At 70.3% G+C, this 56,320-nt stretch carries 53 protein-coding genes and 3 tRNA genes (2 of these 56 only partly in view); 13 read left to right on the plus strand and 43 right to left on the minus strand.

The features are described 5' to 3' along the window. The 5 genes in view from rodA to C9J87_RS05805 are tightly spaced (each overlapping or abutting the next) and all read right to left on the minus strand, a layout consistent with a single transcriptional unit that may run on beyond the window. A protein-coding gene (gene rodA, locus C9J87_RS05785) for a rod shape-determining protein RodA (RefSeq protein WP_010832096.1) crosses the window boundary here: on the minus strand, positions 1 to 584 show its beginning. Its footprint begins 604 nt before the window's first position; only the first 584 of its 1,188 coding nucleotides appear in the window; it begins with the start codon at positions 582 to 584; its stop codon lies off the left edge, out of view. Continuing rightward, complete coding sequence (gene mrdA, locus C9J87_RS05790) at positions 581 to 2,701, minus strand: penicillin-binding protein 2 (RefSeq protein ID WP_010832095.1); 2,121 nt, start codon at positions 2,699 to 2,701, stop codon at positions 581 to 583. The genes rodA and mrdA overlap by 4 nt, the downstream gene beginning before the upstream one ends. Further along, positions 2,701 to 3,207, minus strand: coding sequence for a rod shape-determining protein MreD (gene mreD / locus C9J87_RS05795; RefSeq protein WP_010832094.1), 507 nt, complete (start codon positions 3,205 to 3,207; stop codon positions 2,701 to 2,703). Before mreD ends, mrdA begins: the two co-directional genes overlap by 1 nt. Further along, entirely contained in the window at positions 3,204 to 4,148 is a 945-nt protein-coding gene (gene mreC, locus C9J87_RS05800; protein WP_010832093.1) for a rod shape-determining protein MreC, read from the minus strand. The genes mreD and mreC overlap by 4 nt, the downstream gene beginning before the upstream one ends. Further along, complete coding sequence (locus C9J87_RS05805; protein WP_036490292.1) at positions 4,148 to 5,176, minus strand: rod shape-determining protein; 1,029 nt, start codon at positions 5,174 to 5,176, stop codon at positions 4,148 to 4,150. The genes mreC and C9J87_RS05805 overlap by 1 nt, the downstream gene beginning before the upstream one ends. Before the next feature lie 143 nt (positions 5,177 to 5,319). Between C9J87_RS05805 and C9J87_RS05810 the strand changes: the two genes are divergently transcribed. Continuing rightward, positions 5,320 to 5,886 (plus strand): DUF937 domain-containing protein, encoded by a 567-nt coding sequence (locus C9J87_RS05810; protein ID WP_010832091.1) that lies wholly within the window; start codon positions 5,320 to 5,322, stop codon positions 5,884 to 5,886. A gap of 131 nt (positions 5,887 to 6,017) precedes the next feature. On the opposite strand, the gene ndk is transcribed toward C9J87_RS05810, so the two are convergent. Together ndk and C9J87_RS05820 are read right to left on the minus strand one after the other, a co-directional pair. Further along, positions 6,018 to 6,443, minus strand: coding sequence for a nucleoside-diphosphate kinase (gene ndk / locus C9J87_RS05815; protein ID WP_010832090.1), 426 nt, complete (start codon positions 6,441 to 6,443; stop codon positions 6,018 to 6,020). 9 nt (positions 6,444 to 6,452) lie between these two features. After that, positions 6,453 to 7,136 (minus strand): pyridoxamine 5'-phosphate oxidase family protein, encoded by a 684-nt coding sequence (locus C9J87_RS05820; RefSeq protein WP_107704944.1) that lies wholly within the window; start codon positions 7,134 to 7,136, stop codon positions 6,453 to 6,455. A gap of 71 nt (positions 7,137 to 7,207) precedes the next feature. On the opposite strand from C9J87_RS05820, the gene C9J87_RS05825 reads away from it, so the two are divergent. After that, on the plus strand, positions 7,208 to 8,539 hold the full coding sequence (locus C9J87_RS05825; RefSeq protein WP_107704945.1) for an aminotransferase-like domain-containing protein: 1,332 nt from the start codon (positions 7,208 to 7,210) through the stop codon (positions 8,537 to 8,539). On the opposite strand, the gene C9J87_RS05830 is transcribed toward C9J87_RS05825, so the two are convergent. From C9J87_RS05830 to C9J87_RS05845, 4 genes are all read right to left on the minus strand, one after another. After that, entirely contained in the window at positions 8,536 to 8,961 is a 426-nt protein-coding gene (locus C9J87_RS05830; protein WP_198652282.1) for a GNAT family N-acetyltransferase, read from the minus strand. The two genes, C9J87_RS05825 and C9J87_RS05830, sit on opposite strands and share 4 nt — an antisense overlap. Beyond that, a complete protein-coding gene (locus C9J87_RS05835; RefSeq protein WP_010832087.1) occupies positions 8,958 to 9,347 on the minus strand; it encodes a DUF4233 domain-containing protein in 390 nt (129 codons plus the stop codon). Before C9J87_RS05835 ends, C9J87_RS05830 begins: the two co-directional genes overlap by 4 nt. Beyond that, a complete protein-coding gene (locus tag C9J87_RS05840) occupies positions 9,344 to 10,711 on the minus strand; it encodes a bifunctional folylpolyglutamate synthase/dihydrofolate synthase (protein WP_010832086.1) in 1,368 nt (455 codons plus the stop codon). The genes C9J87_RS05835 and C9J87_RS05840 overlap by 4 nt, the downstream gene beginning before the upstream one ends. Before the next feature lie 85 nt (positions 10,712 to 10,796). Further along, entirely contained in the window at positions 10,797 to 11,699 is a 903-nt protein-coding gene (locus C9J87_RS05845) for a GNAT family N-acetyltransferase (protein ID WP_107704946.1), read from the minus strand. Between the two features lie 77 nt (positions 11,700 to 11,776). Here C9J87_RS05845 and valS point away from each other — a divergent pair, with 77 nt between their 5' ends. Continuing rightward, entirely contained in the window at positions 11,777 to 14,401 is a 2,625-nt protein-coding gene (gene valS, locus C9J87_RS05850; RefSeq protein WP_107704947.1) for a valine--tRNA ligase, read from the plus strand. A gap of 150 nt (positions 14,402 to 14,551) precedes the next feature. Here valS and C9J87_RS05855 read toward each other — a convergent pair whose 3' ends face one another. The 16 genes from C9J87_RS05855 to C9J87_RS05930 form a co-directional block, all read right to left on the minus strand. Next, positions 14,552 to 15,379 carry a hypothetical protein gene (locus C9J87_RS05855; protein WP_107704948.1) on the minus strand — a complete coding sequence of 276 codons (828 nt, stop codon included), beginning with the start codon at positions 15,377 to 15,379 and terminating at the stop codon, positions 14,552 to 14,554. Between the two features lie 146 nt (positions 15,380 to 15,525). Further along, entirely contained in the window at positions 15,526 to 16,806 is a 1,281-nt protein-coding gene (gene clpX, locus C9J87_RS05860) for an ATP-dependent Clp protease ATP-binding subunit ClpX (RefSeq protein ID WP_107704949.1), read from the minus strand. A 129-nt stretch (positions 16,807 to 16,935) separates the two neighbouring features. Beyond that, positions 16,936 to 17,544: an ATP-dependent Clp protease proteolytic subunit gene (locus C9J87_RS05865; RefSeq protein WP_010832081.1), complete on the minus strand. Its 609-nt coding sequence runs from the start codon at positions 17,542 to 17,544 to the stop codon at positions 16,936 to 16,938. 5 nt (positions 17,545 to 17,549) lie between these two features. Continuing rightward, entirely contained in the window at positions 17,550 to 18,167 is a 618-nt protein-coding gene (locus C9J87_RS05870; RefSeq protein ID WP_036492258.1) for an ATP-dependent Clp protease proteolytic subunit, read from the minus strand. Positions 18,168 to 18,294: 127 nt separating this feature from the next. Continuing rightward, positions 18,295 to 19,455: a PGAP1-like alpha/beta domain-containing protein gene (locus C9J87_RS05875; protein WP_107704950.1), complete on the minus strand. Its 1,161-nt coding sequence runs from the start codon at positions 19,453 to 19,455 to the stop codon at positions 18,295 to 18,297. A gap of 128 nt (positions 19,456 to 19,583) precedes the next feature. Beyond that, positions 19,584 to 20,969, minus strand: coding sequence for a trigger factor (tig, locus tag C9J87_RS05880; RefSeq protein ID WP_107704951.1), 1,386 nt, complete (start codon positions 20,967 to 20,969; stop codon positions 19,584 to 19,586). 91 nt (positions 20,970 to 21,060) lie between these two features. After that, positions 21,061 to 21,133 (minus strand) — tRNA-Pro (locus C9J87_RS05885). A gap of 45 nt (positions 21,134 to 21,178) precedes the next feature. Next, positions 21,179 to 21,252 (minus strand) — tRNA-Gly (locus C9J87_RS05890). A 131-nt stretch (positions 21,253 to 21,383) separates the two neighbouring features. Then, positions 21,384 to 22,478, minus strand: a complete 1,095-nt coding sequence (locus C9J87_RS05895) for a PP2C family protein-serine/threonine phosphatase (protein ID WP_107704952.1) — start codon at positions 22,476 to 22,478, stop codon at positions 21,384 to 21,386. Further along, entirely contained in the window at positions 22,475 to 23,350 is an 876-nt protein-coding gene (locus C9J87_RS05900) for an Fpg/Nei family DNA glycosylase (protein WP_107704953.1), read from the minus strand. The genes C9J87_RS05895 and C9J87_RS05900 overlap by 4 nt, the downstream gene beginning before the upstream one ends. Continuing rightward, the gene (locus tag C9J87_RS05905) at positions 23,343 to 23,852 is read right to left on the minus strand and encodes a ribose-5-phosphate isomerase (RefSeq protein ID WP_107704954.1); all 510 of its coding nucleotides are present in this window, start codon (positions 23,850 to 23,852) and stop codon (positions 23,343 to 23,345) included. The genes C9J87_RS05900 and C9J87_RS05905 overlap by 8 nt, the downstream gene beginning before the upstream one ends. 30 nt (positions 23,853 to 23,882) lie before the next feature. Continuing rightward, positions 23,883 to 24,746 carry an alpha/beta hydrolase gene (locus C9J87_RS05910; RefSeq protein WP_010832075.1) on the minus strand — a complete coding sequence of 288 codons (864 nt, stop codon included), beginning with the start codon at positions 24,744 to 24,746 and terminating at the stop codon, positions 23,883 to 23,885. A gap of 88 nt (positions 24,747 to 24,834) precedes the next feature. Beyond that, positions 24,835 to 25,416 carry an LURP-one-related/scramblase family protein gene (locus C9J87_RS05915; RefSeq protein WP_232819839.1) on the minus strand — a complete coding sequence of 194 codons (582 nt, stop codon included), beginning with the start codon at positions 25,414 to 25,416 and terminating at the stop codon, positions 24,835 to 24,837. Positions 25,417 to 25,464: 48 nt separating this feature from the next. After that, a complete protein-coding gene (locus C9J87_RS05920) occupies positions 25,465 to 25,932 on the minus strand; it encodes a GNAT family N-acetyltransferase (RefSeq protein ID WP_107704955.1) in 468 nt (155 codons plus the stop codon). Further along, the gene (gene metG / locus C9J87_RS05925) at positions 25,925 to 27,724 is read right to left on the minus strand and encodes a methionine--tRNA ligase (protein ID WP_107704956.1); all 1,800 of its coding nucleotides are present in this window, start codon (positions 27,722 to 27,724) and stop codon (positions 25,925 to 25,927) included. The genes C9J87_RS05920 and metG overlap by 8 nt, the downstream gene beginning before the upstream one ends. Positions 27,725 to 27,770: 46 nt before the next feature. Next, positions 27,771 to 28,370: a mycothiol-dependent nitroreductase Rv2466c family protein gene (locus C9J87_RS05930; protein ID WP_107704957.1), complete on the minus strand. Its 600-nt coding sequence runs from the start codon at positions 28,368 to 28,370 to the stop codon at positions 27,771 to 27,773. 61 nt (positions 28,371 to 28,431) lie between these two features. Between C9J87_RS05930 and pepN the strand changes: the two genes are divergently transcribed. Next, positions 28,432 to 30,972, plus strand: coding sequence for an aminopeptidase N (pepN, locus tag C9J87_RS05935; protein ID WP_107704958.1), 2,541 nt, complete (start codon positions 28,432 to 28,434; stop codon positions 30,970 to 30,972). A gap of 86 nt (positions 30,973 to 31,058) precedes the next feature. Here the strand turns inward: pepN and C9J87_RS05940 are convergent, their stop codons facing one another. Together C9J87_RS05940 and C9J87_RS19610 are read right to left on the minus strand one after the other, a co-directional pair. After that, positions 31,059 to 31,451 (minus strand): DUF5130 family protein, encoded by a 393-nt coding sequence (locus C9J87_RS05940; protein WP_010832070.1) that lies wholly within the window; start codon positions 31,449 to 31,451, stop codon positions 31,059 to 31,061. After that, positions 31,429 to 31,791, minus strand: a complete 363-nt coding sequence (locus C9J87_RS19610; RefSeq protein WP_010832069.1) for a hypothetical protein — start codon at positions 31,789 to 31,791, stop codon at positions 31,429 to 31,431. Before C9J87_RS19610 ends, C9J87_RS05940 begins: the two co-directional genes overlap by 23 nt. Positions 31,792 to 31,916: 125 nt before the next feature. Here C9J87_RS19610 and C9J87_RS05945 point away from each other — a divergent pair, with 125 nt between their 5' ends. Next, the gene (locus C9J87_RS05945; RefSeq protein WP_010832068.1) at positions 31,917 to 32,936 is read left to right on the plus strand and encodes a mechanosensitive ion channel family protein; all 1,020 of its coding nucleotides are present in this window, start codon (positions 31,917 to 31,919) and stop codon (positions 32,934 to 32,936) included. A 38-nt stretch (positions 32,937 to 32,974) separates the two neighbouring features. Here the strand turns inward: C9J87_RS05945 and C9J87_RS05950 are convergent, their stop codons facing one another. Next, positions 32,975 to 33,397: an OsmC family protein gene (locus C9J87_RS05950; RefSeq protein WP_010832067.1), complete on the minus strand. Its 423-nt coding sequence runs from the start codon at positions 33,395 to 33,397 to the stop codon at positions 32,975 to 32,977. Positions 33,398 to 33,488: 91 nt separating this feature from the next. Here C9J87_RS05950 and C9J87_RS05955 point away from each other — a divergent pair, with 91 nt between their 5' ends. Further along, a complete protein-coding gene (locus tag C9J87_RS05955; RefSeq protein WP_010832066.1) occupies positions 33,489 to 33,863 on the plus strand; it encodes a globin in 375 nt (124 codons plus the stop codon). Between the two features lie 3 nt (positions 33,864 to 33,866). Here the strand turns inward: C9J87_RS05955 and C9J87_RS05960 are convergent, their stop codons facing one another. Then, positions 33,867 to 34,733 carry an acyl-CoA thioesterase gene (locus tag C9J87_RS05960; protein WP_036490281.1) on the minus strand — a complete coding sequence of 289 codons (867 nt, stop codon included), beginning with the start codon at positions 34,731 to 34,733 and terminating at the stop codon, positions 33,867 to 33,869. Between the two features lie 230 nt (positions 34,734 to 34,963). Here C9J87_RS05960 and C9J87_RS05965 point away from each other — a divergent pair, with 230 nt between their 5' ends. Both C9J87_RS05965 and C9J87_RS05970 read left to right on the plus strand, forming a co-directional pair. Further along, positions 34,964 to 36,178, plus strand: coding sequence for an acetyl-CoA C-acetyltransferase (locus C9J87_RS05965; RefSeq protein WP_010832064.1), 1,215 nt, complete (start codon positions 34,964 to 34,966; stop codon positions 36,176 to 36,178). Positions 36,179 to 36,325: 147 nt separating this feature from the next. Then, positions 36,326 to 36,817: a MarR family winged helix-turn-helix transcriptional regulator gene (locus C9J87_RS05970; protein ID WP_010832063.1), complete on the plus strand. Its 492-nt coding sequence runs from the start codon at positions 36,326 to 36,328 to the stop codon at positions 36,815 to 36,817. Between the two features lie 281 nt (positions 36,818 to 37,098). Here C9J87_RS05970 and ettA read toward each other — a convergent pair whose 3' ends face one another. From ettA to C9J87_RS05995, 5 genes are all read right to left on the minus strand, one after another. After that, complete coding sequence (ettA, locus tag C9J87_RS05975) at positions 37,099 to 38,781, minus strand: energy-dependent translational throttle protein EttA (RefSeq protein ID WP_036490279.1); 1,683 nt, start codon at positions 38,779 to 38,781, stop codon at positions 37,099 to 37,101. A gap of 167 nt (positions 38,782 to 38,948) precedes the next feature. After that, positions 38,949 to 39,479, minus strand: coding sequence for a single-stranded DNA-binding protein (locus C9J87_RS05980; RefSeq protein WP_107704959.1), 531 nt, complete (start codon positions 39,477 to 39,479; stop codon positions 38,949 to 38,951). Between the two features lie 152 nt (positions 39,480 to 39,631). Further along, positions 39,632 to 41,287, minus strand: a complete 1,656-nt coding sequence (locus C9J87_RS05985) for a YfjP family GTPase (RefSeq protein WP_010832060.1) — start codon at positions 41,285 to 41,287, stop codon at positions 39,632 to 39,634. 57 nt (positions 41,288 to 41,344) lie between these two features. Further along, positions 41,345 to 43,126, minus strand: a complete 1,782-nt coding sequence (locus C9J87_RS05990; protein WP_232819840.1) for a dynamin family protein — start codon at positions 43,124 to 43,126, stop codon at positions 41,345 to 41,347. Continuing rightward, positions 43,123 to 44,241: a PrsW family intramembrane metalloprotease gene (locus C9J87_RS05995; RefSeq protein WP_107704960.1), complete on the minus strand. Its 1,119-nt coding sequence runs from the start codon at positions 44,239 to 44,241 to the stop codon at positions 43,123 to 43,125. The genes C9J87_RS05990 and C9J87_RS05995 overlap by 4 nt, the downstream gene beginning before the upstream one ends. Positions 44,242 to 44,303: 62 nt before the next feature. On the opposite strand from C9J87_RS05995, the gene C9J87_RS06000 reads away from it, so the two are divergent. Both C9J87_RS06000 and rlmC read left to right on the plus strand, forming a co-directional pair. Then, a complete protein-coding gene (locus tag C9J87_RS06000) occupies positions 44,304 to 45,674 on the plus strand; it encodes an aminopeptidase P family protein (protein WP_232819841.1) in 1,371 nt (456 codons plus the stop codon). Then, complete coding sequence (rlmC, locus tag C9J87_RS06005) at positions 45,674 to 46,774, plus strand: 23S rRNA (uracil(747)-C(5))-methyltransferase RlmC (RefSeq protein ID WP_107704961.1); 1,101 nt, start codon at positions 45,674 to 45,676, stop codon at positions 46,772 to 46,774. Before C9J87_RS06000 ends, rlmC begins: the two co-directional genes overlap by 1 nt. 19 nt (positions 46,775 to 46,793) lie before the next feature. Here rlmC and C9J87_RS06010 read toward each other — a convergent pair. Then, positions 46,794 to 46,867: transfer RNA gene (locus C9J87_RS06010), tRNA-Arg, on the minus strand. A 280-nt stretch (positions 46,868 to 47,147) separates the two neighbouring features. Here C9J87_RS06010 and C9J87_RS06015 point away from each other — a divergent pair. Then, on the plus strand, positions 47,148 to 47,642 hold the full coding sequence (locus C9J87_RS06015; RefSeq protein WP_232819842.1) for a group I intron-associated PD-(D/E)XK endonuclease: 495 nt from the start codon (positions 47,148 to 47,150) through the stop codon (positions 47,640 to 47,642). A 3-nt stretch (positions 47,643 to 47,645) separates the two neighbouring features. On the opposite strand, the gene C9J87_RS06020 is transcribed toward C9J87_RS06015, so the two are convergent. The 3 genes from C9J87_RS06020 to C9J87_RS06030 are packed head-to-tail and all read right to left on the minus strand — an operon-like array spanning position 47,646 to position 52,359. Then, entirely contained in the window at positions 47,646 to 49,058 is a 1,413-nt protein-coding gene (locus tag C9J87_RS06020) for a wax ester/triacylglycerol synthase domain-containing protein (RefSeq protein ID WP_157953124.1), read from the minus strand. Next, positions 49,055 to 50,479: an HAD-IB family hydrolase gene (locus C9J87_RS06025; RefSeq protein ID WP_107704964.1), complete on the minus strand. Its 1,425-nt coding sequence runs from the start codon at positions 50,477 to 50,479 to the stop codon at positions 49,055 to 49,057. Before C9J87_RS06025 ends, C9J87_RS06020 begins: the two co-directional genes overlap by 4 nt. Continuing rightward, complete coding sequence (locus tag C9J87_RS06030; RefSeq protein ID WP_010832052.1) at positions 50,476 to 52,359, minus strand: lysophospholipid acyltransferase; 1,884 nt, start codon at positions 52,357 to 52,359, stop codon at positions 50,476 to 50,478. Before C9J87_RS06030 ends, C9J87_RS06025 begins: the two co-directional genes overlap by 4 nt. A gap of 61 nt (positions 52,360 to 52,420) precedes the next feature. Between C9J87_RS06030 and C9J87_RS06035 the strand changes: the two genes are divergently transcribed. After that, positions 52,421 to 53,245: a thioesterase family protein gene (locus C9J87_RS06035; protein ID WP_010832051.1), complete on the plus strand. Its 825-nt coding sequence runs from the start codon at positions 52,421 to 52,423 to the stop codon at positions 53,243 to 53,245. Positions 53,246 to 53,545: 300 nt separating this feature from the next. Here C9J87_RS06035 and C9J87_RS06040 read toward each other — a convergent pair whose 3' ends face one another. The 3 genes from C9J87_RS06040 to C9J87_RS06050 are packed head-to-tail and all read right to left on the minus strand — an operon-like array spanning position 53,546 to position 55,801. Beyond that, positions 53,546 to 54,586, minus strand: coding sequence for an adenosine deaminase (locus tag C9J87_RS06040; protein WP_232819843.1), 1,041 nt, complete (start codon positions 54,584 to 54,586; stop codon positions 53,546 to 53,548). Continuing rightward, a complete protein-coding gene (locus C9J87_RS06045; RefSeq protein ID WP_157953125.1) occupies positions 54,583 to 55,305 on the minus strand; it encodes a DsbA family protein in 723 nt (240 codons plus the stop codon). The genes C9J87_RS06040 and C9J87_RS06045 overlap by 4 nt, the downstream gene beginning before the upstream one ends. Then, positions 55,280 to 55,801: a MauE/DoxX family redox-associated membrane protein gene (locus C9J87_RS06050; protein WP_107704966.1), complete on the minus strand. Its 522-nt coding sequence runs from the start codon at positions 55,799 to 55,801 to the stop codon at positions 55,280 to 55,282. Before C9J87_RS06050 ends, C9J87_RS06045 begins: the two co-directional genes overlap by 26 nt. A 61-nt stretch (positions 55,802 to 55,862) precedes the next feature. On the opposite strand from C9J87_RS06050, the gene orn reads away from it, so the two are divergent. After that, on the plus strand, positions 55,863 to 56,320 hold the 5' portion of the coding sequence (gene orn, locus C9J87_RS06055) for an oligoribonuclease (RefSeq protein ID WP_107705024.1). 175 nt of this gene lie beyond the right edge of the window; 458 of the gene's 633 nt are visible here — the first part of the coding sequence; its start codon is at positions 55,863 to 55,865; its stop codon lies off the right edge, out of view.

Consider the following 56,320-nt stretch of genomic DNA (forward strand, 5'->3'; position numbering starts at 1 on the left):
CGCCGGTCCGCGCCCGAGACGGCCAGGACGCCGAAGACGGTCGCGGTCAGCACCAGCATCGTGCCGAGGTCGGGCTGCAGCATGATGAGCGCGGCGGGGAGCCCCGCGATCACCAGCATGCCGATCACCTCGGGAGTGCGTACGCCGCGGCGCCAGCGTCCCTCGGTGCGCTCGGCGACCAGCAGCGCCATCCCGACGACGACGGCGAGCTTGGCGAACTCCGAGGGCTGGATCGACATGCCGCCGACCTGCAGCCACGAGCGGGAGCCGTTGATCGTCGAGCCGGCCACGAGCACGAGCCCCAGCCCCACGATCGAGCCGGCGTAGAACACCGGAGCCACGATCCGCACCCAGCGGTGGTCGGTGGCCATCACCATCACCATCAGGACCAGCCCGATGGCGACGTTGACGAGCTGCTTGGTGAGGTAGGCGGTCGTCTCGCCGCCAGTGAGGTCCTCGCGGGTGGAGGTCGCCGACCAGACGAGCAGGGTGCCGAGGACGACCAGCGCGAGCGCGGCCCCCATCAGCAACCAGTCGAGGCCGGGTGCCTTCAGCGTGGTGCGGGTCGAGGTCGAGATGCTCACTTCGTCTCCTTCACCGGCGGCAGGATCGAGCCGTCCCGCAGGAAGGTGGGCAAGGTGTCGGGCGCGACGACGCCGGGGATGGCGGCTGCGTCCGGCTTCACGGTCTCGCCGTCGACGCCGTAGAGCGTCTCCCAGATCTCGCGCACGGCGTCGCCCGTGGAGCCCGAGCCGGTGCCGCCCTGGCTGATCATCATGACGACGACGTAGTCCTCGGTGTAGGACGCGACCCAGCCGGTCGACTGCTTGCCGTAGACCTCGGCCGAGCCGGTCTTGGCCCGGATCTTCACGTCGTCGAGCGGGAAGCCGACGAGCTTCCAGGCCATCGTCCCGACCCTGCTGACGTTCTGCAGGGCCGCGTCGATGTAGTCGAGGTACTTGCGGGGTACGTCGACGTTCCCCGACCTCACCGGCCGGATCCGGCGCAGCACCTCGCCCGAGGGGCTGACCACGGCCTTGGCCACGGTCGGCTGCCACAGGGTGCCACCGTTGGACAGCGCGGCGTAGGCACGCGCCAGCTGAAGCGGCGTGACGATCGTGTCGCCCTGGCCGATGGAGAAGTTGACCGCGTCGCCCGCGCGGTAGGCATAGCCCTCGATGCAGAACTCGCGGGCGAACTTGTAGACGAAGTCGCTGGTCTCCGCGGTCTGCGGCTTGTCGGCCAGTCCGCAGTAGTAGTCCTTCATGGACTCGTAGTAGTCACGCTTCCACTGCCGGTCGGCGATGCGTCCGGGAGCCTCACCGGGGACGTCGATCCCGGTGCGGGAGCCGAACCCGAAGGTCTTCGCCTTCTCGACCAGCGGGTCCTTCGCGTTCACGTCGGCCTCGTCGGAGCCGAACTTCTGCCAGAAGTTGTAGCCGACGCGGTAGAAGAAGGTGTTGCAGGAGACCTCGAGCGCCTTCGCGAAGCCGATGCTGCCGTAGGAGCCGGACTCGTAGTTCTTGAACACCCGGTTGCCGACCTGGAAGCCGCTCGAGCACGGCAGCGAGGTGTCGGTCGAGTAGCCGTTCTGGAGCGCGCCGGCCGTCATGAAGGGCTTCCACGTCGAGCCGGGCGCGAACTGGCCCTGGGTCGCGCGCGAGAGCAGCGGCGTCCCGGCCTCCTCGGAGTAGAGGTGCTGGAGCTCCTTCTCGGTGATGCCACCCACCCAGACGCCGGGGTCGTACGTCGGTTGGCTCGCCATCGCGACGATCCGCCCGGTCTTCGCCTCCATCACCACGGCGGCACCCGAGTCGGCCTCGTAGTAGCGCCCCGAGACATCGTCGAAGGTCTGGCGCTGGACCTTGATCCGCTCGGCGAGGGCCTTCTCGACCACGGCCTGCACCTTGGCGTCGATGGAGGTCACCAGCGTGTCGCCGGGCGTGGCCTCGATGGTGCTGTCGTCCCCGAGCACGCGGCCCATCGAATCGACCGCGACCCGGCGGTAGCCCGGGAGCCCGCGCAACCACTCGTCGTACTGCTTCTCGATGCCGGCGCGTCCGACGCTGGAGGCACCGTTGAGCGACTGGTCGTCGGCGTCCTGAGCGGCGTCGAACTCGTCCTCGGTGATCGGGCTGAGGTAGCCCAGGACGTGGGCCAGGTTGACGCCGAACGGGCGCGGGTAGGCGCGGACGTTCTGCTGCTCGGCGACGACGCCGGGATAGTCCTCGGGCTGCTCCAGCACGCGCAGCGCGACGTCCTTGCCGACGTCGGTGGCGACCGGCACGGGCTGGTAGGGCGAGCCGTTCCAGCAGGTGCCGCGGATGCTGCCCTCGTGTCCACAGGTGACCAGGCGCTCCTCGAGGTCCTCGGGCGCCTGGTCGACCACGACCGAGACGCGGCGGACGAGCTCGGTGCGCTGCCGCTCCCCCAGCTTGTCGATCAGGTTGCGGTCGATCGAGATGACCCAGGAGGTGCGGTTGGCGACCAGAGGTCGGCCCTGGTCGTCGACGATCAGGCCGCGCTGCGGCTGGACGACGATGTCGCGGACCGACTGGTCGGCCGCCTGGGCCTGGTAGCCCTCACCGCCGACGACCTGGAGGTAGTAGAGGCGGACGAAGAGTGTGGCGAAGAGGGAGAAGACGAGCGCCTGCACGACGACGAGCCGCAGGCGGCTCTTCTGTGAACCGGTGACAGCCATCAGGTCGTCGCCAGCTGCGGATCGAGTCGGGCGAAGAGCTTCATCAGCGGTGGCAGCACGAGCGGCGTGAGCAGCACGTCCCACACGACGGCCACGGCGATGACCAGCAGGAGATCGGGCACCGAGCCGCTCTCACCGAGGAGCAGGCCGGTGAGCGCGAAGATCGAGGTGCCGACGAACGAGGAGGCGGCGACCGTCCCGACCACGGCTGCGGCGGTCGGCTTCACGTCCTGGCGCACCCGGGCGGCGAGGAACGCCACCACCGTGAGGGCGAGCGCCCAGCGACCCGCGACGTGGTCGGCGGGCGGCACGAGGTCGAGGGCCACCCCGGCCGCGAAGCCGAGCACCATGGCCGCGGGCGCGTTGATGGTGAGGGCAGCCGCGACGACGACGAGCAGGCACAGGTTGGGCACGATGCCGTGCCAGGCGAAGTGCGGGAAGAGCGAGACCTGCAGGACCAGGGCGACCGCGATCGCGAGGGCGGCGAGGGCGAGGCGGAATTTCATCGCATCGCTCCGTCGGCCTCGATCACGGCCCGGTCGCTGGTGGTGCCGGTCGGCACCATCACGCCCACGACGTCGAGCGCGGAGAAGTTGACGAAGGGCTCGATCACGGCGCGCTGCGTGCTCGCGATCAGGCTGGAGTAGACGTCGGTGACCCGACCGATGGGCACCCCACGCTGGTAGGGGCCTTGGGAGCTGCCCCAGGTCACGACCGTGTCGTGCTTGCCCGGGATGACGGCGTCGTCGACGAGGTGCAGGTCGAGCTCGTCGTCGGCCAGCGAGCCCCGGCCCTGGACGAAGCCGATCTCCAGGCTCGAGCCGACGCGGCCGCCCACGTTGGACTCCTTGTCGATGAGCAGCAGCACCGTCGCGGTGGTGCGGGTGACACGCAGGACGCGACCGACCAGCCCGTCGTTGTTGATCACCGTCATGTCCGGACCGATGCCGGCCCGGGAGCCCGCGTCGATGGTGACGGTCTGGCTGTAGGACTGCGAGGGGCCGTGGGCCACGACCCGGGCCGGGACCAGCGCGCGACCGAGACTCTCGGCGGACTGGGTCAGGCCGTCGTACTCCTCGAGCCGGTTCTTGTCGTAGCCGGCGGTCGCGACCTGGCTGCGGAGCTCGGAGTTCTCGGCCTCGAGGTCGCGCACCTCGTCGCTGAGCGAGCCCTGGGTCCGGATCCACGTCGGGACGGCCGTGAACGGGCGGATCACGGCGGCGGTGCCGACCTCGATCGGACCGAAGACCTCGCCCACGGCCCGGCGTGCCGGCTCGAGCGGCGAGTCGGCGCCGCCGTGGAAGTCGAGCGTGATCAGCGTGACGCTGGCCAGGACCAGCGCCACAAGCACCGAGCGTGGCGGACGGTTGCGTGAGTCGAGCCGGTCGATGCCGCGCCAGCGCCGCTCGCGGCCACCTGTCGCACCGCCTCCCCCGAGTCCGGCCATCAGAACCGCCGTACGTCGGAGACGAGGACCTGCTGCAGCGCCTCGAACTCCTCGACGCACTTGCCGGCGCCGAGGGCGACGCTGGACAGCGGGTCCTCGGCGACGTGCACCGGCATGCCGGTCTCGTGCCGGAGGCGCTCGTCGAGGCCGCGGAGCAACGCGCCACCGCCGGTCAGGACGATGCCGCGGTCCATGATGTCGCCGGCCAGCTCGGGCGGCGTCTGGTCGAGCGTCGAGCGCACGGCGTCGATGATGTTGTGCAGCGGCTCCTCGATCGCCTGACGCAGCTCGGCGCTGGAGACCACGACGGTGCGCGGCAGCCCGGAGACCATGTCGCGGCCGCGGATCTCGGCCTCGGGCTCGTTGGGCAGCGGGAAGGCGGACCCGAGGGTCAGCTTCATCTCCTCGGCGGTGCGCTCCCCCAGCATCAGGGAGTACTCCTTCTTCATCCACGCGATGATCGCCTGGTCGAGGTCGTCGCCGGCCGTGCGCACGCTCATGCTGGTGACGATGCCGCCGAGGCTGATCACCGCGACCTCGGTGGTGCCGCCGCCGACGTCGACGATCATGTTGCCGGTCGCCTCGTGGACCGGCAGGCCCGCGCCGATCGCAGCCGCCATGGGCTCCTCGACGATGTAGACCTTGCGGGCGCCGGCCTGGTAGCCGGCCTCCTTGACGGCGCGCTGCTCGACGGCGGTGATCCCGCTCGGCACGCAGATGACCATGCGCGGCTTGGCGAAGTAGCGGCGGCGGTGCACCTGCTGGATGAAGTAGCGCAGCATCTGCTCGGTCGCCTCGAAGTCGGCGATGACGCCGTCCTTCAGCGGGCGGATGGCGGCGATGTTGTCGGGTGTGCGGCCGATCATGCGCTTGGCCTCGTGGCCGACGGCGAGGACCTCGCCGGTGGTGGTGTTCATCGCCACCACGGACGGTTCGTCGAGCACGACGCCCTTGCCGCGGACATAGACCAGCGTATTGGCGGTGCCGAGGTCCACGGCCATGTCCCGGCCGACGAAACTTGAAGCCATCTGCGATGCCTCGCTGGAGATGCGTGTGTATGGGGAAGTGGGGCGGCACTGGTCCGACCCAAGGCTCAGGGTAGGTAGCGCGCCTGCCCGTTCCGGGGAGACACGCCCTGCCATCGGGGCCCGAGTCCCGCTACGTTTCCCTCATGGCTGACATCAACGAGCTCGTCTCGACCCTGCCCATCGACCAGATCGCCGCCAAGCTCGGCGAGGATCCCGACGCCGTACGCCGTGCAGTGGACGTCGCCCTCCCCGCCCTCCTCGGCGGTCTCGAGGCCAACACGCAGGACCCGGGCGGCGAGGCCTCCCTGGCCGAGGCCCTCGGCCAGCACGACAACGACGTCGCGACGCCGCCGGTCGACGTCGAGGACGTCGACGTGGCCGAGGGGCAGAAGATCGCCGCCCACATCTTCGGGGCCAACCAGGACCAGGTCGTCAACCAGCTCGGCTCCACGGGCGTTTCGAGCGGGCTGGTCGCCAAGCTGCTGCCGATCCTGGCCCCGATCGTGCTCAGCTATCTCGCCAAGCAGGTCGGCGGCAAGAGCGGTGCGCTCGGCGGAGCAGCCGGCGGCGGCGTCCTCGGCTCGATCCTGTCCAGCATCCTCGGCGGCGCCTCGCAGGGCGCCGGCACCCCGTCGTCCGCCGGCACCAGCGCCGGCTCGATCCTCGGCGACCTGCTCGGCGGGTTGCTCGGGGGTGGCCGCAAGGCCTGAAAACTGTTCTTGCGTCGGAGTCCCCGCTTAAGCGGGGACTCCGTCACGGGTTGGCCGTTGCAACGGGCAGGAGGCGCGAAACTTCCCCTACCTGTTGGCGTGAGGGCGCGTGCCGGCGGCCTGCGGCCGCGTCAGGCTCCGAGCTCGGGGAACCAGATGCCGATCTCGCGGGCCGCGGACTCGGGGGCGTCGGAGCCGTGGACGAGGTTCTGCTGCACCTTCAGGCCCCAGTCACGACCGAGGTCGCCACGGATCGTGCCGGGCGCGGCGACGGTGGGGTCGGTGGCACCGGCGAGCGAGCGGAAGCCCTCGATGCAGCGCTCCCCCTCGAGCACCATCGCGGCCACCGGGCCGGACAGCATGAACTCGACGAGCGGCTCGTAGAACGGCTTGCCCTCGTGCTCGGCGTAGTGCTCGGCGAGCAGCTCGGGCGTGGCCTCCCGCAGCTCGAGGGCGACCAGGGCGTAGCCCTTCGCCTCGATGCGGCGGATCACCTCACCGGTGAGGCCGCGGCGTACGCCGTCCGGCTTGACAAGGACAAGAGAGCGCTCGGTCATGGCCGCAGCCTAACGGGCAGCCAGGGCCCGGGCGCGGGCCACCACCTCGACGGGCACGACCCCGCGCGCGTCCGCGTCGGGCACGGGCGACGCGGCCACCCGGCGCAGCGGGATGTGCCCGCCCCAGCCACCGCTCGCCACGTCCTCGGGCTCGTCCCCCGGCCCGCCGTCGCGCTCCTTCATCGACGCCTCGTGGAGGGGTACGGCGACGACGGCGGTCGCGGCAAGCTCCTTGCGCGTGCTGGCCCGCAAGGTCGCCGAACGCCCCGGGATCATGTGGTCGACGATCAGGTCGAGAGCGTGCTGGCGCTCGGAGGCGTCCTCGACCAGGCGGCCCGCGCCGATGATCACCGCCGAGCGGTAGTTCATCGAGTGGTGGAAGGCCGAGCGGCCGGCGACCAGCCCGTCGAGCTCCGTCACGGTGACGCACACCGTCGCGTCGGGGGCCGCCCGCAGCCAGCCGGCCGCCACCGAGCCGTGCAGGTAGAGCGTGCCGCCGGTGTCCGGACCGCCCGCGTCGACTGCGAAGGCAGTGGGCAGCACCACCGGGTGCTCGCCCATCACCACTCCGACGTGCGCGATCAGTGCGTCGCCGAGGAGGGCCATCAGCCGGCCACGGTCCGCGACGGCGCGGTTGCGGCCGCGCCCGATCGTGGTGCGGCCGGTGGGTTCGAGGGTCGTGGTGCTGTCCATGGCTACCATCGTGGCGTGACAGTGGCCCGCACGCACGAGCCACTTCGGCAGCAAACAGACAGGCCATTTCCATGCTCCCGGTGACCCTCGATCGCGCCGACGCCCGCCCCCTCGGCGTCCAGCTCGCCGACCAGGTGCGCCGGCTCGTGCTGGCCGGGACCGTCGCCCCGGGCACCAGGCTGCCCAGCACCCGGCGGCTCGCCGCCGACCTGGGCGTCTCCCGCGCGGTGACCGAGCAGGCGTGGGACCAGCTGCGGGCGGAAGGCTGGCTCGAGGCACGACAGGGCGCCGGCAGCTGGGTCAGCGGCGGCCCCGGGCCCGGCCACCCGACGTCGCCGCCCCGGCGACGGCCCCAGCCACGACGCCCACTGGTCCCCCTCAACGCCGGCACACCATGGGTCGACACCCGCCACGACGCCGCCTGGCGCCGCGCCTGGCGCGAGGTCTCGTCGGCGACCCCGCCCCGCGGCTACGACGACCCGCGCGGGCTGCCCGAGCTGCGCGCGCTCCTGGCCGAGCGGCTCGGCACGACCCGCGGGCTGGGCGTCGACCCGGACGAGCTGAGCATCACCGCAGGCACCACCGCCGGGCTCCGGCACGTCCTCAATGCCCTGCCACGGCAGCCGGTCGTGGTCGAGGATCCCGGCTACCGCGCCGCCGCCCTGACGGTGCGCGAGAGCGGGCGCGAGGTCCGCGACCATCCGGCCCTGCTCCCGATCACCGACCTGTCCGGCTGCGCGGCGGCCTACGTCACGCCCGCCCACCAGCACCCGCTCGGCCGGGTGATGCCCGCCGACGACCGGCTGACGCTCCTGGCCGCCGCACGCCGCGACGGCGCCGTCGTGATCGAGGACGACTACGACTCCGAGTTCCGCTACGACGTGGCCCCGGTCCCGGCCCTCGCGTCGATCGACCCCGACGTGGTCGCCTACCTCGGCACCGCGTCGAAGTCGGTCCTGCCCTCGCTGCGGCTGGGCTGGATGGTGCCGCCGGCCTCCCTGCGCCCGGAGGTGGAACGGCACCGTGCGATCACCCACGACGCGCCCGCCTGGCCCGTGCAGCGGGCGTTCGTGGCGCTGGTCCGCGACGGCTACCTCGACGCCGTGGTGCGCTCCGCGCGTCGGGTGTACGGCGAACGCGCCCCGCGCGTCGTCGCCGCGCTGTCGCCGTACGCAGAGCTGGCGGGACCCGTGGCAGGCATGTACTCCACGTGGTTGCTCCCGCACCGCGAGGCGGTCCGCGCCCGGGCTGCGGCCGAGGCGGCCGGGTTCCGGGTCAACCTGCTCGCCGACTACTGCCGCAGCGCAGAGCTGACCGGGCTGGTCGTCGGGTTCGGCGGGCCGACCGACGAGGAGCTCGACGCGGCCCTCGCGGTGCTGGTCGAGTCGCTGGCGAGCAGCTAGGAGCCGAGCTCCTTGCGCAGGTGCACGTCGTCCTGGCCGGCCACCGGGACATCGACCCAGCGAGCGAACTCCACGTAACCGCGACGCTCGTAGAAGCCGGGCGCCTGGAAGGTGAAGGAGGTGACGAAGACGTGCTGGGCGCCGCGCGCGCGGGCCTCCGCCTCGAAGGCGTCGAGCAGCTCGCCGCCGAGCCCGGATGCGCGCTGGTCGGCGCGCACCCACGTCATGGCGATGCCCGCGGCGACTCCCCACGTCCAACCGCTGATGCCGGCGACGAGGCCGAACTCGTCCTCGATGCGCACAGTGAGCTCGCGCTGCGGTCCGGCGTGGGACATGGCGGCGCTGTTGACGGCGTCGAGCTCAGCCGAGAGCTGTCGGTCAAGAGCCTCGTCGCCCTCGCCGACGCGGGTCGCGCTGTTCACGACTGCGAGGCGCGGTAGGCCGCCCAGGCCTCCGCCTTCTCCCGCTCGATCTTGCGTCCGAGGAAGTCGGCCGTGGCCCAGAGCGCAGCGAAGACGGCGCCCAGGAAGAACATCATGGGGATCACGAAGCCGAGGCCGATCGCGGCGACCTGGATGGCGTAGCCGGCGGTGTAGGCCCACGGCTTGCGCAGCATGCCGGCGAGCAGCAGGCACACCACTGCGAGCCCGACCCCGACGACGAGCGCGGGGCCGACGGCGACGTCGGCGATGGTGATCATCACTGGCGTGGTCAGGCCGATCGTGATCGCTTCCAGGCACAGCACCGCGGCACACATGCCCCGGCGCGGCGAGCGATCGGTGTTGTGCGGGGTCGGGGTCTCGCTCATGCGCGGGCCTTCCGGACGAGCATGGTGCGGGCCTCCCCCACCGTGATCACCGAGCCGGTGACCAGCACCGCCCCGGCGCCGAGCGCGTCGCCGAAGGCCTCGCCGGCCTCGGCCAGGGTCGCGGCCCGGTCGATCGCCTCGGCGAGGTCGGGCACGACGGTCACGCGGTCCTCGCCGTAGATCTCGATGGCGGCACGGCCGAGGTCGGCGGCCGACATCGAGCGCGGCGTGGAGTTCTGCGTGCAGATCAGGTGGTGGAAGTGCGGCTCGAACGCGGCGAGCACGCCGTCGGCGTCCTTGTCGCTCATCACGCCCATCACGCCGATGAGCGGCGAGAAGCTGAAGGAGTCCTCGAGCGCGGCAGCGGTCGCCTCGGCACCGTGGGGGTTGTGGGCCGCGTCGAGCACGATGGTGGGGCTGCGGCGGATGACCTCGAGCCGACCGGGGCTGGTGACCTCGGCGAAGGCCGCGCGCACGATCTCCACGTCGAGGGGCTCGTCGCTGGCGAAGGCCTCGACCGCAGCCAGGGCGACCGCGGCGTTCTGGGCCTGGTGGGCGCCGTACAACGGCAGGAAGAGGTCGTCGTAGCGCCCGCGCAGGCCCTGCAGGCTGATCACCTGGCCGCCGACGGCGGGGACGCGGGAGATGACGCCGAACTCCATGCCCTCGCGGGCGACGGTCGCTCCGACCTCGACGGCGCGCTCGAGGAGCACGGTGGCGACCTCGGGGGTCTGCTCGGCGAAGATCGCGAAGCAGCCGGGCTTGAGGATGCCGGCCTTCTCCGCGGCGATGGCGGCGGTGGTGTCGCCGAGGTACTTCGCGTGGTCGACCGCGATCGGCAGCACGACCGCGACGTCGGCGTCCGCGACGTTGGTCGCGTCCCAGGTGCCGCCCATGCCGACCTCGACGACCGCGACGTCGACCGGGGCGTCGGCGAAGGCGGCATAGGCCATCGCGACCATGGTCTCGAAGAAGGAGAGCGGGTGCTCCTGCTCGGCATCGATGATGTGCGTGTACGCCGCCACGTCGTTGAACGCCGCGACGAACTCGTCGTCGGTGAGCTGCTCCCCGTCGATGCTGATCCGCTCGCTCATCCGCTCGAGGTGGGGGCTGGTGAAGCGACCGGTGCGCAGGTCGAGGGCGCGCAGCAGCCGCTCGATCATGCGGCTGGTCGAGGTCTTGCCGTTGGTGCCGGTCAGGTGGATGACCCGCAGCGACTTCTGCGGCTCGCCCAGCAGCTCCGTGAAGGCGGCGATCCGGTCGAGGCTCGGCTCGAGCTTCGTCTCGGGCCAGCGGGACAGCAGGGCGTCCTCGACTTCGGCGTAGGTCTCGGCCGGGCGGGCGTTCGCAGCGTTGTCACTCATCTCGCCACGAGTCTAGGGCGCGGGCGCCACGACCGGGTGGGCGCGCCCGTGCCTCGTTCACGGGAAGGGCCAGCGAGCCGGCAGGTCACCCGATCAGCAGGTTGGCCATCTCCACGACCGGGCGGTAGCCCAGCGCCTCGTAGATCTTGTTGGACGTCGGGTTGGCCTGGTCGGTGAACAGGCACATCCGGTCCCCCGCCTCGAGCCCGGTCCGGGTCAGCTCGCCCACGACGTGGGACGCGAGCCCAGCGCCCCGGTGCTCGCGGGGCGTGAAGACCGGGCCGATGCGGGAGACGCCGTACGCCGGCACGCTGCGGCCGGTCAGGTGCACGACCTCGCCGGCCGGCGACTCCCACAGCCACTCGACGCCTTCGCGGATCCGGACGAGAGCGCTGTCCATCGTGTTGTGCTCGCCGCCGGTGGGGTCGGGCTCGCGTCCGGCCTGCACGTCGGCCTCGACGTGGAAGGCGGTGAACCACTCCAGCACGAGTGGCGCATCCGCCTCCGTGGCCCGTCGCAACCGTCCCGGCGGGGCCGGCGGCACTGTGACGTCCGTCGCCTCCCAGAGCCGGGTGTGCTGGTGCACCGTCACGTCGCCGCCGACCAGCCGGGCGGTCTCGGCCGCGATCAGCGAGACCGTGGGCAGCGCGCCGTTGACGCCGCCGAGCGACTCGCCGCGCTCGTGCAGCGCGACCGCCAGCGCGGCGGCCTCCTCGTCGGCCATCGGCAGCGCGAAGACGGGGTTCGGGTGGAACGGAGCGGTCCGCATCGCCGTACTGACAGGCTTTCCGGCCTCGTCGCGCACCACCAGCCACCAGCGGTCGAAGGGCGCGCCGACCTCCGCCCAGGAGTCGATCCCGGCCGCGAGCTCGCGTTTCGTGCGCTCGGTGACGCTGCCGATCACCGTGCCGAGCACGGGTTCGGCAGCCAGGAGGTCGCCTGCCGCGTCGAGGAAGGCGGCGGGGTCGGCGAAGAACTCCAGGTCCATGCCGTCACGCTAGTCACCGGATATCACGGGGGTAACTCGTTTTCTCGCCTCCGAGCCACGCTCATAGACTGCGCCCCATGACTGCCACCAGCCCTGAGCCCGAGTCCACGACGTCCGCCCGCCGCGACGTCGTCGTACCCGACAAGGCCGTGCTCGAAGGGCTGGAGGCCACGTGGTCGGAGCGCTGGAAGAACGACGAGACCTACAAGTTCGACCGGTCCGCCGTCCGCGCCGACGTCTACTCCATCGACACGCCGCCGCCGACCGTGAGCGGCAGCCTGCACGTGGGCCACGTCTTCTCCTACACGCACACCGACCTGATCGCGCGCTACCAGCGGATGACCGGCAAGAGCGTCTTCTACCCGATGGGCTGGGACGACAACGGCCTGCCCACCGAGCGCCGGGTGCAGAACTACTTCGGTGTCCGGTGCGACCCGACCCTGCCCTACGACGCCGACTTCACGCCTCCGGAGAAGCCGGACCCCAAGAAGCAGATCCCGATCAGCCGCCCCAACTTCATCGAGCTGTGCGAGCGGCTCGTCGAGGAGGACGAAAAGGTCTTCGAGTCGCTGTGGCGCACGCTCGGCCTCAGCGTGGACTGGTCGGAGAACTACACGACCATCGGACCCAAGGCCCAGCGCGTCAGCCAGACCGCCTTCCTGCGCAACTACGCCCGCGGCGAGGCCTACCTCCAGGAGGCGCCGACCCTGTGGGACGTCACCTTCCAGACCGCCGTCGCGCAGGCCGAGCTCGAGGCGCGTGACTACCCCGGCGCCTACCACCGCGTCGCCTTCCACAAGCCCGACGGCGAGGCCGTCCACATCGAGACGACCCGCCCCGAGCTCATCCCCAGCGTCGTCGCGCTGATCGCGCACCCCGACGACGAGCGCTACCAGGCGCTGTTCGGCACCACCGTCACCAGCCCGGTCTTCGGCGTCGAGATCCCGGTCCTCGCCCACCCCGCCGCCGAGCCCGACAAGGGCGCCGGCATCGCGATGTGCTGCACCTTCGGTGACCTCACCGACGTGATGTGGTGGCGCGAGCTCAACCTGCCCGTCCGCACCCTGATCGGGCGCGACGGCCGGATGCTGCGCGAGACGCCGGAGTGGCTCTCGGGCGAGGCGGCCGCAGCGGCGTACGAAGAGCTCAAGGGCAAGACGACCTTCAGCGCCCGCGAGGCCGTGGTGGCCGCGCTGCGCAGCTCCGGCGACCTCGACGGCGAGCCCAAGGCGACCCAGCGGATGGCGAACTTCTACGAGAAGGGCGACAAGCCGCTCGAGATCGTCGCGACCCGCCAGTGGTACATCCGCAACGGCGGCCGCGAGGCCGAGGTCCGCACCGAGATGCTCGAGCGCGCCGACGAGATCACCTGGCTGCCGGGCCACATGAAGCACCGCTACGACAACTGGGTCAGCGGCCTCAACGGCGACTGGCTGATCTCGCGTCAGCGGTTCTTCGGCATCCCGTTCCCGGTCTGGTACCCGCTCGACGAGGCCGGCGACCCCGACTACGAGCACCCGCTGCTCCCCCGTGAGGACGCGCTGCCGATCGACCCGTCGACGCAGGCGCCCGAAGGCTTCGATGAGTCCCAGCGCGGCAAGCCCGGCGGCTTCATGGGCGACCCCGACGTGATGGACACCTGGGCGACGTCGTCGCTCACCCCGCAGATCGCCGGTGGCTGGCTCAGCGACGAGGACCTCTTCGAGCGCGTCTTCCCCTACGACCTGTGCACCCACGCCCACGACATCATCCGCACGTGGCTGTTCAGCCGCATCGTCCGTGCCCACTTCGAGCAGCACGCCTCGCCGTGGACGCACGCGATGATCTCCGGGTTCATCGTCGACCCCGACCGCAAGAAGATGTCGAAGTCCAAGGGCAACGTCGTCGTCCCGACCGAGATCCTCGACAAGTACGGCGCCGACGCGGTCCGCTGGCGCGCCGCCCTCGGTCGCCCCGGGGCCGACTCGCCCTTCGACGAGTCGCAGATGAAGATCGGTCGCCGCCTGGCGATGAAGGTCCTCAACGCCTCGAAGTTCGTGCTCGGCAACGTCGGCGCGTCCTCGCTCGACCACTTCGCCGTCAGTGCCCCCATCGACTGCGCGCTGCTCGGCCGGCTCGAGGTGGTCACCCGCAAGGCGACCGAAGCCTTCGAGGCCTACGACTACACGACCGCCCTCGAGGTCACCGAGAAGTTCTTCTGGGAGTTCTGCGACGACTACCTCGAGCTGGTCAAGGAGCGCGCCTACGACGAGGACGGCGGCTCGGCCACGGAGTCGGCCCGAGCAGCGCTGGCCATCGCGTTGCACGTCCAGCTGCGCCTGCTGGCACCGTTCCTGCCCTACGTCACCGAAGAGGTGTGGTCGTGGTGGCAGGAGGGCTCGATCCACCACGCGGCCTGGCCCGTCCCGGCCGACCTGGGCGCGGCTGCTGCCGCCGACCCGGGAGCGGTGTCCGCGGTGGCGGCGGCCCTGATCGGGGTCCGGGGCGCGAAGTCCAAGGCCAAGGTCTCGATGAAGGCCGAGCTGTCCCGCGTCGAGATCACCGGGCCCGCCGACCTGCTCGCAGGCATCGAGGCCGCAGCAGACGACCTGCGCCGCGCCGGGAAGATCACCGGCGACCTGGTCTTCACCGCCGACGAGAAGGCCCAGGAGATCTCGGTCGCGGCTGAGCTGGCCGAGGTCCCGGCGGTCGACCCGACCTGAGACCGGGCGGACGCTCCTGGCGCAGGACCGTCCGACGTACCGAGAGGTTCTGCTGCCCACCGCACGATCCGGCAAGCAGGATCTCTCGGTACGGCGACGCCACGCCTGTGCGCGGCACGGCGAGACGCCGCCCGGGCTGGCGCTGCGGGATCAGCCGACGCGCGGGTCCCTGCCGACGGGCTGCTCGTCCTGATGGACGGGAGCCTGGTCGGTCGACGGCTCACCAGGCAGCGACTGCTGCTGGGGCGTCGTAACCGGGGAAGGAGTCGGGGTCGCGGCGGGGCTGGCGGCCGGGCTCGTGGTCGTGGTCGACGGGGCCGCGGACTGCTGGTGGTCGGCCTTGTCCGCCGCCTTCTCCGCCGCCTTCTCCGCGACGTCGGCCGACCGCTCCGCCTGCCTGGCTGCCTTGTCGGCGTCCTGCTGAGCCGCCCTGGCGTGGGCGGTGGATTCCTGGATCGCGGCCTGGTCGGCCTTCTCCTGGGCCTTCAGCGCCTCTTGCGCGGCCTTCTCCGCCTCGCGGGCGGCCTTGCGGGCCGCCATGGCGTCCGACTGCTCGCCGTGCTCACGCTCGGCCTGCTCGGGGGTGGGCGGGGGCGTGGGGAGCGGCGTCTGGAGCGTCATGGGGGTCGGCGGCTCCGTGGCGGTGACAGCGGGGACTGGCGGCACCGATGCCAGCGACCCCGTCTGCACGACCACCGGGGCAGGTGTCGGCGTCGGAGCGCTGGTGGGCGTGGGGGCGGCCGCGACGGACGGGTCGGCGCTGAGACCGGGCAGGCCGGTGGCCACCGCCGTGGGCGCCACGGCAGCGGCCCGGTCGCGCACGGTGACGGTCTGCTCGTTATGAGCGGCCGTCATCGGCTGGTGGGGCCCGAAGAGGCCGATGAGGGCCTCGCTGCGGATGCCGTGGCCCAGCATCACGGCGCACAGGATCGACACCGCAATGAAGGCGACAAGCGGCCGCTTGTGCTCTGTGCTCACCCGAGATCCCCTTCCTGGGCCATGACGAAGACCCCCATTCTCGCCTGCCCCCGGACCCACATCGTCCGATCGGGGCACAAATGACTAGAAAGGACTACGTCCGACCTGACCCGTTGGGGCCAGATCGGACGTAGGGAGGAACTGGGTCAGGCGGACTTCTTCTTCGACTCCGATTCGCGGGGAACCAGCGTCGGCGCCACGTCGTCGAGGACGACCTCACGGGTCACGATCACCTTCGCGATGTCGTCGCGCGACGGCACCTCGTACATCACGTGGAGCAGGACCTCTTCGATGATCGCGCGCAGGCCGCGGGCACCGGTGCCCCGCTCGAGGGCCTTGTCGGCGATCGAGGCGATGGCACCCTCGGTGAACTCCAGCTCGACGCCGTCGAGGTCGAAGAGCTTCTGGTACTGCTTGACCAGCGCGTTGCGCGGCTCGGTGAGGATCTGGACCAGGGCCTCGTTGTCGAGCTTGGTGACGCTCGCGATGAGCGGCAACCGGCCGATGAACTCGGGGATCAGGCCGAACTTGGTGAGGTCCTCGGGTCGCACCAGCGCCATCAGGTCGTCGGCGTCGCGCTCGGCCTCGCCACGCACGTCGGCGGTGAAACCGAGGGTCTTCTTGCCCACGCGCTGCTCGACGATGTTCTCGAGTCCCGCGAAGGCACCGCCCACGATGAACAGGATGTTGGTGGTGTCGATCTGGATGAACTCCTGGTGCGGGTGCTTGCGACCACCCTGCGGCGGCACCGAGGCGGTCGTGCCCTCGAGCATCTTCAGCAGTGCCTGCTGCACGCCCTCACCGGAGACGTCGCGCGTGATCGAGGGGTTCTCCGCCTTGCGGGCCACCTTGTCGATCTCGTCGATGTAGATGATGCCGGTCTCGGCCTTCTTCACGTCGTAGTCGGCGGCCTGGATCAGCTTGAGGAGGATGTTCTCGACGTCCTCGCCGACATAGCCCGCCTCGGTCAGCGCGGTGGCGTCGGCGATGGCGAACGGCACGTTGAGCATGCGCGCCAGCGTCTGGGCGAGATAGGTCTTGCCGCAACCGGTCGGGCCGATGACCAGGATGTTGGACTTCGCGACCTCGACCACGTCGTCCTTGGCGTGCTTGCCGGGGACCGGCAACACGCCCGCCTGGACGCGCTTGTAGTGGTTGTACACCGCCACGGCGAGCGCCTTCTTGGCGTGTTCCTGGCCGATGACGTAGGAGTTGAGGAACTCGAAGATCTCCCGAGGCTTGGGCAGCTCGTCGAGACTGACCTCGCCGCCGTCGGCGAGCTCCTCCTCGATGATCTCGTTGCAGAGCTCGATGCACTCGTCGCAGATGTAGACATTGGGTCCTGCGATGAGCTTCTTGACCTGCTTCTGGCTCTTCCCGCAGAAGTTGCACTTCAGCAGGTCGCCGCCGTCACCGATTCGAGCCACGGGTTGATCCTCCGGTCCTGCCGGGTCGGGACCCCGGCCTTGCAAACTCCCTGACGGTACCTCGTGCCGGCCCCTTCTGGGGGCCGGACACGAGGCTTGAAGACACTGTCGTACGTCCTGTGGTGAGCCCTAGCCGAGGGCCGGCGCGGCCTTGCGCGACTCGAGCACTGCGTCGATGAGGCCGTATTCGACGGCCGCCTCGGCGGTGAGGATCTTGTCGCGCTCGATGTCGCGGCTGACCTGCTCGATGTCCTTGCCACTGTGGTCAGAGATCATCTTCTCGAGCAGCTCACGCATGCGCAGGATCTCGTTGGCCTGGATCTCGATGTCGGAGGTCTGGCCGAACGTGCCCTCGGTGTAGGGCTGGTGGATCAGGATGCGGCTGTTCGGCAGCGCCAGGCGCTTGCCGGGCGTGCCGGCGGCGAGCAGGATCGCAGCCGCCGAGGCCGCCTGGCCCAGGCACACGGTCTGCACGTCGGGCTTGATGAAGCGCATCGTGTCGTAGATCGCGGTCAGCGCGGTGAACGAGCCACCGGGGCTGTTGATGTAGATGCTGATGTCCTGGTCGGGGTTCATCGACTCCAGGGACAACAGCTGGGCCATCACCGCGTTGGCGACGTCGTCGCTGATCGGGGTGCCGAGGAAGATGATGCGCTCCTCGAAGAGCTTGGTGTAGGGGTCGATGCGACGGACGCCGTAGGAAGTGCGCTCTTCCCACTGCGGGATGTAGTAGTTCATGCGGATCAGCCCTTGTCGTTGGAGTTGCGGCGTGCCGGACGGCCTTCATCGGCGGCCTCGCGCGCGTTGGTGACGACCTTGTCGACCAGGCCGTATTCCACCGCCTGCTCTGCGGTGAACCAACGGTCGCGGTCCGCGTCGGCGACGACCTGGTCGACCGACTGGCCGGTGTGCTCGGCAATGAGGTCCAGCAGCACCTTCTTGATGTGCAGCGACTGCTGGGCCTGGATCTTGATGTCGGAGGCGGAGCCACCCATGCCCGACGAGGGCTGGTGCATCATGATCCGGGCGTGCGGCAGGGCGTAGCGCTTGCCCTTGGTGCCGGCGCAGAGCAGGAACTGACCCATCGAGGCAGCCAGGCCCATGCCGACCGTGGCCACGTCGTTGGGGATGTAGTTCATCGTGTCGTAGATCGCCATGCCGGCGTCGACGGAGCCACCGGGGCTGTTGATGTGCAGGAAGATGTCGGCTTCGGGATCCTCGGCCGAGAGCAGCAGCAGCTGGGCGCAGATCGCGTTGGCGTTCTGGTCGCGGACCTCGGAGCCGAGGAACACGATCCGCTCGCGGAGCAACCGCTGGTAGATGTGGTCGTCGAGACCGTAGGTCCCGTTGCCGCCATTCATCTCGGGCGAGAGTGCTGGGCTGGAGTTCTGGTTCACGCGAGCGACATTAGCCCGAAGCACCGACAGTTCCACGCGATATGCACCGCTGTTCGCCCACAGCGCACAGCCGGCCCGGACGCCCGGCCGGTCAGTCCAGCCACCGTGTCAGCGCTGTGGCGACCCGATCGTCGTTGAGGAGGTCGAAGTGGTGCCCGCGCAGGTGCAGGACCTCGCTGTCCGGGAACAGGTCGCGACCGCGGCGGTCGCGCCCGTAGGCGGACGGCTGGCGCACCAGCATGTCGCCGAAGAACGCACTGGTCGGGTGTCGAGGTGAGGCCGCCAGCGTCGCGGACACGAGTCGGTAGTGCGCGTGCGGCAGCGGCGCGAAGTCCTCGTCGAGGCCCTCGATCAGGTCGTCGACACCGACCGAGCGCTGGTCGAGGATCCGCCCGAAGCCGGCGACCTCCGGCAGTCGGGCCAGCGCCCCGCTCCCCTGCTTGACACCGCGAGCGAGCGGGGCGCCGAGGTGTGGCGTGCCGAGCGTGACGACGTTGGTGACGCGCTCGCGCCAGGTCCAGTCGCCCTGCACCGCGGTCGCCGCCCGGATGACCAGCCCGCCCATGGAGTGCCCGATCAGCGCCAGCTCCGTGACACCGGCCGGCCAGCTCTCGACCAGCTGCTCCAGCACCGCCGCGAGGGTGGCGCCGTTGGTGCGGACGGACAGGCCGGTGTTGGCGCGCAGCATGACCGGGGTCCATCCGAGCCCGGCCAGCTCCTCGCCGTACGTCGTGCCGCGACGCTCTCGACCCCGCTCCCAGAAGCCCTCGTGCTCGCACAGGCCGTGCAGGAAGACGGCCACGCGCCCCGTCGCCGTGGGGTACGCCGCCGCGAGCCCGGCGGAGGTCAGCGGCACGTCGCGCCCGCCCACCCGCGGCGCCATGGCGATCGCGAGCAGCGGCCGCTCGCGCTCGAGGCGGTCACCGATCAACCCGTTGGCCACCGAGCGCACGAACCGGCCTCGCGGTCCGGTCTCCATCGCGGGACCGGCACCGGTCCTGGCGGCAGCGCCGAGGCCGGCGCTGACGCCCTTGAGCGAGAGCCCGACGCCGGCATAGACCGAGGCCGCGACGACCCGGTGGCCGAGGCCCGGGAGTGCGCTGGGCAGCCCCAGGGGCCGGTCGAGCAGGCCGTGCACCCGACCCACCCAGGCGAGGTGCGTGTCGCGGACCGTGTCCACGACGACCTCGTCGGCGACGTGCGCGAGCAGCGCGAGCGCGTCGAGCAGGGATGGCTCGGTACGGATGGTCATGCCGACACCCTATCGTTTTGAGTGAACAGGCGTGCACTCAAAACGATGTGAGATCGGCGACGGCGCACAGACAAATGCCAGCGGCCCGCCCGAGACCAGGTCTCGAGCGGGCCGTGGATGTCAGCGGATCACGCCTCGGCGGGAGCCTCGTCCGACTCGACCTCTGCGTCGGCCTCGACCGGCTCACCGATCGTGCCGTCGGGGAGCAGGTTGGCGAGCTCGACGACGTTGCCCGAGGCATCCTTCACCACGGCCGACTCGACCAGGGTCGCCAGCGCCTTGCCGCGCAGGATCTCCTGGACCATGTCCGGGATGTGGTTGTGCTCGAACATGTGGTTGGCGAACTCCTGCGGGTCCTGTCCGGACTGCTGGGCGCGACGCACGAGGTGGCTCGACAGGTCCTGCTGGTCGACGCCGATCTCTTCCTTCTTCGCGATCGCGTCGAGGATGAACTGCGCGGCGACGGCGTCGCGGACGCGGCGGTCGAGGTCGGCCTCGAACTCCTCGACGGTCTGGCCCTCGTCCTCGAGGTACTTCTCCATGGTCAGGCCGGCGTACACGAGCTGCTGCTCGACGTTCTCGCGACGGGCGTTGAGCTCGTCGGTGACCATCGTCTCCGGCAGCGGGACGACGACCTTCTCGAGCAGGGCCTCGAGCACGGCGTCGCGTGCGGCGGCGGCCTGCTCCAGGCGCTTGCCGCGACCCAGGCGCTCCTTCACGTCGGCGGTGAGCTCCTCGACGGTGTCGAACTCCGAGGCCAGCTGGGCGAACTCATCGTCCAGCTCGGGCAGCTCCTGCTCCTGGACAGCGGTGACCTTGACGGTGACGTCGACGGACTCGCCGATCAGGTCGCCGCCCACGAGCTCGGAGGCGAAGGTCTTCTCGTCGCCGGCCGACATGCCGGCGAGCGCCTCGTCGAGGCCCTCGAGCATCCCGCCGCGACCGACCTTGTAGGACATGCCGCTGACCTCGCCGCCCTCGACGGTCTCGCCGTCCTTGGCAGCCGTCAGGTCGATGGTGACGAAGTCGCCGTCGGCGGCCGCGCGCTCGACGTCGGCGAGGGTGCCGAAGCGCTCACGCAGCGCCTGGACCTGCTCCTCGACCTCGGCGTCGGACAGCTCGATGTCGTCGACCTGGGCCTCGAGGGCGTCATAGGCCGGGAGCTCGAAGTCGGGCTTGACGTCGACCTCGGCGGTGAACTCCAGCGCCTCGTTGTCCTCGAACTTGGTGACCTCGATCTCGGGCTGCGCGAGCGGCTCGAGCGCGTTGGCCTGCATGGCCTCGGCGTACTTCTGGGGAACGACCTCGTTGATCGCCTCGTCGAGGACGACACCGCGACCGACCTGGCGGTCGATGACGGCCGGCGGGACCTTGCCGCGGCGGAAGCCGGGGACGTTGATCTGCTGAGCGATCTTCTTGTACGCCTTGTCGAGGCTCGGCTTGAGCTCCTCGAAGGGCACCTCGATGGTCAGCTTGGCCCGGGTGGGGCTCAAGTTCTCGACGGCGCTCTTCACAGGTGGTCTCCTTCATTGTCTGGCTGCCCTGAGGGCTGATCTGGCGGCCTGGAACTGCTGGTCAGTTGCCGGCCGATGGTGCACGGTGCAGTCGGGGCGACAGGACTCGAACCTGCGGTCTCCTGCTCCCAAAGCAGGCGCGCTAGCCACTACGCTACGCCCCGCCAAGTGGGCCGAAATCGCCCGGTCGTGAGCGGTTCTGACTCCCTTGGAGCGGATGACGGGAATCGAACCCGCGTAATCAGTTTGGAAGACTGGAGCTCTACCATTGAGCTACATCCGCAGCGCGCATCTCGACGTCGGCCTGCAGGCAGGCAGATGCACAATTTGCGCGATCTCATCGTGCCACATGGCCCCTGTCCACCCACAACCGCCGCCGCTGGGCGAACAGCGGGCCGGGCCGGGGCGTCCGCCTCAGCGGCGGTGGACCAGCAGCAGGGCGCGGTCGTCGTTGCGCGAGCCGATCGACTCGATGATCCGCTTCGCACCGCCCTCGAACTCGCCGCGGAGGAGCTGCTCGGCGCGGCCCAGCATCTTGTCGACGCCGAGCATGATGTCGCGGTGCGGCGTCTCGACCATGCCGTCGGTGTAGAGCAGCATCGCGTCCCCGCGGCGCATCGTGCCCACGACGGGTTCGTACGTCGACCCGTCGATCAGTCCCAGCACGGGACCCTCCGCCTCGAGCACCGACCAGCGCCCGGTGCCGGCCACGCGCAGCGCTGCCGGCGGGTGGCCGGCCGAGCGGATGGCATAGGCCCCGCTGGCGAGGTCGAGCGAGAGGTGGACCGCCGAGGCGAACCCCTCCTCCCAGTCCTGGCGCATCAAGAAGTCGTTGGCCGCCTCCAGGAACTCCTCGGGCGGGAGCGCGCCGAGCAGGCCACCGAGCGCGCCAGAGAGGAGCAGGGCCCGGGTCCCGGCCCCCTCCCCCTTGCCCGAGACGTCGACGACGGCGACGTCGAGCCGGTCGCCCTGGCGGGCGGTGACGACGAAGTCGCCGGCGAACGGGGTGCCTCCGGCGGAGCGCAGCTCACTGGCGGCGTACCAGCCCGCGGGCAGCTCGGGGATGCCGCCCTGGCGCAGGATGCGGTCGCGCAGGTCGACCAGCATCGACTCGCCGCGGAGCCCCGCCACGCCGAGGCGGGACCGGCGGAAGCTCGAGAGCAGGATGATGAAGCCGAGGCCGAAGAGGATCACGACGGTGACCGCGATGCGCGGCGTGATGTCGGGCTGCTGGGGCACCAGCACGGCCAGGGTCAGCAGCGTCACGACCACGAACCACGGCAGCTGGCGCGGGCCCAGCACGAGGTTGGCCAGCACCAGCGGCACCACCATCGCCGTCAGGGGCACGAAGTCGGCCACCCGCCAGATGAGCAGCCCGACGGTGGCCGTCAGTGCCAGCAGCAGTGCGAGCATGCGGAACTCGCGCGGCAGGAAGCCCAGAAGCGCGGACTCGAATCGCTGGCCGAGTGAGGGCGCCAGCGTCACTCGACCCTCCCGGTATGCCGTCATGTCCTCGGTCCTCGCGCAGGTGCTGTCGACGACTGTACGGCGCGGGAGCGGAACCGTGGCTGACATCGGGCACACCAGAAGCTGTTCCTTCCGGCGAGCACCTCGGTCCGGACGGGCGTGCCACAGACCAGGCAGGGCTGTCCGGTGCGTCGGTAGACGTAGACCTCGCCACCGTGGTCGTCCTTGCGGGCCTCTCGGCCCATCGCCTCGGGCGTGTGCTCGGGGCGCACCGTGTCGATCCGGTTGTGCACGACACCTTCGCGCATCAGCTCGACCAGGTCGGTCCAGATCGCCTGCCACTGGCCCGCGCGCAGCGTCTTGCCGGGCCGCAGCGGGTGGATCCGGTTGCGGAAGAGCACCTCGGCCCGATAGACGTTGCCCACGCCGGCCAGCACGGCCTGGTCCATCAGCAGGTCACCGATGGCACGGTGGCTGGCCTTGATCCGGCGCCACGCGCGGTCGGGGTCGGCGTCGGCGCGCAGCGGGTCGGGGCCGAGCTTGTCGCGGATCTCGTCACCGCGGGCCGGGCCGATCAGCTCGCACTGGGTGGCGCCCCGCAGGTCGGCGTACGCCGTCGCGTCCTCGCGCACGATCCGCAGCCGCACCTGACCGACCGGGAGTGGGACCTCCTCGACGCCGGTGTGCACGTCGAAGCCACCGATCAGCCCGAGGTGGACGTGGATCAGGTGGTCGTGCTCGAACTCGACGAACAGGTGCTTGCCCACCGAGTGCGCACCGAGCAGCCGCGTGCCGTCGACGATCGCGGCATCGGCTGCGAACCTGCCCTGCGGACTGCCGACGTGGACCAGGCTGCCGCCGAACGCGGCGTCGAGGTCGTCGGCGAGCCGTCGAAGGGTGTGCCCCTCAGGCACCCGCGCTGCCCCGGAGGGCCGACTCGGGCAGTGGCGGCAGCTCGCCGCTCTGGTCGTACGTCGACAGCTGGCCGATGCGCCGCACGTGCCGCTCGTCGGCGCTGAACGGGGTCGAGAGGAAGACCTCGACGAAGCGGGTCATGTCCTCGACCGAGTGCATCCGGCCGCCGACGGACACGACGTTGGCGTCGTTGTGCTCGCGCGCGAGCACGGCCGTCTCCTCGGACCAGACGAGCGCACAGCGGATGCCCTCGACCTTGTTGGCGGCCATCTGCTCGCCGTTGCCGGAACCACCGATGACGACGCCGAAGCTGTCCAGGCCCTCGGCCCGGTCGGCGGCGACGCCCTCGCCCGCCCGCAGGCAGAAGACGGGGTAGTCGTCGACCGCGTCATAGACGAAGGGCCCGTGGTCGACCGGCTCGAAGCCGTTGTCGACCAACCAGGTCATCAGGTGGTCCTTGAGTTCGAGGCCGGCGTGGTCGGAGCCGAGGTGTACGCGCATGGCGCCATTGTCTCAGGCCCCGGCGCGGCCTCACGCCAGGTGCTGGGCGATGAACGCGGCGCCCTGGCGCAGCAGCGGCTCGGACGCCGCGAACTGCGGGTGCCGCCAGAAGCCGTGGTTCTGGCCGAGGCAGCGCACCGCCACCGTCTCGACGCCCGTCTCCGCGATCCGGCGCGCGAGCTCCTCGCCCTCGTCGCGGAGGGGGTCGAACTCCGCGGTCGCGACGAACGTCGGCGGGAGCGTGTGCAGGTTGGTGGCGTTCAACGGCGCCAGGTCGGGGTGCGACCACTCGCTGCGGTCGGCGTACTGCTCCCAGAACCAGGCGGCGTCCGCGCGGTCGAAGCCGATCCCCTCGAGGTCGTAGGACGCGAAGCTCGCCGTCGGGTCGAGGAAGGGATAGATCAGGACGAGCGCCCGGAACCGTCCCGGGTTGCGCAGCACCCCCACGAGCGCGAGGTTGGCGCCGGCCGAGTCGCCGTGCATCGCCCACGGTCCCGGCAGGCCCGCTTGCTCCAGCCACGTGAGGACCGTGTCGATGTCGTCGGTCGCGGCGGGGAACTTGTGCTCCGGCGGCTTGCGGTAGCCGATGCTCAGGACCCGCCTGCGGGCACGGTTGGCCAGACGCCGGCACACGCCGTCGTGCACGTCGATGTCGTTGAGGACGAACCCGCCGCCGTGCAGGTGCACGATCACCCCGTCCTCGGGGTCGGCGGGCGTGAACAGCCGGCACGGCACCCCGTCGGCGTCCACGTCCTTCGCCTCGGCGACCTCCTCGCGCGGCTGTGCGAGGTTGAAGAGCCGGACCTTCTCCCGGTGGGCCGCCAGGTCGAACCCCTCGGCGCTCAGGTCGGGTGACGTGTCGGCCGCGACAGCGGCCCGGATCTCGGGGTACATGGCTCCATCCTGCCGGGCCGGAGGATGGCGGTATCCGCCAGCCACCCAGTGGCTGCCGGACACCGCTGTCATGTTTGCGTCCTGCTGGTCAGCGCGCCATGAGGGCGTCGAGCCCCACGGCGACGGCAGCCGCGACGCGGAAGTCGACGCGGCGATCCGGCACGCTGACGTTGTAGCGGTCGCCGATCGACATCTTCCGCTCGACAGAGAACAGCACCTGCCCCTGGTTGTCGACGAAGTCGAAGTGGATCGGCAGGAAGGACAGGTCGGTGAAGCGGCGGAGCAGGGCGACGAGCTGGTTGCGCTCCTGGCCGGTGCCAGCGAACCCCGGCCCCTCGATGTGGAAGGTCGAGCGCAGCAGCGAGGCGCCGAAGTCCTTGCGGAAGAAGCCGATCTGCTGGCCGGACTCGTCGGTGATGTCGTAGCCCGCGTTGAGGTCGAGCTTGCGACGAGCCTTGAACGCAAACACTGCACGGCTCCTGCTCGCATCGGAGAAGAAGGTCACCTGCTCCTTGAACGCCATCCGCTTCTGCTCGGCCAACGCCATCAGTCGCACCGGGTTGAAGGCCTGGTCGGACTCCGAGATCTCGTAGCGGTTGACCATCATCGTCAGCTTCTGCTTCACGACGAAGCTGGGGACATGCATGTGGGCGGCAGGTTGGTCGGTCACACGGCGAGCCTAGTCAGCAGTGGTCCACCCCGAGGTGGCGTGTGATGCTCAGGCAGACAGCTGCTTCTCGAACCACCAGCCGGCATCGGGGTTGCCGTTGTAGTCCTCGATCTCGACGTAGCCGCTGGCGCGGTAGAGCCCCACAGCCGGCGCCATGTCGCGCCCGGTGTCGAGCCGCGCGATGCGCGCGCCGAGGTCGACACCGGCGCCCTCGAGCGCGGTCAGCAGGCGCCGGGCCAGGCCCGCTCCGCGCGCCGACGGGTCGACGTACATCCTCTTGATCTCGCAGACCTCGGGCGACAGCAGGCGCACGCCACCGCAGGCAACGGCGTCCTCACCGCGCCAGCCGACCAGCCACGCACCGAGGGGCGGTGCGAGCTGCGAAGGCGTGACGCCACCGGCCCAGCCGTGGTTGAGGGTGACGCCGAGCGAGACGAGCTCGGCTTCGTACGCCGCCAGCAGCACCACCGACTCGGGCGAGTCGGCAGCCGCGGACCGCAGCGTGATCTCAGGCAAGCCGGGCGAGCTCTTCCTCGATGATCGACGGGTCGAGCTTGGTGAAGATCGGCGTCGGCTTCTCGACCGTGGCGCCCACCGTGACCGGCCGGGACTCCCAGGCGGGCGTCGCCGAGTAGTCGCCGGTGATGACGGGGTAGGACGTGAGGCCGGCACCGTTGTCGGGCTCGAGCTCGTCGACCTGCTCGATGCGCGGCATCGGGACGAACTCGCCCTCGCCACCGAGGGCGAGGTGCACCTTGTTGGCGGCATGGGGCAGGAACGGCGCCAGCAAGGTGTTGCAGTCGCTGACGCACTGGGCCGTGACGTGCAGGACGGTGGAGAGGCGCTCGCGCTGCGACTCGTCCTTCATCTTGAAGGGCTCGGTCGCGGTGATGTACTTGTTCACCTCGCCGACGACGCGCATGGCCTCGGCCGTGGCGGCGCGCAGCCGGTGGCGTCCGAGCAGGCCACCCACCGTGTCGAAGCCGGTGCGCACCGCGGCGAGCACCTCCTCGTCGATCGCCTCGAGGGTGTACGCCGCCGGGATCTCGCCGAAGCTCTTGGCGATCATCGTCGCGGTGCGGTTGACGAGGTTGCCCCAGCCCGCGACCAGCTCGGAGTTGTTCCGGGTCACGAACTCGGCCCAGGTGAAGGCGGCGTCGGAGGTCTCCGGACCGGCGGCGCAGATGAAGTAGCGCAGCGGGTCGGGGCCGTAGCGGGCCAGGAAGTCGCCGACGTACAGCACGTGTCCGCGCGACGTGGAGAACTGCTGGTCGCCCATCGTGAGGTATTCCGAGGACACGACCTCGGTGGGCAGGTTGAGCGTGCCGTACTGACCCGCTTCCCCGCCGCGCGAGCCCTCGCCGTTGTAGGCCAGCAGCTCGGCCGGCCAGATCTGGGAGTGGAAGACGATGTTGTCCTTGCCCATGAAGTAGTAGGACAGGGCCTCCGGGTCGTTCCACCACGCACGCCACGCCTCGTGGTCGCCCGAGCGCCGGGCCCACTCGATGGAGGCGGAGAGGTAGCCGATGACTGCGTCGAACCACACGTAGAGACGCTTGGTCGGCTGGTCCTCCCAGCCGGGCACCGGGATGCCCCAGTCGATGTCGCGCGTCATCGCGCGCGGCCTGATCTCCTTGAGGATGTTCTGGCTGAACTTGATGACGTTGGGACGCCAGTGCCCCTCGTCCTCACGCGCGTCCAGCCACACCTTGAGGGCGTCGGCGAGCGCGGGCAGGTCGAGCAGGAAGTGCTGCGTGTCGACGAAGCTCGGCGTCTCCCCGTTGATCTTCGAGCGGGGGTCGATCAGCTCGGTCGCGTCCAGCTGGTTGCCGCAGTTGTCGCACTGGTCGCCTCGCGCGTCGCCGTACCCACAGATCGGGCAGGTGCCCTCGATGTAGCGGTCGGGAAGGGTGCGCCCGGTGGACGGGCTGATGGCGGCCTGCATCGTCTGCTCAACCATGTAGCCGTTGGCCAGCACGGTGCGGAACATCTCCTGCACGACGCCGTAGTGGTTGCCGGTCGTGGTGCGCGTGAAGAGGTCGTAGGACAGGCCGAGGTCGGCGAGGTCGGTGACGATGACCGCGTTGTTCTTGTCGGCGAGGTCCTTGGCACTGACGCCCTCCTTGTCGGCCGTGACGAGGATCGGGGTGCCGTGCTCGTCGGTGCCCGAGACCATCAGCACGTCGTGACCGGCCATCCGCATGTACCGACTGAAGACGTCGGAGGGCACACCGAAACCGGCCACGTGGCCGATGTGGCGCGGGCCGTTGGCATACGGCCAGGCAACTGCGGAGAGGACATGGGTCATGGGGGGAATCCTAGTGAGCGCCCACCACGTCCCTGCACCGCACCGATCAGGTGAAGTCGAGGTCTCCGGTGCGCGTGCGCTTGAGCTCGAAGAAGTAGGGGAACTTCGCGACCGCGACGGTGCCGTCCCACAGGTCGAGGGCGTCCTGGCCCCGCGGGATCTTGCTCAGCACGGGACCGAAGAAGGCGGCGCCCTCGATGTGGATCGTCGGCGTGCCGACGTCGTCGCCGACGGCGTCCATGCCCGCGTGGTGCGACTTCGCGACAGCGGCGTCCAGCGACTCGTCGTCGATCGCGTCGACGAGGTCGGCGTCCATGCCGGCCTCGGCCAGCGCGGCGACGACCATCTCGCGGTCGAGCGCGGCTCCCTGGTTGTGGATGCGGTTGCCCATGGCGGTGTAGAGGTCGAGCAGGCGCTCGTTGCCGTGGCGCTCCTCGGCCGCGATGCAGACCCGCACCGGGCCCCACGCGGGCTCGAGCATCGTGCGGTAGTCCTCGGGGATGTCGCGGTCCTTGTTGAGGTAGGCGAGCGACATCACGTGCCAGGTCACGTCGACGTCACGCTGCTTCTCCACCTCGAGGATCCACCGGGACGTGATCCAGGCGAAGGGGCACAACGGGTCGAACCAGAAGTCGGCTTGGGTCATGTTCCACCCAACCACGCAGGCGCGAATTGATTCCCTCACCCGTGGTGGCAGGATGCGCGACATGCCTGGAACCAACCTCACCCGGGACGAAGCCGCCACCCGCGCTGCGCTCCTGGACGTCACGTCGTACACCATCGACCTCGACCTCACCACTGGCGAACAGACCTTCGCCTCGACCACCACCATCGCCTTCACGAGCCGGGAGATCGGTGCCGAGACCTTCGCCGACCTCGACGGCGCGACGGTCCGCGAGATCAGCCTCAACGGTCGCAGCCTCGACGTCGCCGTGGCGTACGCCGACAGCCGGATCACGCTCGACGACCTGCAGGCCGACAACACGCTCGTCGTGACGGCCGACTGCCCCTACTCCAACACCGGCGAGGGACTGCACCGCTTCGTCGACCCCGCCGACGACCGCGTCTACCTCTACAGCCAGTTCGAGGTGCCCGACGCGCGCCGTGTCTTCACCACCTTCGAGCAGCCCGACCTCAAGTCCGTCTTCACCTTCAACGTCACCGCCCCCAGCCACTGGAAGGTCGTCTCGACCGCGCCGACCCCCGAGCCGACGGACCTCGGCGACGGCAAGGCCGTGTGGAACTTCCCTGTCACCGAGCGGATGTCGACCTACATCACCGCCGTCGTCGCCGGTGAGTACCACGAGGTCCTCGACACCTACGAGGGCAAGTTCGGCACCATCCCGCTGGGCCACTACTGCCGCCAGTCGCTGGTGGAGCACATGGACACCGACGTGCTCGTCGAGCTCACCAAGCAGAGCTTCGAGTTCTTCGAGGAGAAGTTCGACTACCCCTACCCGTTCCACAAGTACGACCAGCTCTACGTCCCCGAGTACAACATGGGCGCGATGGAGAACGCCGGCTGCGTGACCCTGCGCGACGAGTACCTCCCCCGCTCTCGCCAGCCGCGCTCGTTCTTCGAGTTCCGCGCCTCCGTGATCACCCACGAGATGGCGCACATGTGGTTCGGCGACCTCGTCACCATGAAGTGGTGGGACGACCTCTGGCTCAACGAGTCCTTCGCCGAGTGGGCCTGCTACTGGTGCGAGGCCGAGGCGACCGAGTACACCGATGCGTGGACCGGCTTCGCCAACGCTCGCAAGCAGACCGGCTACCGCGCCGACCAGCTGCCCTCCACACACCCGATCGCGGCCGACAACGTCGACCTGCACGCGGTCGAGGTCAACTTCGACATGATCACCTACGCCAAGGGCGCCTCGGTGCTCAAGCAGCTCGTGGCGTGGGTCGGCCTGGACGCCTTCGTCGAGGGCATCCGGCAGTACTTCAAGGACCACGCCTTCGGCAACACCGAGTTCTCCGACCTGCTCGCCGCGCTCGAGAAGTCGTCGGGCCGCGAGCTCGACAGCTGGGCCACCGAGTGGCTCCAGACCGCCGGCGTCAACACCCTCGCGCCCGTCTTCGAGCTCGACGCCGACGGCAGCTACTCGTCGTTCTCCATCGCGCAGAGCGCCCATGAGGACTGGCCGACGCTGCGTCGCCACCGCCTCGGGATCGGTCTGTACGACGACGTCGACGGCCGCCTCGTGCGGCGCGACTACCTCGAGGTCGACGTGGAGGGCGCCACCACGTCGGTGGCGGAGCTCGTCGGGAAGGCGCAGCCGGCCCTGCTCCTGCTCAACGACGAGGACCACGCCTACGCCAAGATCCGCCTCGACGAGCGCTCGCTCGCCACGGTGATCGACGGCCTGGCCAGGGTCGAGGACTCGCTGGCCCGCGCCCTCGTCTGGGGTGCCGCCTGGGACATGACCCGTGACGCGGAGATGGCCGCGACCGACTGGGTCCGTCTCGTGCTCGCCAACATCGGCTCCGAGACCGACGCCTGGGGGGTCACCCGCATCCCCGCGATGGCCGCCACCGCCGTCAACCGCTACACCGACCCGGCCAGGCGCGAGGCGCTCAAGGCCGAGTGGGAGCAGGGCATGCGGCAGCTGATGCTCGATGCCGAGCCCGGCAGCGACCAGCAGCTCACCTTCGCCCGCACATACTTCGGCGCGGCCCGCAGCGACGCGGCCCTCGACGAGCTCGTGGCGATCCTCGACGGCTCCTTCGTCGTCGAGGGCCTCGCCGTCGACCAGGACATCCGCTGGGGCCTGATCACCGCCCTGTCGCGTGCGGGCCGGTTCGACGACGCGGAGATCGACGCCGAGCTGTCCCGCGACAAGACGATCGAGGGCAAGGAGAAGGCGGCCGCAGCCCGCGTCGCCCAGCCCACGGCCGAGGCCAAGGCCGCTGGCTGGGACGCGATCCTCGACCCGGCCACCGCCAACGAGACGTCCCGGGAGATGGTGTTCTCGATCTTCCGCGCCGACCAGGACGAGCTCGTGGCGCCGTACGTCGAGAAGTTCCTGACCGCCGCGGACACCGTCATCGACACGCTCGGGTTCCACAAGGCGTCGGTCGTCCTCGAGTACGGCTTCCCGCTGGCCGTCGGCTCTCCCGAGGTCGTGGCCCGTCTCGACGAGTGGCTGGCCGACAACAGCGCCCCGAAGGGTGCGGTCCGCTTCGTGGGCGAGGCCCGCGCGGACATCGTCCGGGCCCTCGCGGCGCAGGAGCGCGACGCGCAGTAGCCAGAGTCCCCGCGTGGGGAACGAAGAACGGGCCCAGCTGAAGCTGGCGCCCGTTCTTCGTTCCCCACGCGGGGACTCGGCTTGCGTCAGGAGCCGACGTGCAGGGTGTTCTGCGGGCGAGCGTGCTCGGCGAGCATCGCGATGCCGCGCTTGAGGCCGCCGACGAAGTCGTTCGCGGCGAAGTCGGTCTGGATGGCGAGGACCGAGAGCTCGACCTCGCGGTCGGTGAGGTGGCGACGCACCTCGGGGCCGGTCACGACCTCGATCACCCGGGCGGTGGGGTCCACCATCACCAGGATGCTCCGGTTGGGAGCGACGAGCGAGGCGTGCAGGCGTCGCGCGTAGACGCGCGAGTCACCCTCGGCGCCGCCGATGAAGACGGAGAACTCGAAGCGGCACGACTGCTCAGCGGCGCGGATGGCCTTGTCGAGGTCGGCGCGCTCACGCGAGCTCAGGTCACCAGCTGCCACGAGCTCCACCAGTCTCGCTCGCCTCGGTGTCACCGGCTGCGAGCTCCTTGGCGCCCGGACGCGGGCCGCCGAGCCACTGGCTCTCGACGCCACCGCTGGTGGGCGAGAGGTCCTCACCGCGCACGAGCGCGGGGACGTAGACCGCCAGGGCGATCAGGAGGAACAGCAGCAGCGGGACGCCACCGAGCAACAGCAGCGCCTGCAGGACGTCGACGTCGTCGGGGTTGCTCCAGCCCTCGGCCACGTCCGCATGGGCCGGGGCGACGAGCAGTGCAAGCCCCAGCGCGACGAGCGGGAGGCTGGCGCGGGCGGCGAACCGGGCAGTGGCGGAGGGCGCGAACGTGATCACGGGAGACACGATATCGGCTTCCGTTCCACAGCCCACGTCGCGGCCGTCGTCGACTCGCTCACACCTTCAGCGGGAGCGCGGCCGGGCGCCTTGGGTTCGGGGCAGAAGTCGCCATACTGGCGGGCATGCTCTCGCTCTCCGACCCCTGTGCCGAAGACGAAGCCATCTGCGACTGGGTCTACACCGAGACCGGGAACCAGGGGCTCGCCACGATCTCCGACTGGTTCGTCGGCGTGCCGCTCGCCCTCCTGGGGCTGGCCCTGCTGGGGCTGGCCGTCCGCTGGGTGCTGCACCGACTGATCGACCGTCTCGTGAAGCGTGCCGAGTCAGGCATGCTCACCGGGCACGTCGGCCGGCTCTCGTTCGGGCAGCGCATGAACGCCGCCCTCGCTCGTGCCGAGGCTGCCGGCGCCAGCCGCCGCGTGCAGCGCGCGCAGACGATCGGCAGCCTGCTCAAGAGCATCGTGACCGGCGTGGTGATCGCCGTCATCGTCACCATGATGCTCAGCGAGCTCGGCGCCAACATCGGCCCGGTGATCGCCAGCGCCGGCATCATCGGAGTCGCCCTCGGCTTCGGCGCCCAGAGCCTGGTCAAGGACTTCCTGTCCGGCATCTTCATGATCTTCGAGGACCAGTACGGCGTCGGTGACGTCGTCGACCTCGGCGAGGCGAGCGGCACCGTCGAGGCGGTCAGCCTGCGCGTCACCAGGCTCCGCGACGTCAACGGCACGGTCTGGTACGTCCGCAACGGCGAGATCATCCGCGTCGGCAACATGAGCCAGAACTGGGCACGCACCGTCCTCGACATCGCTGTCGGGTACGCCGAGGACCTGGCCCACGTCCGGCGGGTGCTGCAGGAGGTGGCGCACGAGCTCTGGGAGGACGAGGACTTCAAGGGACTCGTCATCGAGGAGCCCGAGGTCTGGGGCGTCGAGCAGCTGGGGATCGACGGGGTGACCGTCCGGGTCACGTTGAAGACCGCTCCGATGGAGCAGTGGGCCGTCGCGCGGGCGATGCGCGAGCGGATCAAGGCCCGCTTCGACCACGAGGGCATCGAGATGCCGTTCCCGCAGCGGGTCGTCTGGCACCGGGAGCGTCCCGAGGCAGCGGCGGCGGGCGACGTACCGCCCGGAAATGGCGACTGACCCGCCCCCAGGTGCAGGGCGGGTCAGCGGAAACCGGATCAGGCGAGTGCTGCGTCCAGCGTGATCGGGACGGAGAGCGCCTGCGAGACGGGGCAGCCCGCCTTGGCCTCCTCCGCGAGCGCGACGAACTTGTCGTTGTCGATGCCCTCGACGACGCCACGCACGGTCAGCGTGATGCCGGTGATGCCGGTGCCGGGGGTGAAGTCGACGGCCGCGGTGGTGTCGAGCGACGTCGCCGGGGTCTCGTTCTTGGCGAGGCCGTTGGAGAATGCCATCGAGAAGCACGAGGAGTGCGCGGCGGCGATCAGCTCCTCGGGGCTGGTCTTGCCGTTGGGCTCCTCGGCGCGCGCGGGCCAGGACACGTCGTAGGTGCCGAGGCCCGAGGACTCGAGGGTGACCTTGCCGGCGCCCTCGAAGAGGGTGCCTTCCCAGTGGGTGCTCGCAGTGCGGGTGGTGGGCATGAGTGCTCCTTGCTGGTCGGGACAGAGTCTGCGGCCCGAGTCTTCCACGCCCGCCCGATCGGTGCGTCTGCCCGCACGACACAATGGACGGGTGAGCACCTTCTACGACGAGATCGGCGGCGAGGCGACCATTCGCCAGATCGTGCACACGTTCTATGAGGGCGTCGCGCAGGACGAGCTGCTGCGACCGCTCTATCCCGAGGAGGACCTCGGACCTGCCGAGGAGCGCTTCGCCCTGTTCCTCATCCAGTACTGGGGCGGCCCCACGACCTACGGCGACCAGCGCGGCCACCCGCGCCTGCGCATGCGGCACGCGCCGTTCGCCGTGACGCCCGAGGCGGCGCAGCGCTGGCTGGTGCACTTCCGCGAGGGCCTCGACCGGGCCGACCTCACGCCCGAGCAGGACGAGCAGTTCTGGGGCTATGTCACCCACGCGGCGCAGTTCATGGTCAACACGCTCGCGTGATGCTCAGGCGCTGACGACCGCCAGCATCGCTTCGCGGTAGGCCGTCGGCGGCTCGATCGAGCGCTGTGTCGCGGAGTCGAAGCAGACCAGCACGACGCGGGCCCTCGACAGCAAGGTCTCGCCGTCGCGGATCTCGGACTCGATCGTGAACGACTTGGAACCCACGTGCGTGATGCGCGAGTGGACGTCGTAGGGCTCGAGCCGGAACAGGATCGGCACCTTGTAGTCGACGTCGGTCTGGGCCACCACGACATGGAAGTCGCCGGCGCCGGGAAGGTCGCGCCCGAGGCGCTCCATCAGCGGGATCCGCGCCTCCTGGAAGTACTCGAAGTACTTCACGTTGTTGACGTGGCCGTAGACGTCCACGTCGGAGAAGCGCACGTGCAGCGGGTAGTGACCGGGCGCCCAGGGCGTCACCGGCTCGATCTTCGGCGACGCCGGCAGCGGCTCCTCGAGGAAGACGGCCAAGGTCTCCTTCTCCTCCGCGCTCAGCCGCCGCGGACGCTCGGTCGCGAAGACGTACGGCGTGAGGACGGTGCTGGCACGGAGGTGGACCACGCGACCCTCGGGCGTCTCGTCGAAGATCTCGTAGGCCATGGTGAAGCTGGCGGCGCGGATCTCGGTGACCCAGCACTCGATGCTGATGGGACGGAACCGGAAGACGAGAGGCGCGCGGTAGGTCACCTCGTGCCGGACCACGACCACGCCCTCGACCAGCCCGTCGCCCGTCCGCCCGCTCAGCGCCGGGCCGTGGCTGCGCATCATGTCGACGCGCGCTTCCTGGAGGTAGTCCACGTAGACGACGTTGTTGACGTGACCCAGCAGGTCGAGGTCGGCCCAACGCATCGGGCACTGATAGAGGTGACGCACGCGTCGATGCTCTCAGAGCGCCGCCACGCGGGTGATCAGTGGGCGCCGAGCAGGCTGCCGTAGTAGGTGGGGATCGGCGCGCGAGCTTCGTTGGGCGACAGCATGGGGCTGTTGGTGGGCTCGTTGGTCGAGGACCGTCCGGCTACCTGAGACTGGCGGTGCGCTCGTGCCGGGGCCACCACTAGGGTGAAACAGGCATCCCCACCAGACTTGAGAATCGGAGTTCTTCCATGCCCGAGGCAGTGATCGTTTCCGTCGCACGCTCCCCCATCGGCCGCGCGAACAAGGGGTCCCTCAAGGACTTCCGGCCCGACGACCTGACGGCGTTCATCGTCAAGACGGCGCTCGACAAGATCCCGGCTCTCGACCGCAAGACCGTCGACGACCTCTACCTCGGGTGCGGCCTGCCCGGCGGCGAGATGGGCAACAACATGGGTCGCATCGTCAACGTCCTCAACGACATGGACGAGGTCCCGGGCGCGACCATCACCCGCTACTGCGCCTCCTCCGTGCAGACCACCCGGATGGCCTTCCACGCCATCAAGGCCGGCGAGGGTGACATCTTCATCTCGGCCGGGGTCGAGACCGTCTCGCGCTTCGCGAAGGGCACCTCCGACCACATCCCCGGCACCCGCAACGAGGTCTTCACCGACGCCGAGGCCCGCACGGCCAAGCTCGCCGAGGGCGGGCAGGACTGGCGCGACCCCCGCGAGGACGGCGCGCTGCCCGACGCCTACATCGCGATGGGCCAGACGGCCGAGAACGTCGCGCGGATGCGCGGGCTCGACCGCAAGGAGCTCGACGAGTTCGCGGTCCGCTCGCAGAACCTTGCCGAGAAGGCCATCAACGACGGCTTCTGGTCGCGTGAGATCACCCCCGTCACCACGCCCGACGGCACCGTCGTCTCGGCCGACGACGGTCCCCGCGCCGGTGTCACCTACGACGCGCTGGCCGGGCTCCAGCCCGTGTTCCGCCCCGACGGCGTGGTCACGGCCGGCAACTGCTGCGCCCTCAACGACGGCGCCGCCGCTGTCGTGATCATGTCGGACACCAAGGCCGCCGAGCTCGGCCTCAAGCCGCTCGCCCGCATCGTCTCCACCGGCGTCTCCGGCCTCTCCCCCGAGATCATGGGCCTCGGCCCGGTCGAGGCGACCAAGCGCGCGCTGGCCAACGCCAACATGAGCATCGGCGACATCGACCTGGTCGAGATCAACGAGGCCTTCGCCGCGCAGGTCGTGCCGTCCTACCAGGACCTCGGCATCGACCTCGACCGGCTCAACGTCAACGGTGGCGCGATCGCCGTCGGTCACCCCTTCGGCATGACCGGCGCCCGCCTGCAGAACACGCTCATCAACTCGCTGGAGTGGCACGACAAGAGCACCGGCCTGATCACGATGTGCGTCGGCGGCGGCCAGGGCATGGCCCTGATCCTCGAGCGCCTCTGAGCCGAACGGTGTGCAGGACCCGCGGACCGCGACGCAACACACCCGTCGCGGTCCGCGGGTTCCTGCGCCAACTCCCGGCCTCGGTGGATACCCTCGTGGACACCACTGTTCCGTCGGAGCAGCGGCCACCACGGGAGAACAACGCACATGAGCACCTCGTCTCGGACACCACGCTGGCTCGACGAAGGCCAACAGCGGTCCTGGCGCGCGCTCGTCATCGGCACCACGCTGCTGATGGACCGTCTCGACGACGACCTGCGCCGCACCTTCAACATCTCGCTCACCGAGTACGAGATCCTCGTGCGGCTCTCGGAGCGTCCCGGGCGCAGCATGCGGATGGCCCAGCTCGCTGACGCGCTGGCCCACTCCCGCAGCCGCGTGACCCACACCGTCGACCGGATGGAGAAGGCCGGGCTCATCGTCCGCGGCACCACCCCCGAGGACGGCCGGGGCATCGTCGCGACGATGACCGACCAGGGCCTCCGGGTGCTCGAGGAGGCTGCGCCCGTCCACGTCGAGGGCGTGCGCTCCTACCTCGTCGACGTCGCCGACCCGGCCGACTTCGCCGCCCTCGGTCGGACGATGGACGCCGTCACCGACCAGCTCATCGCCGGACACCCGGAGATGGAGATCCGCTGACGTTCGCCCCGCCCGGCGGGGTTCGTCGGCGCCGTACGACTCTCACCGACCAGCGGTGAGTCAGCCACATTCCGTACGGCGATCTTGTGGCTTTGCCACCGCCGGCCGGCGCGTCGCCGTACGACCCGCCCCTGGGCGGTGCGTCAGCCACATCTCGCGACCGGCTCAGTCACCGCTCGGGCACGGGCAGGCCCTGAAATTGAGATGGTCCGTGACGAACGGGCCCTCGAACCTCGTGGTCCGGGGTCCGTTCGTCACGGACCATCAAAAAGGTTGTGCGATCAGTCGCGCGTGAGCCGGCGGTGCGTCACGCGGTGCGGACGGGCGGCGTCGGCACCGAGACGCTCGATCTTGTTCTCCTCGTAGGAGGCGAAGTTGCCCTCGAACCAGAACCAGCGCGCGGGGTCCTCGTCGTCGCCCTCCCACGCCAGGATGTGGGTGGCCACCCGGTCGAGGAACCACCGGTCGTGAGAGGTCACGACGGCGCAACCCGGGAAGTCGAGCAGCGCGTCCTCGAGCGAGGACAGGGTCTCGACGTCGAGGTCGTTGGTGGGCTCGTCGAGGAGCAGCATGTTGCCGCCCATCTTCAGCGTCAGCGCGAGGTTGAGGCGGTTGCGCTCACCACCGGACAGCACGCCGGCCTTCTTCTGCTGGTCGGGGCCCTTGAAACCGAACGAGGCGACGTAGGCCCGTGAGTTCATCTCGAAGTTGGCGACCTTGATGAAGTCGAGCCCGTCGGAGACGACCTCCCAGACGTTCTTGTTGGGGTCGATGCCCCCGCGGCTCTGGTCGACGTAGGAGATCTTCACCGTCTGTCCGACCTTGAGCTCGCCCTCGTCGGGCTGCTCCTCACCGGTGATCATCCGGAACAGCGTGGTCTTGCCGACGCCGTTGGGGCCGATGACGCCGACAATGCCGGCGCGCGGCAGCGAGAAGTTCAGGTCGTGCATGAGGGTGCGGCCCTCGAAGCCCTTGCCGAGATCGTTGGCCTCGAGCACGATGTCGCCGAGGCGGGGACCGGCCGGGATGTTGATCTCCGAGGTGTCGATCTTGCGCATCCGGTCGGCCTCGTTGGCCATCTCCTCGTAGCGCGCCAGCCGCGACTTGCTCTTCGTCTGGCGGGCCTTGGCGTTGGAGCGCACCCACTCGAGCTCGCGCTCGAGGACCTTGGCGCGCTTGGCGTCCTTCTGGCCCTCGATCTTGAGGCGGCTCTGCTTGGTCTCGAGGTAGGTCGTGTAGTTGCCCTCGTAGGGGTGGGCCTGGCCGCGGTCGAGCTCGAGGATCCAGGAGGCCACGTTGTCGAGGAAGTAGCGGTCGTGGGTCACGGCCAGGACGGCGCCGGGGTAGGACGCGAGGTGACCCTCGAGCCACTGCACCGACTCGGCGTCGAGGTGGTTGGTGGGCTCGTCGAGGAGCAGCAGGCTGGGCTGCTGGAGCAGCAGCTTGCACAGCGCCACGCGGCGTCGCTCTCCACCGGAGAGGTTGTCGACGAGGACGTCCGGCGGCGGGCAGCGCAGCGCATCCATGGCCTGGTCGAGGCGGCTGTCGAGGTCCCACGCGCTGGCGTGGTCGAGGTCGGTCTGCAGGTCGCCCATCTCTGCGAGCAGCGTGTCGAAGTCGGCGTCGGGGTCGCCCATCAGCTCGGAGATCTCGTTGTAGCGGTCGAGCTTGCCCTTGATCTCGCCGACGGCCTCCTCGACGTTCTGCAGGACGGTCTTGCCCTCGCTCAGCGGCGGCTCCTGCTGGAGCATGCCGACCGTCGCGCCGGGGTCGAGGATCGCGTCGCCGTTGTTGGCCTTGTCGAGGCCCGCCATGATCTTGAGCAGCGACGACTTGCCCGTGCCGTTGGGGCCGACGACACCGATCTTGGCGCCGTGCAGGAAGGAGAGGGTGACGTTGTCGAGGACGACCTTGTCACCGTGGGCCTTGCGCACGTTGCGCAGGGTAAAAACGTATTCAGCCATGGCCCCGAGCCTACGGGGCGCGGGGCGCCGGGCGACAACCGGCAGACCTCCGGGCCCGTGCGACGATCGTGTGGATCCGCTGCCACCTGCTGACACCAGATCCACACGGTCGCCGGACTCATCGCTGACGACACCCGGTCGCTGCTCGCGACCCGACCACCGCGGTGTCAGGCAGCGTCCGCTTCGGGCACGGATGCGACGGCGGGCGCGTCGGTGGGCGCGTCGGTGGCGAATGCCGGCATCGGCTCGCCCAGCGGCACCGACCAGGGGTCGGCGGACTGCCCGTCGCGAGGCTCGAAGGGGTCTCCCCCGGGCGCCGGGGCCGTCTCGACCGCCGGGGGCCGGGCCGGCTTGGTGAACACGGCGGTGCCCCGCGACAGGTCGTGGCCCACCGAGCTGGCGGTGATGACCAGCTGGGTGTTGGTGGTGCCGTCCTCCTTGGTCCACACGTCGGCCTCGAGCCGCCCGTGCACCACCACCGGGTCGCCGCGCTTGATCGAGGCGAACGTATTGTCAGCCAGCCTGCGCCAGGCGCGGATGGAGTACCACGTGGTGGCCCCGTCCTCCCACTGGTTGTTGCGGAACCGGCGCGACGTGGTCGCCACGCGGAAGTTGGCGACGGGGGTGCCGCCGCCGACCTCGCGCAACGAGACGTCGGAGCCGACCCAGCCGGCGAGCGTGATGTAGGTGTCGTTCATGGGGAGTGCCTTCCTCGCTGTCGAGGACGGCGTGTCCGCCCTCGACGCCAAGACTGCGGCGAGGCACGGACAACGACACGGCGGCGTACGAGATCTTGTGGACAACCCGGACGGGTCACCCGCCTGTGGATGCCCAGTGGCCCGCGAGGGGCCTACTTGAGCGCGATCGCCAGGCCGTCGCGCATCGAGGAGTACGCCGCCAGCTCGGCCTGCACCGGTTGCACGACGAGCTCCTCGGAGACCGAGGTGATCGCGTCGCGCAGCCGCTTGTCGGCGGAGCGTCCGCGGCGTCGCGCCGTCAGCGACACGAGCACCCGGCACACGAGGGCGAGCAGCACCCCGAGCCCTATCCCGCCCAGCAGCAACAGGGTGGGGATCGGGAAGCCGCGCAGGTCCGGGGTCGGGGGCTCGGGCAGTCGGGCGTAGGAGCCGAAGGCCAGAAGCGCCAGCCACCCGCCACCGACGACGGCGGCGATGATGAGCAACCACTGCAGCAGCCGCACGAGGCCGGCCCACCACGGGATCTTGTCCGCGCCCAGGTCGGTCGCGGCCACGGCGCGGTCGAGCCGGTCGCCCAGGTCGGGCAGCCGCGAGATCGAGGCCTTGCGGATCGAGGTCACCCAGGGCTGGCCCATGCCGTCGGAGACCTGGTCGGCGAGCGCCCGCACCTCGGTGTCGACGCGGGCCTTCTGCACACCGGTGGCCTTGGGCACGGAGGTGCGGGCCGCGCCGGTGAGCTGCTTGCCGGCGGAGCCGAGGTCGAGGTGGAGCCGCTTCAGCGGGTCGGGCTTGAGGCGGGAGAACCAGGCCGTCACCGGCCAGCCGGTGGCCCGGTTGGCGCGGATGCGGGTGGAGTCCTCGACGGCCTTGACGACGGTCGGCACACCTGCGGCGTCGGCGAACGCGTCGTCGAGCGCCGCGATCCGCTCCGAGGACAGCGAGCGCACCTTGGCGTTGCCCGACACCTCCTGCAGTCGCTCCGCGGCAGCACGCACGTCGGCGCCCAGCCGGGCGCGCGTGGCCTTCTTCTCGGCCACGCGCTTGGCGATCTGCTTCTTCAGCTCGTCGATCCCCCAGCCGTGGCGGGCACTGATGGGCAGCACCGGCACGCCGGCCAGGCCGTCGGCCTCCAGCAGGCGGCGGACGTCGGCGACCATGCCGTCACGACGCGCCTCGGGGACGGTGTCGATGTGGTTGAGGACGACCAGCATCACGTCCTTGTGGGACGCGAGCGGCGCGAGGTAGCGGTCGTGGATCGCGGCGTCGGCGTACTTCTGCGGGTCGAGGACCCAGACGAACATGTCGGCGAGCCGCACCAGCCGGTCGACCTCGAGGTGGTGGGAGACCTCGGTCGAGTCGTGGTCGGGCAGGTCGAGGAGCACGACACCCGCGAGGGCGTTGTCCTCCTTGCCGGTGGAGAGCATCGAGTCGCGGGTCACCTGGTGGCGAGGCGGGATGCCGAGCCACTCCAGGAGCTCCTCGGCGCCGTCGCGACCCCACACGCACGCGGTCGCCCACGAGGTCGTGGGCCGGCGGACGCCGACCGCCGACAGCTCGAGCTCGCTCAGCGCGTTGAAGGTCGAGGACTTGCCCGAGCCCGTGGCGCCGGCGAGCGCAACCACGGTGTGCTCGGCCGACAGCTTCAACCGGCCGGCGGCGCGGTCGACGACAGAACGGGCATCGTCGATGATCGCGGAGTCGACGCGCCCTTCAGCGCTGTCGACCGCCTGTTCGAGACCCTGGACACGGGCCCCGATCTCAGAGCTCCGCGAGACGAGCTTCTTGGCCCCCTCGAGCAAGGACGTCATGGTCTCCCTCGGACAAACAGCGGTGGGTCGGTGCACATCGGAAGTGCTGGCCCCACCCTATGCGTCAGGAGCCTCGACGTTGTTCGTGCCACCCTTGGCAGCGAAACGAAGATCATCGACGCGTCGCGATGCGGACCGCAGCTTCTCGGGTGCTTCGGGCGAGATCTCGAGGCTCTCGAGCAGGTCGAGGTAGCGCTGGCGCTCGCTGCCGAGCAGCTCGGCGACCTTGCTCTCGAGGTCGCGACGGGCGCGCTCGGCGAGGGCTCGGACGGCCTGGTCGCCGAAGACGGCCTCGAGCAGCTTCTGCCCCAGGACCGCCGAACCACCGGCGATGCCGGCCTCGGCGCCGGTCACACCGGCCGTGTGGGCGAAGACGACGACCATCAGCGCGACCGAGAGCCCGTTGACGCCGAACGCCAGGAAGCGCGCGGTCGAGCGCTTGTCCGCGCCCTCGCTGCGGACCATGTCGAGCACGTCCGACTGCCAGTCGCGTACGGCGCGCTCCGCCCGGCGGCGGAAGTCGCGCGAGGCACGGCCGAGGTCCTCGCCGGCATCGGCGAGCAGGATCTGGCCGGAGGCCAGGGACTGCCACGACGCCTCGGCCCGCTCGGCGGCGGCCTCGGCGTGCTCGAGAATCAGCGTCTCGAGGCCGGACTCGACCGCGACGGTGACCCGCTCGGCCTGCTGCGGCTTGCCCTTGACCGCGTTGACGACCCGGTCGCGCAGCCAGCCGACGCGCGTCTCGAGCGACTTCAGCAGCTCGCCCGTGCCGACGAACTCCTGCCAGCGGGCGAGCACCTCGCCCCGCAGCAGGGTGCCGTCGGCGGAGGCTTCGGAGATCTCGGCCACCGCCTGGTCGTAGGCCTTGTTGGCGTCGTCTCGCAGGCGACGTACGGCATCGACCTGTTCCGTGGCCGCGTCGGCGACGGAGTGGGTGCGCCGGGCGAGGGTGCGGATGGCGCCGTCGAGCGTCTGCTTCACCACGGCGGAGCGGGCCTCGGCGTCGGCGGCCAGGGACTGGAGCCAGCCCCGGATCGCGGCGACGGACTCGGGCGGCAGCAGCCCGTCGTCGTTGACGTTGCCCTCGGTCACCGTGAACAGCGGGGAGTCCTTGAGGCCACGGCTCGCGAGCATGCGTGCGAGGTGGGTCGAGACCGTCTCCACGGCGTCCGGCGGGGTGCGGTCGAGGACGATCGCGACGGAGGCCGAGCGGTCGGCGGCCTTGCGCAGGAAGTCCCACGGCACCTGGTCGGCGTAGCGGGCCGCGGAGGTCACGAACAGCCAGAGGTCGGCGGCCGCGAGCAGCTGAGCGGCCAGGGTGCGGTTGCGCTCCTCCACCGAGTCGATGTCGGGCGCGTCGAGGATCGCCAGACCGGCCGGCACGGCCTCGGAGGCGACGAGCTGCAGCGCGTCGGGGTCGTTGGTCGACTTGGTGACGCGCTCGAGCTCGGGGAGGAGTCGGTCCTGGCCGAACCACTCCGCGTCGGCCGGGTTGTGCACCAGGACGGGCGAGCGGGTGGTCGGGCGCAGCACGCCCGGCTGGGTGACGCGCGTGCCGACCAGCGAGTTGACGAGCGTCGACTTGCCGGCGCCGGTCGAGCCGCCGACCACGGTCAGCAGCGGCGCGTCGATCGTCATCAGGCGAGGGATGACGTAGTCCTCGAGCTGGTCGACCATCTCGCGCTGGGCGTCGCGGTTGGCGAGCGAACTGGGCAGCTCCAGCGGAAGGCGCACCTCCTGCAGGGCACTGCGCATGCGCACCAGCGCGGTGAGCATCTGGGTGCTCTCGGCGCTCGGCCCCTCGTTCTGGCCTGCGTCCTTGCTCTCGAGCTCAGTCATCGGGTGGGAACCACCTGTCCGGGGAAGGAGATGTAGGGCCTGACAGCGTTGAGGGCAACGACATGTTCCTGGCCCCTCTCGGCGAAGTCGTGCGGGGCAGTGCCGCGAAGGTAGCGGTGGTGCAGGTAGGCCAGCTCGATCGCGGCAGCCTGGTATTCGCGCATGGCCCGCTCGGCCTGCGCTCCCCCGGAATGCTTGGCGAAGAGGCGGGCCCGGCGCCGGGCGCGGAGGTCGACGAGCCACGGGATGTCGGTGGCCGGCAGCAGGCCGCGCCGCGAGGCGTCCTCCAGTGCGGCCGCCATCATCCCCTTCTCGGAGCGACGGCGATACAGCGCGAAGGCGATGAGACCGAAGAACGCCGGCAGCATCATCGTGCCGTAGACCAGGAAGAAGTTGTCCGGCCCGCCCAGGGTCGAGGAGTTCCACAACGAGTGGGCGAGGACGGCGAGGACATAGCCGCCGAGCGGAGCGAGGAGGCGGACGGCGGGGCTGCGCGAGGTCACCGCGAGCCCGACACCGATCCCGATGAAGGCCGTGAACAGCGGGTGCGCGAAGGGGCTCAGCAGGCAGCGGATGATGAACGTGCCGGTGAGCGCCTCGGTGCCGCCGGGGCCCAGGCCATCCGTGCCGTTGTAGGCCGCCGCGAGATAGAGGATGTTCTCGGTGAACGCGAAGCCGATGCCGACCATGCCGGCATAGACGATGCCGTCGAGGATGCCGTCGAGCTCGTGTCGTCGCCACCACAGGAGCAGCACCAGGAACGCGCCCTTCGTCGCCTCTTCGGTCACCGGCGCCAGGAAGGACAGGCTCTGCTCGTTGGTCGCGCCGCCTGCCAGGCCGATGCCCTGGAAGACCAGGGCCGCGGCGGTCGCCACGAAGGCGCCCCACAGCAGCCCGCCGACGAGCAGCGAGCGGGGCTCGGGCTCGTAGCGGTCCAGCCACATGAAGCAGCCGACCAGGGGACCGACGGGCAGTGCGGCCAGCACGGTGGCCAGGATCAGCGAACCGGGCGCGCCCGCGACCGCGATCACCGCAGCCATCACGACGGCGCCGAGGAGCACGAGGCCTGTCACGATCACGGTGAACGCAACGCTGTCGCGACGACGTCTGGGCATGTCGGGAAGCCTAGCCCGATTCGACCCTGCGACTCGTTTCCGCCCGGCGTACAGTGACCGGCGTGAGCGACGACACGACTCCTGAGACCACCGAGCCGAAGACCGAGTCCCACGATCCCGCCGTCCCCGAGGCCTATGCCGCGTTCATGCGCACCGGCTGGGGAGAGCGCGAGCTCGACCTTCCCAAGCACCCCGTCGCGGAGTACGCCGAGGCGCGCCGCGCCAGGCTCGCCGAGGCGTTCCCGGGCGAGCGCCTGGTGCTGCCCGCCGGCACCTACAAGGTCCGCGCCAACGACACCGACTACCGCTTCCGCCCGGACACGGCGCACACCTACTTCACCGGCAACCAGACCTCGGACGCGGTGCTGGTGCTCGAGGACGGTGACGCAGTTCTCTACGCACGTCCGCGCGCGACGCGCGACACCGACGAGTTCTTCCGCGACCGGCAGTACGGCGAGCTGTGGGCCGGACGTCGTCCCTCGTCCCAGGAGATCAGCGACTCCCTCGGCATCGAGGTGCGCCACGTCAAGGACCTCCCGTCGTTCGACGACGACCGCAAGACCCGCGACATCACCACGGACGAGGAGCTCGCGCGCGTCGCCTCCGAGCTCCGGCTGGTCAAGGACGAGTGGGAGGTCGGCGAGCTGCAGGAGGCGTGCGACATCACCACCCTCGGCTTCGAGGACTCGGTCCGTGAGTGGGACCGCGTGCTGGAGTTCGGCGAGCGTTGGGTCGAGGGCACGTTCTTCCGCCGGGCCCGCGCGATGGGCAACGACATCGGCTACGACTCGATCGTGGGCGGAGGGTCACACGCGACCACGCTGCACTGGATCGAGAACACCGGCCCGATCACGCCCGGTGAGCTGGTGCTGCTCGACATGGGCGTCGAGGGCACCAACCTCTACACCGCCGACGTCACCCGCACGATCCCCGTCGACGGTCGCTTCACCCCGCTCCAGCGCGACCTCTATGACCTGGTCTTCAACGCCCAGCAGGCCGGCATCGGGGCCGTCCGCCCGGGCGTGCCGTTCCTGGCCGCCCACCACGCCGCGATGGAGGTCCTGGCCCACGGCCTCTCCGACCTCGGGCTGCTCCCGGTCTCGGCGGAGGAGGCGCTCGACCCCGAGTCGAAGCTCTATGCGCGGTGGACCCTGCACGGCACGTCGCACATGCTCGGCATGGACGTGCACGACTGCGGTCGCGCGTCAGCCGACATCTACCCCAAGGGCGACCTCGCCGAGGGCATGGTCCTCACCGTCGAGCCGGGCCTCTACTTCCAGGCCGACGACCTGCTCGTCCCCGAGGAGCTGCGCGGCATCGGCATCCGGATCGAGGACGACATCCTCGTGACCGCCGACGGCTGGCGCAACCTCTCCGCCGCCCTCCCCCGCACCTCCTCGGAGGTCGAGGAGTGGATGGGCTCACTCCGCTAGTGGAGTGCCACCACTTCGACGCCTTCCGATGTCGCTCGTGCTCGCTGCTGGAGATCGCGCGACCGCAGCAGCTCACTGACAAGGAGGCGCACGCCCGATCGCTCGTGCCTGCGCCGACCTGGCTGCCGACGATCGCCGGGCCCGACGCGGGCTTCCGCAACAAGGCCAAGATGGCGGTCGGCGGCACGGCCGCCGCCCCGACGCTCGGCATCCTCGATCGCGCCCACCACGGCGTCGACCTGCGCGACTGCGGGCTGCACTCCCCCGGCCTCACCGCCGCGCTGGACGTGGTGGCCGCGTTCATCACGAAGGCCGACTTGGCGCCGTACGACGTCACCGAGCGCAGCGGCGAGCTCAAGCACGTCCTGCTCACGGAGTCGCCCGACGGCGAGCTGATGCTGCGGTTCGTCGTGCGATCGACCGCCGACGAGTCGCGCATCCGCAAGCACCTGCCGTGGCTGCTGGCGACCCTGCCCGCGCTGCGGGTCGTCTCGCTCAACGTGCAGCCGTCGCACGCCGCCGTGCTCGAGGGCGAGCGCGAGATCGTGCTGACGACCGAGACCGCGCTGCCGATGCGGCTGGAGGGGCTCGACCTCGCGCTGCGGCCGCAAGGGTTCTTCCAGACCAACACCCACGTCGCGGCCGCGCTCTACGCCCAGGCCCGCGCGTGGACCTCCGCGATCGGTCCCGCGTCGGTCTGGGACCTCTACTGCGGCGTCGGCGGCTTCGCCCTGTCCTGTACGGCGCCCGGCCGGTCGGTCATCGGCGTCGAGCTGTCCGCCGAGGCGGTCGCGGCGGCGTCGGCGACGGCTCCCCCGGGCGTGTCCTTCGTGGCCGGCGACGCCACCGCGTGGGCGCTCGCGCAGCCGGTGGCTCCGGAGCTGGTGGTCGTGAACCCGCCCCGACGCGGCATCGGGCCCGACCTGTCCGGCTGGCTCGAGGCGTCGGACGCCCGACACGTCATCTACTCGTCGTGCAACGCCGTCACCCTGGCCGAGGACCTGGCCCGGATGCCGTCCCTGCGACCCGTCGAGGCGCGGGTGCTCGACATGTTCCCGCACACGACGCACTACGAAGTGATCGTGCTGCTCGCCCGCTGACGGAGCAGCCGGCACTCTGCGCCCCCGGCAGGACTCGAACCTGCGGCCCAGTCATTAGAAGTGACTCGCTCTATCCAGCTGAGCTACGGGGGCGGAGGATCAGGAGGACACAGGGACGACCCGTCGTGGTCCCCCGGTGCTCTTCTGGTCCATGGCCGAGTATGCCGTAGCGATCACGCCGAGCCGGAAACACCCTGGTGTCTTTCCCGGCGGAGAGAGTCGACGGGTGGCGACCCGAGAACTGTCGGTGGTTGCCCGTACGGTCGCGGAAAAGGAGCGACCATGAAGAGACTCGATCGACGATCCCGACACCTTGCACACAGCCTCCCGTCTGCGAGACAACACCTCGATCGCCGAGGCCGAGACCTCGTCATTGCCGGATCAGAAGCCTGACGAAGGACAGCAGACGATGGCAATGCACCACACCAAGGACAAGGGTGATCTCGGGACTGCGAAGGCACACGCCGATCTCGTCGGACTCGGTTTCACTGTCCTATTTCCCGCCACCGAGCACGCGGCGTTCGATCTGGTTGCGTATCGCGACGGGACGTTCCACCGGGTCCAGGTCAAGTACCGTTCCGCGCGCTCCGGCACGATCTCGGTCCAGTTCCGCTCGGTGTGGGCTGATCGCAACGGCACGCACATGAAGCCGTCGGACAAGGCCGAGGTGGACGTGCTGTGCATCTACTGTCCCCAGACCGATAGCTGCTACTACCTGCGCCCGACGGACTTCCGACGGTCCGTGACCTTGCGCCTGGTCCCGAGCAAGAACGGGCAGCAGCGTGGCGTGCTCCCCATCGCTGCGTTCCGGGCCTTCCCCACGAACGAGACCGCGTTGGCCCATGACGCCGCACCCGTGAGCAGCTAGCGCTCACCCCACGACCGAGGTGACCTCGAGCAGCCCCTCGTTCATGCACTCCATGAACTGGTCCAGGTCCGTGATCGCGTCACCGTCGATGTTCAGGCCGATGCAGCACGTGCCGTCGTGCGAGATCAGCCCCGCCATCACCGCCACCCCCGGCAGCGGGCCGAACGGGAAGACCCGCTCGACGCGGGCGCCGGCCATGTAGACGGGGTGGGGCACGCCGGGCATGTTCGACGCCGAGAGCTCGGCGGCGCTGCCGACCAGGTTGAAGGCGATCTGGCCGACCTTCGACGGCACCCGGTTGAGCAGCGGCGCGACCAGCGAGAGGGTGTCGAGCGCGGGCTCGACGCGCAGGGTCAGCACGATCCCGCGCAGCACTGCGATCCGCTCGACCGGGTCCTCGATCCCGATCGGTGCGGCGAAGTAGGCACCGGCGAACTTGTTGCCGCCCATGGGGTCGTCGGACTTGCGCATGCTCACCGGCATCACCATCGACAGGTCCTCGATGTCGACGCCGTTGCGCTGGTGGTAGCGCCGCAGCCCACCGAGCAGCGCCGCGACGTAGGCGTCGTTCAGCGATCCCCGCGCCAGCTTCGCGGCGGCCTTCAGATCCGCCAGCTCGCACTCCATGACCTGGAAGCGCCAGGCGGTCCCGCGTCGGTCCGCCAGCAGCGGGGACGGCGTCGCCGGGGGCGGCGAGAGCGTACGGCGCAGCGAGCTGCCGTAGCGCACGGCCTCGCCGAGCGCGTTGGACCGTCCGGTCAGCACCCGGGCACCACCGGCGACGGCGCGCCCGGCCAGACCGGGCAGCCGGCGCACGTTCTCCGCGATCACGGTCGTGGTGAGGTCCAGCTGGTTGGCGGGATGGGCCGACGCGCGCGGCTCCGCCCGCGGCTTGTCCGCGGTGTGCTCCCGGGTCCGGCTCTGGACCAGCGACATCAGCTGGATGCCGCCGAGCCCGTCGGTGAGCGAGTGGTGCAGCTTGAGGAGATAGGCCGCGCGCCCACCCTCCAGCCCCTCGACCAGCGTGCCTTCCCACAGCGGGCGGGTGCGGTCGAACGGCGCCAGCGCCTGGGTCTGGGCGAACTCCAGCAGGTGCGCCATCGTCCCCTCGCCGGGCAGGCGCGTGCGACGGACGTGGTAGTCGAGCTGGAAGGCCTCGTCGGGCACCCAGGCCGGCGGTCCCACCGGGAGCAGCGGGTCCAGGACGCGTTGGCGACAGCGCGGGACGAGCTCGGTCGCCCACTCGTGGGCGGCCAGGAACCGGTCCCAGTCGGGCGAGGTGTCGAAGAGCATCAACGAGCAGATCGTCGACGACAGCCGCGGGTGGTTCTCCGAGCGCCACATCAGCGCCTCGATCTCGTTCATCCGCTCCTCGGTGCCCCAGGAGGCTGCGAGGTCCCACATCTGCTCGGTCACGACGGCCACTTCTCCAAGGTGTCGACGAAGAGCTGGCGCACCTCGGTGACGATGGTGTTGAGGTTGTCGGGCGTCCAGTCGCTCGTGTCGATGGGCTCGAGCGCGCAGACGTCGACGGTGCCGGGACGGACCACGCTGGCTCGGGGCGCGAGCAGCTCACCGGCGTTGCGGAACACGACCGGGACCACCGGCACCCCTGCCTGCATCGCCATGTGGAAGGCGCCCTTCTTGAACGCCCCCGGCTCCGGAGTGGGCATCCGCGTGCCCTCCGGGAAGATCATGATCGAGGTCCCCGACCGGATGCGCCGGGTGAGCCGGTCGAGGGCTTCTCGCGACTGCCCCGAGTTGGACCGGTCGATGAAGACCGGGTCGAGGAAGAGCGAGGCGGCGAGCATCCGCGGGTCGAGCTTCGCCTCCGCCTTGGACACTCCCGTGACGTCGCGCCGCAGCAGCGAGCCCATGATCACCGGGTCGAGGCTGCTGCGGTGGTTGCCGATGAAGATCGCCGGCCGGGCCTTCCAGAGGTTCTCCTCGCCGATGACGTTGAGCTTGACGCCGGACAGGGCCAGCGCGAGGTCGCACGCGAGCGGGATGCCGACGTTGGTGCCGGCCCGCTTGTCGCGGCGTACGGCGCCGAGGACCGCGCCGGTGACGAGGCCGGCGTTGAGCCCGCCGACCGCACCGAGAGTGCCGAGCGCCGATCGCACACCCGCACGCAGCGGCTCGTGCATGTCGAGGACCGGCCAGCCCTGCAGCTTCGCGGTCTCCCGCAGCGCCCGCCCGGGCGCGATCGGGTGGGGGCGCCCGGTGCTGGCCAGGAACGCCACGTCCTCGTCCCCGTTGGCGTAGCCGTAGCTCTGGTGCAGGTCGATGTCGTGCTCGCGCGCGAAGCGGCGTACGGCCTGGGCCTTCGGCTCGCCCCAGAGGAACTTGCCGACCACGCGTCCGGTCAGCACCCCGTCCTCGATCTCGAGCTCGGTGCAGAGGATGTCGTCGATGCCGAGCTCGCGGGCAACCGGCCCGGTCTGGAACCGGGTGGCCGCGGAGGCGAGCACCACGACGTGTCCCATCCGCTGGTGGGCCTTGACGATGGCGCGGGCCTGCGGCCGGATGGTGCCGGCGATCTTCTGGACGAAGAGTCGCTCACCCATCTCCTGCATCGTGTCCTCGAGGTGGCCGCGCAGGGCGCTGAGCCCGAGGTCCCCGGCGCGCGTCGGGTCGCCACCGAGGGTGCCATCGACCGCGGTCAGCACCAGCCTGGCGAGGTCGCCCGCACCGACCTGACGCTTGCGGACCTGGTCACGCAGGATGTGCGTCGCCGTGAACCCGTGCACCAGCGTGCCGTCGAGGTCGAAGAACGCCGCGATGCCCGGGCCCCGGGGCCCGGCCTCGATCTCCGCGATCAGGTCGTCGGGATTCACGCCCGGCCCGCCCGGTGGAACTCCGCGATCGTGTCGACGCGGGCCGTCGTCATGGCGATCTCGTCGGCGAACGCGTGGCGCAGCTTGTCGAGGTCGGGGGTCTCGCTGTCGAGGAGTCCGCGGTGGTCGGCGAGGCGCAGCGCGGTCCGGAACAGCTCGAGGGTCACCGACTCGTCGCTGGTGATGCGGCCCTGGAGCGCCCACTGCTGCCCGACGGCAATGCAGTCGTCGAGGAACTCCGGCTCGCTGAAGGGCACGTCGAGGTCGGCCAGCCGGTCGGCCACGACGTGGTAGGCGTCGAGGAACGGGCGCAGCACGAGGTGTGCGACGTGGGGCCGCGTGGTCGCCAGCCTCGCCCGCAGCTCGGCCGTGTCGGCCTTCCTGCGATCGCGCGTCGGGTCCGCGACGCCGCGCAGCTCCGCGACGATGTCGGCGCCGAACTCGTGCCGTCCCGAGAAGAAGAAGTCGAACTTCAACAGCTCGCGCAGCCGCAGCGCCTCCGCCTCGGCGACGGCGACGATGTCGCCGGAGTCGCTCTCCGCCGCCGCGAGCAGGGCGAGCTCGCCGATCGCGCGGTCGACGAAGACGTGGATCGCGGTGTTCCGGTAGAACGCCGCCACCAGGTGCTTGTCCGGCGCGATGTGCCACACCGTCTCGGTACCGCCGTCGTAGGCCACGAGCACCCCCGACGCGACCAGCTCCTGCAGCGTGCGCCGCAGCGTCTCGCGCTCCTTGAGGTTGAACGCCCCCGCGACCCGCCAGCCCCGCTCGGCGAGGTAGTCCGCGATCGGCGCGACGGTCGCCTGCACCTGCGCCAGCGAGAGCGCTCGGTCCTCGCCGAGGATCGCCATGCTGACGATGGCGGTCGCGGTCACCGGGGTGGCCCGGTTGATGCGGTGACACGACTCCAAGGCGATCCGCTCGATGGCGTACGGCGCCGCCGACTCGTCCGCATGCAGCTCGGCCATCCGCGCGGCCAGCGAGATCGGCTCGCCGAAGTCGACGTAGGCCCGGCCGAGGCGGTGCCGCTGCTCGCGGGCGAACTTGTAGAGCCAGCGGAGGTCCTCGGGCCGCTTCTGCGCACCCTTGGCCTCGGAGGTCATCATCGAGACCTCGTGCAGCTGGTCGTAGACGATCGACACGGGCACGATCAGGGCGTCGACCCCGTCGGCCTCGCACACCGCGTCGGCGACGTACCGCATGATGCCGAAGGCCGGCGGACGGAGCTTGCCGGTGCGGGTCCGGCCGCCCTCGATCGACCACGCGAGGTTGGAGCGGTTCTTGAGGAGCTGGGCGATGTAGGAGCGGAGCGCCTGCCGGTAGACCGGGATGTCGGAGGTGCTGCGCTTGATGAAGATGACCCCGGAGCGGCTGGCGATCGAGCCCATCGGGAAGAAGTTGAGGTTGGCCCCGCCGAAGGTGAAGGGCGTCGACATCCGCCCCGAGGCGACGACCTCGGGGACGAGCGCACCGTCGAGGTAGGACCGGTGGGAGAAGAGGAAGAGCAGCGAGTGCTGCCGGTCGAGGGCCCGCAACCGGGCGATCGAGTCCTCGTCGATGTAGACGTCGTGTGCGCGCGCGAGCCACTGCGAGAAGCGACGGAAGGCCGCGCCAGTGCCGGCGCTGTGGGTGGCCGACATCTCGCGCAGGTGAGCCCCTGCCTCGGCGCCGACCTGGCGCTTGGGCCGGCCGAGGTCCTCGGCCAGCGAGGCGAGCTTCTCCCCGAACGCCTCGTCGGCCAGGATCTGCGCCACCTCGTGCCCGTCCGCCGGATCGGGTGACGCCAGCCCGACCCGGGTGGTGAGCGGAGCCAGCAGCTGCTTGCCGCGGCCCTTGGCCCGGGTGACCGCGGATCCGGTGCGTGGTGCCTGGTGCGTCATTACCGGAGTCTCGAAGGCCCGGGCACTCTGGTCAAGGGCCCGTCCACGCAACAATGCGGGCGTGACCTTCTCCTTCTTCACCGCCGAGGCCGAGCTGCTGACTCCGACGGACGCCGCGCGCAGCCTGTGGAGCGCGGACCAGATGCACGGGGTGGCCGTGAGCGGCGCGATGGCTCGGGCCATCGAGATGAGCGTCCCGCGCGACGACCTCCGCCCCGCGCGCTACACCCTCGACATGTTCCGACCGGCGACGATGAGCCCGTTCACCATCGACACCACGGTCGTGCGCGAGGGCCGGCGGATCTGCCTGGTCGATGCCGTGCTCGTCCAGGACGGCGAGCCCAAGGTCCGCGCCAGCGCGATCTTCCTCAAGCCCAGCGAGGACCCCGACGGAGAGGTCTGGCGGCCCACCGACGACCCGACGGCGCCGGACGGGGTGCCCGTGCTGACTGCGCCGACCATCCCGTGGTTCGCCAGTGACGAGCCGTGGTCGCAGGACTTCTCGGAGCACCAGAACGCCGGACGCAAGCAGACCTGGCAGCACGGCGTTCCGGTCGTGGCCGGCGAGGAGCCGACCCCGTTCCAGGCCGTCGCGAGCATCGCCGACGCCACCACGATGGCGTGCAACTGGGGCAGCAAGGGCGTGCAGTACATCAACACCGACATCACCCTGTCGCTGTCCCGGCTCCCCCGCACCGCCGAGCTGGGGCTGCGCGGCGAGCGCTGGTCCGGCCACGACGGGATCGCGGTCGGCGTCGCCACCGTCTACGACCGTGACGGCGTCATCGGCCAGTCGATGGTGACGTCGCTGTCCAACGCGCTGCGCACCGTCGACTTCCAGCAGCACGACTTCAACGAGGACGGGACCCGCACCAGCCGGGTCTGATCCCGGCGCGCCTCCCGGATCGGGTGCAGCGCGCCGGTTAGAAAAGCACCAGGCCCGGCGTCGTATGAGATCGCCGGGCCGAACGCATTTCGGGCTGAAATGGGTGGAAGCCGGCAAGTATGAGTTGCCGGCTTCCGGTGTCTTCCGGACCGAAGTCCTTCCGACTCCTCAGTTCTACGCCCGCCCCGCGAGCCCGCGCAAGACCCGGGGCCGAATCTCTGCCGAGATCTTCGCGGCGTACGGCGTGTCGCGCCGGACACGCCGTGCGAGGTGACAGGTGGGGCGAGCGAGCGGCCCCGATCAGCCCAGGTAGTCGTCGATCTCCCCGAGGATCCGCGTCTTCACGTCGGCCGGGGCGAACGACGCGCGGACGGCTGCTCGCGACAGGTCGGCGACGCCCTCGGCCGACAACGCGAGCAGCTCCGCCGCGATCGCATACTCCGCGTTCAGTGTCGTGCCGAACATCGGCGGGTCGTCGGAGTTGATCGTCACCGGCACGCCCGCCTCGACGAAGGTCGCGAGCGGGTGCTCGGGCAGCGACGCGACCGCCCGGGTCGCGATGTTGGACGAGGGGCACACCTCCAGCGTGATGCCCTCCGCGGCGAGGTGGGCGAGCAGCGCGGGGTCCAGGGCCGAGGACGTCCCGTGCCCGATCCGCTCGGCCCCGAGCAGGCGGACCGCGTCCCACACGGTCTCGGGGCCGGTCGTCTCCCCCGCGTGCGGCACGGAGTGCAGCCCGGCGGCCCGGGCGGCGGTGAAGTGCGGCTGGAACTGCGGTCGCGGTACGCCGATCTCCGGCCCGCCGAGGCCGAAGCCGACCAGCGCCTCGGGACCGTGGTCCAGCGCGTACGACAAGGTCGCGTCCGCGGCGGAGATCCCGGACTCGCCGGGGATGTCGTAGATCCAGCGCAGCACCAGCCCGAAGTCGCGCTCCGCCGAGACCCGCGCGTCCTCGATCGCCTCGGTGTAGGCCTCGATCGGCATGCCGATGTCGTCGCGGTCGGGCCGCACGGAGGTGTAGGGCGTGCACGTGAGCTCGGCGTAGCGCAGGTGCTGACCGGTCGCCATCTCGCGCGCCACCTCGTAGGTCAGCGTGCGGACGTCCTCGGGTGTCCTGACCAGGTCGACGACCGCGAGGTAGACGTCGACGAAGTGCGCGAAGTCGCGGAACTCGAAGAACGTCTTCAGCTCATCGAGGTCGAAGGGAACGGTCCCCGGATGACGCGCCGCGAGCTCGGCGACGATCCGCGGTGACGCCGACCCGACGTGGTGGACGTGCAACTCGGCCTTGGGCAGGCCGGCGATGAACTGGGCCAGGGCGGGTTGGGTCTGCTCGCTCACTCGATCGCCTCGGCGAGGGTGCTGGCGTCGATGGCCTCCCCGTCCACCATCACCGTGGGAGTGCCCTGGACCCCGGCGGAGGTCGCAGCCTTGACGCCGTTGCTGACCCACGCCTCGAACTCGAGGCCCTCGATGCCGGCGGCCACGTCGGCCTCGGTGGCACCTGCCTCGACGGCCTTCTCGATCAGCCACGCGTCGTCGGGGTGGTCTCCGTCCTCGGCCGGCTGCTCGGCGTACAACAGGTCGTGGAACTCCTTGGCCACCTCGGGGCCGGCGGCGTCCAGCACGACCGCGAACGCGTTGGCGGTGCGCTGGGAGTAGTCACCGAACCGGCCGAGGAAGTCGAGCGGGCGATATTCGACGCTCGCCCGGCCCTCCTCGACGGCACTCTCCAGCTCTGCGTCGTAGGCGTCCTCGAAGGACTTGCACGCCGGGCACAGGAAGTCCTCGTAGATGACGACCTCGTGCTCCGCGTCCGCCGTCCCCAGCCGGAGACCGTAGGACTGGGTGGCTCCCTCGGGGGCAGTCGCCGTCTCGTCGATGTCACCGGCGCGGCTCTGCAACCAGACGGCCGCCACCACGACGATCAACAGGCCGCCGACGACGGCGCCGATCGTCAGCAGCCGGCGCTGCCGGTCCCGGCGGGCCTTGCGCTCCCGTTCCGCCTTCAGGGCCGCGGCCCGGGCGGCCCGCTCAGCGGCCTTGTTGCGCTTCGACATCGAGTTCCTCTCCTTCGCCCGGTCCGGGCGAGACTTCACCCGCACGCGGCGGGAGGACAACAGCATCAAGTGACCAGCGGCTGCGTGGCCAGATCACCAGCCACACGGACAGCAGCAGCAGACCGACGTCGCGGGCGATCTCCCACGGATACTTCGCCGTCGCGTCCGTGATCTCGCCACCACCGCCGAAGCAGCCGCAGTCGATCGACAGCCCGCGGGCCCACGCCGCCGAGATCCCGACGATGAACGCGACGAACAACAGCGCCGACAGCACTCCCATCACGCGGGTCAGCAGCCCGAGCACCAGGCAGACACCGAGCGCGACCTCGACCACCGGCAGGGCGTAGCCCACCGTCGGCACGATCGACTCCGGCAGGATTTCATAGGCGCGTACGGCGCGGACACTGCCCGACGGGTCGGGGAGCTTGAGCGCGCCGGCGACGATCCAGACGCCACCGGTGATCAGTCGCGCGACGAGACCGATCCACTGCTTCACGTCCCTGACCCTAGGACCAGCGCCTGAACCACCGCTGAGAACCCTGAGTAGGGTGCTCACCGTGAATGAGCGACTCGTCTGGATCGACTGCGAAATGACCGGCCTCAACCTCGAGACAGATGCCCTGGTGGAGGTTGCGGCGCTGGTCACCGACTTCGATCTCAACGTCCTCGGCGACGGCATCGACGTCCTCATCCGGCCACCGCAGGCGGCGCTGGACCAGATGATCGACTTCGTCCGCAACATGCACGTCTCCTCCGGCCTGCTCGAGGAGCTCGAGGGCGGGACGACGATGGAGGACGCCGAGCAGCAGGTGCTGGCCTACATCAAGGAGCACTGCCCCGACGGCAGCCGACCGCCGCTGGGTGGCAACACCGTCGCCACCGACCGCTCGTTCCTGGCCCGTGACATGCCCACCCTCGAGGGCTTCCTGCACTACCGCAACGTCGACGTCTCCTCGATCAAGGAGCTCGCCCGTCGCTGGTATCCCCGCACCTACTTCGCGGCTCCGGCCAAGCG

This window comes from Nocardioides allogilvus (assembly GCF_003047285.1).
GTDB classification, from domain to species: Bacteria; Actinomycetota; Actinomycetes; order Propionibacteriales; family Nocardioidaceae; genus Nocardioides; species Nocardioides allogilvus.

Bases quoted from the DNA above. Each gene is read 5' to 3' on its own strand.
- C9J87_RS06030 (WP_010832052.1), bottom strand. From the start codon at position 52,359: ATGACGCACCAGGCACCACGCACCGGATCCGCGGTCACCCGGGCCAAG.
- C9J87_RS05810 (WP_010832091.1), top strand. From the start codon at position 5,320: ATGGCTGACATCAACGAGCTCGTCTCGACCCTGCCCATCGACCAGATC.
- C9J87_RS05865 (WP_010832081.1), bottom strand. From the start codon at position 17,544: ATGAACTACTACATCCCGCAGTGGGAAGAGCGCACTTCCTACGGCGTC.
- mrdA (WP_010832095.1), bottom strand. From the start codon at position 2,701: ATGGCTGTCACCGGTTCACAGAAGAGCCGCCTGCGGCTCGTCGTCGTG.
- mreC (WP_010832093.1), bottom strand. From the start codon at position 4,148: ATGGCCGGACTCGGGGGAGGCGGTGCGACAGGTGGCCGCGAGCGGCGC.
- C9J87_RS05980 (WP_107704959.1), bottom strand. From the start codon at position 39,479: ATGAACGACACCTACATCACGCTCGCCGGCTGGGTCGGCTCCGACGTC.
- C9J87_RS05870 (WP_036492258.1), bottom strand. From the start codon at position 18,167: ATGAATGGCGGCAACGGGACCTACGGTCTCGACGACCACATCTACCAG.
- C9J87_RS05805 (WP_036490292.1), bottom strand. From the start codon at position 5,176: ATGGCTTCAAGTTTCGTCGGCCGGGACATGGCCGTGGACCTCGGCACC.
- C9J87_RS05930 (WP_107704957.1), bottom strand. From the start codon at position 28,370: ATGACCCAAGCCGACTTCTGGTTCGACCCGTTGTGCCCCTTCGCCTGG.
- ettA (WP_036490279.1), bottom strand. From the start codon at position 38,781: ATGGCTGAATACGTTTTTACCCTGCGCAACGTGCGCAAGGCCCACGGT.
- C9J87_RS06045 (WP_157953125.1), bottom strand. From the start codon at position 55,305: ATGTCGAAGCGCAACAAGGCCGCTGAGCGGGCCGCCCGGGCCGCGGCC.
- C9J87_RS05950 (WP_010832067.1), bottom strand. From the start codon at position 33,397: ATGCCCACCACCCGCACTGCGAGCACCCACTGGGAAGGCACCCTCTTC.
- C9J87_RS05825 (WP_107704945.1), top strand. From the start codon at position 7,208: ATGCTCCCGGTGACCCTCGATCGCGCCGACGCCCGCCCCCTCGGCGTC.
- C9J87_RS05820 (WP_107704944.1), bottom strand. From the start codon at position 7,136: ATGGACAGCACCACGACCCTCGAACCCACCGGCCGCACCACGATCGGG.
- C9J87_RS05895 (WP_107704952.1), bottom strand. From the start codon at position 22,478: ATGACGGCATACCGGGAGGGTCGAGTGACGCTGGCGCCCTCACTCGGC.
- C9J87_RS05835 (WP_010832087.1), bottom strand. From the start codon at position 9,347: ATGAGCGAGACCCCGACCCCGCACAACACCGATCGCTCGCCGCGCCGG.
- C9J87_RS05970 (WP_010832063.1), top strand. From the start codon at position 36,326: ATGAGCACCTCGTCTCGGACACCACGCTGGCTCGACGAAGGCCAACAG.
- C9J87_RS05945 (WP_010832068.1), top strand. From the start codon at position 31,917: ATGCTCTCGCTCTCCGACCCCTGTGCCGAAGACGAAGCCATCTGCGAC.
- C9J87_RS05990 (WP_232819840.1), bottom strand. From the start codon at position 43,126: ATGACTGAGCTCGAGAGCAAGGACGCAGGCCAGAACGAGGGGCCGAGC.
- mreD (WP_010832094.1), bottom strand. From the start codon at position 3,207: ATGAAATTCCGCCTCGCCCTCGCCGCCCTCGCGATCGCGGTCGCCCTG.
- C9J87_RS05845 (WP_107704946.1), bottom strand. From the start codon at position 11,699: ATGGACCTGGAGTTCTTCGCCGACCCCGCCGCCTTCCTCGACGCGGCA.
- ndk (WP_010832090.1), bottom strand. From the start codon at position 6,443: ATGACCGAGCGCTCTCTTGTCCTTGTCAAGCCGGACGGCGTACGCCGC.
- C9J87_RS05910 (WP_010832075.1), bottom strand. From the start codon at position 24,746: ATGTACCCCGAGATCCGGGCCGCTGTCGCGGCCGACACGTCACCCGAC.
- C9J87_RS05965 (WP_010832064.1), top strand. From the start codon at position 34,964: ATGCCCGAGGCAGTGATCGTTTCCGTCGCACGCTCCCCCATCGGCCGC.
- C9J87_RS05995 (WP_107704960.1), bottom strand. From the start codon at position 44,241: ATGCCCAGACGTCGTCGCGACAGCGTTGCGTTCACCGTGATCGTGACA.
- C9J87_RS05905 (WP_107704954.1), bottom strand. From the start codon at position 23,852: ATGCGCGTACACCTCGGCTCCGACCACGCCGGCCTCGAACTCAAGGAC.
- valS (WP_107704947.1), top strand. From the start codon at position 11,777: ATGACTGCCACCAGCCCTGAGCCCGAGTCCACGACGTCCGCCCGCCGC.
- C9J87_RS05840 (WP_010832086.1), bottom strand. From the start codon at position 10,711: ATGAGTGACAACGCTGCGAACGCCCGCCCGGCCGAGACCTACGCCGAA.
- metG (WP_107704956.1), bottom strand. From the start codon at position 27,724: ATGACCCATGTCCTCTCCGCAGTTGCCTGGCCGTATGCCAACGGCCCG.
- C9J87_RS05985 (WP_010832060.1), bottom strand. From the start codon at position 41,287: ATGACGTCCTTGCTCGAGGGGGCCAAGAAGCTCGTCTCGCGGAGCTCT.
- pepN (WP_107704958.1), top strand. From the start codon at position 28,432: ATGCCTGGAACCAACCTCACCCGGGACGAAGCCGCCACCCGCGCTGCG.
- C9J87_RS05875 (WP_107704950.1), bottom strand. From the start codon at position 19,455: ATGACCATCCGTACCGAGCCATCCCTGCTCGACGCGCTCGCGCTGCTC.